The sequence below is a fragment of the Pseudescherichia sp. AS216 genome (assembly GCF_037152055.1).
Classification (GTDB): Bacteria; Pseudomonadota; Gammaproteobacteria; order Enterobacterales; family Enterobacteriaceae; genus Pseudescherichia.
The window spans coordinates 685,383-743,053 of record NZ_JBBCMV010000002.1 but is presented as its reverse complement, the minus strand read 5'-3'; the positions used below and the strand labels follow the sequence as shown (position 1 = coordinate 743,053).

46 protein-coding genes and 1 tRNA gene (2 of these 47 cut by a window edge) are annotated in these 57,671 nt (G+C 54.4%); 15 read left to right on the top strand and 32 right to left on the bottom strand.

What is annotated here, in order from left to right; genetic code table 11:
• Positions 1-671: the start of an excinuclease ABC subunit UvrA gene (gene uvrA / locus WFN61_RS09045; RefSeq protein WP_337038557.1), read on the bottom strand. The gene continues 2,155 nt to the left of window position 1, outside the view; 671 of the gene's 2,826 nt are visible here — the first part of the coding sequence; its start codon is at positions 669-671; the stop codon falls past the left edge of the window.
• Positions 672-932: 261 nt separating this feature from the next.
• On the opposite strand from uvrA, the gene ssb1 reads away from it, so the two are divergent.
• Positions 933-1,472, top strand: coding sequence for a single-stranded DNA-binding protein SSB1 (ssb1, locus tag WFN61_RS09040; RefSeq protein ID WP_144816727.1), 540 nt, complete (start codon positions 933-935; stop codon positions 1,470-1,472).
• A gap of 64 nt (positions 1,473-1,536) precedes the next feature.
• Here the strand turns inward: ssb1 and WFN61_RS09035 are convergent, their stop codons facing one another.
• Positions 1,537-1,818, bottom strand: coding sequence for a YjcB family protein (locus WFN61_RS09035; RefSeq protein ID WP_144816725.1), 282 nt, complete (start codon positions 1,816-1,818; stop codon positions 1,537-1,539).
• Between the two features lie 466 nt (positions 1,819-2,284).
• Here WFN61_RS09035 and WFN61_RS09030 point away from each other — a divergent pair, with 466 nt between their 5' ends.
• Positions 2,285-3,850 (top strand): EAL domain-containing protein, encoded by a 1,566-nt coding sequence (locus WFN61_RS09030; RefSeq protein WP_257758622.1) that lies wholly within the window; start codon positions 2,285-2,287, stop codon positions 3,848-3,850.
• Positions 3,851-3,860: 10 nt separating this feature from the next.
• Here WFN61_RS09030 and soxS read toward each other — a convergent pair whose 3' ends face one another.
• Positions 3,861-4,184, bottom strand: coding sequence for a superoxide response transcriptional regulator SoxS (soxS, locus tag WFN61_RS09025; RefSeq protein ID WP_042388822.1), 324 nt, complete (start codon positions 4,182-4,184; stop codon positions 3,861-3,863).
• Between the two features lie 86 nt (positions 4,185-4,270).
• Between soxS and soxR the strand changes: the two genes are divergently transcribed.
• The 4 genes from soxR (at position 4,271) to WFN61_RS09005 (ending at position 9,200) form a co-directional block, all read left to right on the top strand.
• Entirely contained in the window at positions 4,271-4,741 is a 471-nt protein-coding gene (gene soxR, locus WFN61_RS09020; RefSeq protein ID WP_144816721.1) for a redox-sensitive transcriptional activator SoxR, read from the top strand.
• Between the two features lie 290 nt (positions 4,742-5,031).
• Positions 5,032-5,700, top strand: a complete 669-nt coding sequence (locus WFN61_RS09015; protein WP_337038556.1) for a glutathione S-transferase family protein — start codon at positions 5,032-5,034, stop codon at positions 5,698-5,700.
• A 340-nt stretch (positions 5,701-6,040) separates the two neighbouring features.
• Positions 6,041-7,390: an NCS2 family permease gene (locus WFN61_RS09010; RefSeq protein WP_144816715.1), complete on the top strand. Its 1,350-nt coding sequence runs from the start codon at positions 6,041-6,043 to the stop codon at positions 7,388-7,390.
• Between the two features lie 163 nt (positions 7,391-7,553).
• The gene (locus tag WFN61_RS09005; protein ID WP_337038555.1) at positions 7,554-9,200 is read left to right on the top strand and encodes a Na+/H+ antiporter; all 1,647 of its coding nucleotides are present in this window, start codon (positions 7,554-7,556) and stop codon (positions 9,198-9,200) included.
• Positions 9,201-9,240: 40 nt separating this feature from the next.
• On the opposite strand, the gene WFN61_RS09000 is transcribed toward WFN61_RS09005, so the two are convergent.
• Positions 9,241-10,128 (bottom strand): LysR family transcriptional regulator, encoded by an 888-nt coding sequence (locus WFN61_RS09000; protein ID WP_144816710.1) that lies wholly within the window; start codon positions 10,126-10,128, stop codon positions 9,241-9,243.
• A 135-nt stretch (positions 10,129-10,263) separates the two neighbouring features.
• Between WFN61_RS09000 and WFN61_RS08995 the strand changes: the two genes are divergently transcribed.
• Together WFN61_RS08995 and WFN61_RS08990 are read left to right on the top strand one after the other, a co-directional pair.
• Entirely contained in the window at positions 10,264-10,671 is a 408-nt protein-coding gene (locus tag WFN61_RS08995) for a CidA/LrgA family protein (RefSeq protein WP_144816708.1), read from the top strand.
• Positions 10,668-11,357 carry an LrgB family protein gene (locus WFN61_RS08990; protein WP_312633317.1) on the top strand — a complete coding sequence of 230 codons (690 nt, stop codon included), beginning with the start codon at positions 10,668-10,670 and terminating at the stop codon, positions 11,355-11,357. The genes WFN61_RS08995 and WFN61_RS08990 overlap by 4 nt, the downstream gene beginning before the upstream one ends.
• A gap of 15 nt (positions 11,358-11,372) precedes the next feature.
• Here the strand turns inward: WFN61_RS08990 and WFN61_RS08985 are convergent, their stop codons facing one another.
• The 4 genes from WFN61_RS08985 to acs all read right to left on the bottom strand — a co-directional run bounded on the left by WFN61_RS08985 (position 11,373) and on the right by acs (position 16,769).
• Positions 11,373-12,662, bottom strand: coding sequence for a Gfo/Idh/MocA family protein (locus tag WFN61_RS08985; protein WP_337038554.1), 1,290 nt, complete (start codon positions 12,660-12,662; stop codon positions 11,373-11,375).
• Positions 12,663-12,768: 106 nt separating this feature from the next.
• On the bottom strand, positions 12,769-14,418 hold the full coding sequence (gene actP, locus WFN61_RS08980; protein WP_144816700.1) for a cation/acetate symporter ActP: 1,650 nt from the start codon (positions 14,416-14,418) through the stop codon (positions 12,769-12,771).
• Positions 14,415-14,729, bottom strand: a complete 315-nt coding sequence (locus WFN61_RS08975) for a DUF485 domain-containing protein (RefSeq protein ID WP_144816698.1) — start codon at positions 14,727-14,729, stop codon at positions 14,415-14,417. The genes actP and WFN61_RS08975 overlap by 4 nt, the downstream gene beginning before the upstream one ends.
• A gap of 81 nt (positions 14,730-14,810) precedes the next feature.
• Positions 14,811-16,769: an acetate--CoA ligase gene (acs, locus tag WFN61_RS08970; protein ID WP_144816695.1), complete on the bottom strand. Its 1,959-nt coding sequence runs from the start codon at positions 16,767-16,769 to the stop codon at positions 14,811-14,813.
• 414 nt (positions 16,770-17,183) lie between these two features.
• Between acs and gltP the strand changes: the two genes are divergently transcribed.
• Positions 17,184-18,497: a glutamate/aspartate:proton symporter GltP gene (gene gltP, locus WFN61_RS08965; RefSeq protein WP_337038553.1), complete on the top strand. Its 1,314-nt coding sequence runs from the start codon at positions 17,184-17,186 to the stop codon at positions 18,495-18,497.
• A gap of 138 nt (positions 18,498-18,635) precedes the next feature.
• Here the strand turns inward: gltP and WFN61_RS08960 are convergent, their stop codons facing one another.
• Both WFN61_RS08960 and fdhF read right to left on the bottom strand, forming a co-directional pair.
• Complete coding sequence (locus tag WFN61_RS08960; protein WP_042388790.1) at positions 18,636-18,788, bottom strand: Hok/Gef family protein; 153 nt, start codon at positions 18,786-18,788, stop codon at positions 18,636-18,638.
• 352 nt (positions 18,789-19,140) lie between these two features.
• Positions 19,141-21,288: a formate dehydrogenase subunit alpha gene (gene fdhF / locus WFN61_RS08955; protein ID WP_337038552.1), complete on the bottom strand. Its 2,148-nt coding sequence runs from the start codon at positions 21,286-21,288 to the stop codon at positions 19,141-19,143.
• Between the two features lie 271 nt (positions 21,289-21,559).
• Between fdhF and WFN61_RS08950 the strand changes: the two genes are divergently transcribed.
• A complete protein-coding gene (locus WFN61_RS08950) occupies positions 21,560-22,291 on the top strand; it encodes a response regulator transcription factor (RefSeq protein ID WP_337038584.1) in 732 nt (243 codons plus the stop codon).
• Here WFN61_RS08950 and WFN61_RS08945 read toward each other — a convergent pair.
• The 6 genes from WFN61_RS08945 to WFN61_RS08920 are packed head-to-tail and all read right to left on the bottom strand — an operon-like array spanning position 22,270 to position 28,400.
• A complete protein-coding gene (locus WFN61_RS08945) occupies positions 22,270-23,295 on the bottom strand; it encodes a carbohydrate kinase family protein (RefSeq protein WP_313574058.1) in 1,026 nt (341 codons plus the stop codon). The two genes, WFN61_RS08950 and WFN61_RS08945, sit on opposite strands and share 22 nt — an antisense overlap.
• Positions 23,292-24,152: a ketose 1,6-bisphosphate aldolase gene (locus tag WFN61_RS08940; RefSeq protein ID WP_144816687.1), complete on the bottom strand. Its 861-nt coding sequence runs from the start codon at positions 24,150-24,152 to the stop codon at positions 23,292-23,294. The genes WFN61_RS08945 and WFN61_RS08940 overlap by 4 nt, the downstream gene beginning before the upstream one ends.
• A 14-nt stretch (positions 24,153-24,166) precedes the next feature.
• The gene (locus WFN61_RS08935) at positions 24,167-24,862 is read right to left on the bottom strand and encodes a D-lyxose/D-mannose isomerase (RefSeq protein WP_337038551.1); all 696 of its coding nucleotides are present in this window, start codon (positions 24,860-24,862) and stop codon (positions 24,167-24,169) included.
• Between the two features lie 54 nt (positions 24,863-24,916).
• Positions 24,917-25,858, bottom strand: coding sequence for an ABC transporter substrate-binding protein (locus WFN61_RS08930; RefSeq protein ID WP_144816682.1), 942 nt, complete (start codon positions 25,856-25,858; stop codon positions 24,917-24,919).
• Between the two features lie 30 nt (positions 25,859-25,888).
• Positions 25,889-26,896: an ABC transporter permease subunit gene (locus WFN61_RS08925; protein WP_313573793.1), complete on the bottom strand. Its 1,008-nt coding sequence runs from the start codon at positions 26,894-26,896 to the stop codon at positions 25,889-25,891.
• Positions 26,889-28,400: a sugar ABC transporter ATP-binding protein gene (locus tag WFN61_RS08920; protein WP_337038550.1), complete on the bottom strand. Its 1,512-nt coding sequence runs from the start codon at positions 28,398-28,400 to the stop codon at positions 26,889-26,891. Before WFN61_RS08920 ends, WFN61_RS08925 begins: the two co-directional genes overlap by 8 nt.
• 114 nt (positions 28,401-28,514) lie before the next feature.
• Between WFN61_RS08920 and WFN61_RS08915 the strand changes: the two genes are divergently transcribed.
• Complete coding sequence (locus tag WFN61_RS08915) at positions 28,515-30,797, top strand: ATP-binding protein (protein WP_337038549.1); 2,283 nt, start codon at positions 28,515-28,517, stop codon at positions 30,795-30,797.
• Here the strand turns inward: WFN61_RS08915 and WFN61_RS08910 are convergent, their stop codons facing one another.
• Entirely contained in the window at positions 30,798-31,166 is a 369-nt protein-coding gene (locus WFN61_RS08910; protein ID WP_312178228.1) for a phosphonate C-P lyase system protein PhnH, read from the bottom strand.
• 118 nt (positions 31,167-31,284) lie between these two features.
• Positions 31,285-31,620 (bottom strand): zinc ribbon domain-containing protein YjdM, encoded by a 336-nt coding sequence (locus WFN61_RS08905; RefSeq protein WP_144816671.1) that lies wholly within the window; start codon positions 31,618-31,620, stop codon positions 31,285-31,287.
• A 610-nt stretch (positions 31,621-32,230) separates the two neighbouring features.
• Between WFN61_RS08905 and crfC the strand changes: the two genes are divergently transcribed.
• Complete coding sequence (gene crfC / locus WFN61_RS08900) at positions 32,231-34,582, top strand: clamp-binding protein CrfC (RefSeq protein ID WP_312273020.1); 2,352 nt, start codon at positions 32,231-32,233, stop codon at positions 34,580-34,582.
• Positions 34,579-35,463: a diguanylate cyclase regulator RdcB family protein gene (locus WFN61_RS08895; protein WP_144816666.1), complete on the top strand. Its 885-nt coding sequence runs from the start codon at positions 34,579-34,581 to the stop codon at positions 35,461-35,463. The genes crfC and WFN61_RS08895 overlap by 4 nt, the downstream gene beginning before the upstream one ends.
• Positions 35,464-35,506: 43 nt before the next feature.
• Here WFN61_RS08895 and kdgT read toward each other — a convergent pair whose 3' ends face one another.
• The gene (gene kdgT / locus WFN61_RS08890; protein ID WP_144816664.1) at positions 35,507-36,508 is read right to left on the bottom strand and encodes a 2-keto-3-deoxygluconate transporter; all 1,002 of its coding nucleotides are present in this window, start codon (positions 36,506-36,508) and stop codon (positions 35,507-35,509) included.
• Between the two features lie 676 nt (positions 36,509-37,184).
• On the opposite strand from kdgT, the gene proP reads away from it, so the two are divergent.
• Positions 37,185-38,687: a glycine betaine/L-proline transporter ProP gene (gene proP / locus WFN61_RS08885; RefSeq protein ID WP_144816661.1), complete on the top strand. Its 1,503-nt coding sequence runs from the start codon at positions 37,185-37,187 to the stop codon at positions 38,685-38,687.
• A 67-nt stretch (positions 38,688-38,754) separates the two neighbouring features.
• On the opposite strand, the gene WFN61_RS08880 is transcribed toward proP, so the two are convergent.
• Together WFN61_RS08880 and WFN61_RS08875 are read right to left on the bottom strand one after the other, a co-directional pair.
• Complete coding sequence (locus WFN61_RS08880; RefSeq protein WP_337038548.1) at positions 38,755-39,711, bottom strand: nickel/cobalt transporter; 957 nt, start codon at positions 39,709-39,711, stop codon at positions 38,755-38,757.
• 132 nt (positions 39,712-39,843) lie between these two features.
• Positions 39,844-43,101 carry an autotransporter domain-containing protein gene (locus WFN61_RS08875; RefSeq protein ID WP_337038547.1) on the bottom strand — a complete coding sequence of 1,086 codons (3,258 nt, stop codon included), beginning with the start codon at positions 43,099-43,101 and terminating at the stop codon, positions 39,844-39,846.
• Positions 43,102-43,290: 189 nt separating this feature from the next.
• Between WFN61_RS08875 and WFN61_RS08870 the strand changes: the two genes are divergently transcribed.
• Positions 43,291-44,154 carry an alpha/beta fold hydrolase gene (locus WFN61_RS08870; protein WP_257758609.1) on the top strand — a complete coding sequence of 288 codons (864 nt, stop codon included), beginning with the start codon at positions 43,291-43,293 and terminating at the stop codon, positions 44,152-44,154.
• Here WFN61_RS08870 and WFN61_RS08865 read toward each other — a convergent pair.
• The 11 genes from WFN61_RS08865 to WFN61_RS08815 all read right to left on the bottom strand — a co-directional run.
• A complete protein-coding gene (locus tag WFN61_RS08865; protein WP_337038546.1) occupies positions 44,133-45,809 on the bottom strand; it encodes a hypothetical protein in 1,677 nt (558 codons plus the stop codon). The two genes, WFN61_RS08870 and WFN61_RS08865, sit on opposite strands and share 22 nt — an antisense overlap.
• On the bottom strand, positions 45,806-46,444 hold the full coding sequence (locus tag WFN61_RS08860; protein ID WP_337038545.1) for a hypothetical protein: 639 nt from the start codon (positions 46,442-46,444) through the stop codon (positions 45,806-45,808). Before WFN61_RS08860 ends, WFN61_RS08865 begins: the two co-directional genes overlap by 4 nt.
• Before the next feature lie 290 nt (positions 46,445-46,734).
• Positions 46,735-47,217 carry a cold-shock protein gene (locus WFN61_RS08855; protein WP_144816648.1) on the bottom strand — a complete coding sequence of 161 codons (483 nt, stop codon included), beginning with the start codon at positions 47,215-47,217 and terminating at the stop codon, positions 46,735-46,737.
• Between the two features lie 89 nt (positions 47,218-47,306).
• Positions 47,307-47,552: a DUF2543 family protein gene (locus WFN61_RS08850; protein WP_144816646.1), complete on the bottom strand. Its 246-nt coding sequence runs from the start codon at positions 47,550-47,552 to the stop codon at positions 47,307-47,309.
• A gap of 102 nt (positions 47,553-47,654) precedes the next feature.
• On the bottom strand, positions 47,655-48,680 hold the full coding sequence (locus WFN61_RS08845) for an LLM class flavin-dependent oxidoreductase (RefSeq protein WP_144816644.1): 1,026 nt from the start codon (positions 48,678-48,680) through the stop codon (positions 47,655-47,657).
• A 149-nt stretch (positions 48,681-48,829) separates the two neighbouring features.
• Entirely contained in the window at positions 48,830-49,720 is an 891-nt protein-coding gene (locus WFN61_RS08840) for an oxidoreductase (protein WP_337038544.1), read from the bottom strand.
• A gap of 153 nt (positions 49,721-49,873) precedes the next feature.
• Complete coding sequence (locus tag WFN61_RS08835; protein ID WP_337038543.1) at positions 49,874-51,706, bottom strand: hypothetical protein; 1,833 nt, start codon at positions 51,704-51,706, stop codon at positions 49,874-49,876.
• Positions 51,703-54,216 carry an AAA family ATPase gene (locus WFN61_RS08830; protein ID WP_337038542.1) on the bottom strand — a complete coding sequence of 838 codons (2,514 nt, stop codon included), beginning with the start codon at positions 54,214-54,216 and terminating at the stop codon, positions 51,703-51,705. Before WFN61_RS08830 ends, WFN61_RS08835 begins: the two co-directional genes overlap by 4 nt.
• Before the next feature lie 486 nt (positions 54,217-54,702).
• A tRNA-Phe gene (locus WFN61_RS08825) sits at positions 54,703-54,778 on the bottom strand.
• Between the two features lie 129 nt (positions 54,779-54,907).
• Positions 54,908-56,587 (bottom strand): glycoside hydrolase family 43 protein, encoded by a 1,680-nt coding sequence (locus WFN61_RS08820; RefSeq protein ID WP_337038541.1) that lies wholly within the window; start codon positions 56,585-56,587, stop codon positions 54,908-54,910.
• Between the two features lie 55 nt (positions 56,588-56,642).
• Positions 56,643-57,671, bottom strand: partial view of an MFS transporter gene (locus WFN61_RS08815; protein WP_144816630.1) — the 3' portion only. The gene runs 426 nt beyond the window's last position; the window shows 1,029 of its 1,455 coding nt (coding positions 427-1,455); the start codon falls outside the window, past its right edge; its stop codon occupies positions 56,643-56,645.

The window sequence follows — 57,671 nt, the reverse complement described above, 5'->3', positions numbered from 1 at the left end:
GCGGTTTCAAACGACTCGGCCAGGCGCTGGGTCAGATCGTCCCGCACCTTGAAGCGGTCGATGACCACTTCAATAGTATGTTTTTTATGCAGTTCAAGACTCGGCGGATCCGAGAGGTCGCACACTTCACCATCGATACGCGCACGGATATAGCCCTGGCTTGCCAGGTTCTCCAGCGTCTTGGTGTGCTCACCCTTACGCTCTTTGATGATCGGTGCGAGCAGCATCAGGCGTTTGCCTTCCGGCTGCGATAGCACGTTATCCACCATCTGGCTGACGGTCTGCGCATCCAGCGGCACGTTGTGATCCGGGCAGCGCGGCTCGCCTACGCGGGCAAACAGCAGACGCAGGTAGTCGTGGATCTCGGTAATGGTCCCGACGGTAGAGCGTGGGTTATGCGAGGTCGACTTCTGCTCAATAGAGATCGCGGGCGAGAGCCCTTCGATATGATCGACATCCGGCTTTTCCATTAACGACAGGAACTGGCGCGCATAGGCGGAGAGCGATTCAACGTAGCGACGCTGACCTTCGGCATAGAGGGTGTCGAAAGCCAGAGATGATTTACCTGAACCTGAAAGCCCGGTGACGACGATAAGTTTGTCGCGTGGGATAACGAGGTTGATATTCTTGAGATTGTGGGTGCGCGCGCCCCGTACTTCTATCTTATCCATTCACCTTTCCCGGTAAGAGACTCGGCGCTCGGTATGTTTGAAGGACATCCGGCGAACTGAACTGAAACGGTTAATTATGACACAAAAAAACCTGAATGGATATACAGTATAAGAATGCATCCCAGGCGCATTTGTGCGAAAATAGCGCATGGCGGGCGGATTACTGGAATCCTTCTCGCAAGGTATCAAAGCGTCGCTTGGTAAGTTACAATCGCGCGCTTACACTATTGAGATTAAGAAACGTATTCAGGAGACACAACCATGGCCAGCAGAGGCGTAAACAAGGTGATTCTCGTCGGTAATCTGGGCCAGGACCCGGAAGTACGCTACATGCCGAATGGGGGCGCAGTAGCCAACATTACGCTGGCTACTTCCGAATCCTGGCGTGATAAAGCGACCGGTGAGATGAAAGAGCAGACCGAATGGCACCGCGTTGTGCTGTTTGGCAAACTGGCCGAGGTGGCCGGTGAGTATCTGCGTAAAGGTTCTCAGGTTTACATCGAAGGTGCCCTGCGTACCCGCAAATGGACCGATCAGTCCGGCGTGGAAAAATACACCACTGAAGTGGTGGTGAACGTGGGCGGCACCATGCAGATGCTCGGCGGCCGTCAGGGCGGCGGTGCACCGGCAGGCGGTCAGCAGGGCGGTGGCCAGCAGGGCGGTTGGGGTCAGCCTCAGCAGCCGCAGGGCGGCAACCAGAACCAGTTCAGCGGCGGCGCACAGCAGCGTCCGCAGCAGTCCACTCCGGCACCGTCTAACAACGAGCCGCCGATGGACTTTGATGACGACATTCCGTTCTGAGTGCGCGCTAAGCTCGCGTAAACCATAAAAAAACCCCGACGCGTCGGGGTTTTTGTTTTTTTACTCAGGTCATGACCACGGGCCACTCTGGCGGGGCGTGGCTGGCGACTTCAATCATTATGCTTTCGATGTTGTGCCAGATAGTCGCCACGTCGACCAGGGTAATGCCGAGCAGCCCGGTGGCGAACCAGCAGGCCGCTACTACGCCGAGGCCGCTACTGACGACCGCCAGCCCTATGTAGTCAGATTTACGGAATTTGATGTTCAGCGAGCTGGCTAAAAACATCAGGATTGCGCTCATAAGCTGCCAGCGCAGCAGGACAACGCTGGTGGTAAAGGTAGCCATTTTCTGTACTTTGTTTCATCAGATGTATCACAATATATGTGAACTATATCACATTTGTTCTTTTATTAGCCAGTCGCGGCGTGCGCTTTTTGCAGGGTCTTTAACCACTTAAATTGTGCGGGAATAAGTGCGGGCATTATTCGCTCAACATGTGTTTCCACAGACGAAAAAATAGACGCAGCGCGCATCCTTTTTTATTGCCCTGGCAGTTTGGCTTAATCAGCGATCCCCTGTGGCGTAACGAAAAACCGGCAATGATAGCTGGATAATTATTTTCCTTAATATAAACAGGGCGAACACTTTTAGTTTGGCTTACGGACAAATATTATCGTCATAACCAAATATTAGGTTATTAATGATAAAAGTCGGTTGCTAATGTCTGATGATTCATGCAACGTAATCACCTGTTTATCAAAGCTTCCTGCCGACAATGCAGGCACACATCAAGCAGGGATATAGGGCGGAAATGAATCATAGCGCACGCCGCAAGGCGCTAAGGATTGTCGGGATCATCATGGTAGTTTTGCTGCCTGTGATGCTGGCGCTATGGTTTGCTCACATCCGTGCCGTTAAAGAGACCGGCATACAGCTGCGTTCATTTGCGCAACTTGCACTGGATAAAACCGAGCTGGTTATTCAGCAGGTTGATAGCGCTCGCAGCGAAGCAGAGAAATTTAAAGGCCGGATCTGTTCGCCAGCGCATCGCTATAATATGCTCAATATTATCCGCGGGCAGCTCTACGTTGCTGATATAATATACGCCAACGGCAATCGTTTTTTATGTTCCACCTCACTGGCGCCCGCCGAACCCTATATTATTCCCGCAGCGGAATATACGCGTTCTCCGGATATCTCCAACTACTATTATCGTGACACGCCGTTTTATGCTGGCTATAAGATGGTCTATATGCAGCGCGGTCATTATGCGATAGTAGTCAATCCGCTGGCCTATAGCGAAGTCATGTCGGATGACCCCTCGCTGGCCTACGGCCTGTATGACACGATAACCAAGGCGTTCTTCTCGGTGAGCCCAACGGCAGATGCCCGGGTACTGGCAGGTTTGATACAGAATAACGATTTTACCTTTCAGCATGCCGGGCGTTTCTATACCATCGCCAACTCTGAAAAGCGCCCCATAGCGATTATTGTCTCCACCTCCAGCGATCGCTATTTCCAGTTTCTCTATCACCAGGCGACGCTCACCCTGCCGCTGGGGATGATTTGCAGCATCATTATTTTGCTAATGTGGTCCCGAACCCACCAGGAAATTAATTCGCCGCGCCGTCTATTGCATCGCGCCTTGCTAAAACGCCAGCTGCGGCTCAATTATCAACCAATTATTGATATTAAAACCGGCCAGTGCGTGGGGGCCGAAGCGCTGTTACGCTGGCCTGGTTTTGAAGGGCAGGTGATGAGCCCGGCGGAATTCATACCGCTAGCCGAAAAAGAGGGGCTCATTGAACGGGTAACCGATTATGCGGTTGAGGAAGTCTTCGCTGATTTAGGCCGTTTCTTATCAGAAAATCCGCAGCTGTATATCTCAATTAACCTATCCGCTTCGGACTTCCACTCCTCTCGCCTGATTGCTTTAATTTCTGATAAAGCCCAACAGCATGCCGTCAAGGCTCAGCAAATTAAAATTGAAGTTACCGAGCGTGGATTTATCGATGTGCCGAAAACAACGCCGGTTATCCAGGCGTTTCGTCAGGCGGGATATGAGGTGGCGATTGATGATTTTGGTACCGGTTATTCCAACCTGCACAATTTATATTCGCTGAACGTCGATATTCTGAAAATCGATAAATCCTTTATCGATACCCTGACCACCAACAGTACCAGCCATCTGATTGCGGAACACATCATTGAGATGGCACAAAGCTTACGCCTCAAGATCATTGCCGAAGGTGTGGAAACCTCAGAGCAGGTGACCTGGCTATTAAAGCGTGGCGTGCAGTATTGCCAGGGCTGGTACTTCGCAAAGGCCCTGTCGCCGCAGGACTTTATGGCGTGGACCCGGCAGTCGCTGCGCTGATTTGCCTGCGCTACATCTGATGCCGGTAATCGCTCGGCGTGCGGTCAAACTCCCGACGGAACACGCGGGAAAAGGTCTGCTGCGAGACGTACCCCAGCTCCATCGCAATATCAAAGATTGGCCGCTGCGTCGTGCGTAGCGCCTCTGCCGCCATTACCAGCCGCCGCTGACGGATATAATCCCCCAGCGTCTGGTGAGTCACCGCACGAAACATCCGCTGCAAATACCATTTGGAGTATCCGGATTTCTGCGCCACTACATCAATGTTCAGGGGTTGGTCGATATGTTCATCAATCCATTCAATAAGCGTTTGAATAATTTGCTGATGGGACATACTGCTGCCTCTTTTTCAGTGCTGAAGTCGTCGTTTGGTCTGAAGCGGAGTATAATTCCTCAAGTTAACTTGAGGTAAAGAGCTTTATGGAAAAGAAATTGCCGCGCATAAAAGCGATGCTGACCCCTGGCGAGGTGGCGAGGCGTAGCGGGGTCGCCGTCTCGGCTCTGCACTTTTATGAGAGTAAAGGCTTGATTAAAAGCGTCCGTAATGAGGGCAACCAGCGGCGCTATACCCGTGACGTGCTGCGCTATGTGGCCATCATCAAGATTGCCCAGCGCATCGGTATCCCTCTGGCGACCATCGGCGAAGCGCTGAGCGTGCTGCCCGCGGGCCATACGCTGAATGCCAAAACGTGGGAGCAACTCTCTTCTCAGTGGCGGGAGGAGCTGGACAGACGTATTCATACGCTTGAGGCGCTACGGGACGATCTTAATGGCTGTATCGGCTGTGGCTGTCTGTCGCGCAGCGACTGTCCGCTGCGTAACCCAGGCGACCGGCTGGGAGAGCAGGGAACCGGGGCCCGTCTGTTAGAAGATGAGGCGAACGATAAATAAAACTAAAGCGCCACAAGGGCGCTTTAGTTATTTCCGGTCTTTGTCTTTCGCTCTATCCCGCTCTTTTACAGGAGGGTTTCCCCCGACATCAACACCCCTCGCTCGAACGCGTTGTTGAGGTTCCGGTTTGTATTGACACTTTTAGTCTATGTCACCAGACCGAGATTGCCAGAGATAAGCCCGCCTGTTATGCCGAAATTTTCTGCGGATCATGCGCAATTTTCTATAGTTAGGGGAGGCAAGGGCAAGCCTGACAAGGCCTTATCTCATATCGATAGCAGGAGACAACCGTGATCACTGTACATCATCTTAATCAGTCGCGTTCCCAGCGCGTTCTTTGGGCCCTGGAAGAGCTGGGTCTGCCCTACCAAATTGTGCGCTACCAGCGCGAAAAAACCATGATGGCACCCGAGGCGCTAAAGAGAGTGCATCCGCTGGGGAAATCACCGGTGCTGGATGATAACGGCACCATCGTCGCCGAATCCGGCGCGATCCTCGAACATTTGCAGGAAACCTATGATACCCGCGGTCAGCTCAAGCCAACGGATACGCAACAGAAGCTCCAGTACCGCTTCTGGCTGCACTATGCCGAAGGATCGTTGATGCCCCTTCTGCTCATGAAGCTGGTGTTTGGCAGCCTCGGCAAACCGCCGGTGCCCTTTGGGCTGCGTACCCTGGGCAAAGCGCTGGGGGAGGGCGTGCAAAAAGCCTGGCTCAACAAGCAGCTTGAAACCCATGCGCGCTACATTGAGTCGCAGCTCGGCAGCCAGCCGTGGTTTACCGGCGAGCAGCCCAGCATGGCGGATATTCAGATGAGCTTCCCGGTATTTGCCCTGCTGGCACGCAGCGGCGTCGACCATCTGCCCAACCTGCAGGCGTGGAAAACGCGGGTTGAAAATCGTCCGGCGTGGCAGCGCGCCATCGCCCAGGGCGGCCCTTTCGATCTTCCCGGCGCGTGAGCATGTTAAAAAACGATGGATGAAGAGAGAGGAGTGCGGGCCTGGTCAAAAATGTTGCCAGGTTGCGCATAGACGATAACGTTTGCGCATCCGCTGCCTGGTTTTTCGCCGTCATAAGGGAAATTTAGTAAAAACCGATAAAGTTAAGTTGAAATGCCCCCTGGGAACGCTAGATAATCGTTTGCCTTTTTTACAGCCGTTTTGTTTGCGCGGAGTTAAACGTTTGCTTTTTGTGGCTCTGCTTAGTCACAACCTGTTTCGGAACGATGACGTTTAACGGGCAGTGGATTGTCCACCACGCTAAACAACGAAAAATAAAACTCTTCAGGGGATGTTTTCTATGTCTACGCCTTCAGCGCGTACCGGCGGTTCGCTTGACGCCTGGTTTAAAATTTCTGCTCGTGGCAGCACTGTCCGTCAGGAAGTCGTCGCCGGGTTAACCACCTTCCTCGCGATGGTCTACTCCGTGATCGTCGTTCCAGGCATGTTAGGAAAAGCGGGTTTCCCACCCGCCGCGGTGTTCGTTGCTACCTGTCTGGTGGCCGGTGTGGGCTCTATCGTCATGGGGCTGTGGGCAAACCTGCCGCTGGCCATTGGCTGTGCCATCTCACTGACCGCTTTTACCGCCTTCAGCCTGGTGCTGGGCCAGCAAATTAGCGTCCCGGTCGCCCTTGGCGCAGTGTTCCTGATGGGCGTCCTGTTTACCGTGATCTCCGCTACCGGCATTCGTAGCTGGATCCTGCGCAACCTGCCGCAGGGCGTGGCGCATGGCACTGGGATCGGTATCGGCCTGTTCCTGCTGCTGATCGCCGCCAACGGCGTTGGCCTGGTGGTGAAAAACCCGATTGAAGGGCTGCCGGTGGCGCTGGGCAACTTCGACAGCTTCCCGGTGATGATGTCTCTGATTGGTCTGGCCGTGATTATCGGCCTGGAGAAGCTGAAGGTGCCGGGCGGTATCCTGCTGACCATCATTGGCGTGTCGATTGTGGGTCTGCTTTTCGATCCGACCGTACACTTCTCCGGCATTTTTGCGATGCCGTCGCTGAGCGACGATCAAGGCAACTCGCTGATCGGTAGCCTGGACATCGTTGGCGCGCTGAACCCGCTGGTGCTGCCAAGCGTGCTGGCGCTGGTGATGACGGCGGTGTTCGATGCCACCGGGACTATCCGCGCGGTAGCCGGCCAGGCAAACCTGCTGGATAAAGACGGCCAGATTATCGATGGCGGCAAAGCGCTGACCACCGACTCCCTGAGCAGCGTCTTCTCCGGCCTGGTGGGTGCAGCCCCGGCAGCGGTCTATATCGAATCGGCGGCCGGTACGGCAGCGGGCGGTAAAACCGGGCTGACGGCCATTACCGTTGGTGTGCTGTTCCTGCTGATCCTGTTCCTCTCCCCGCTCTCCTACCTGGTTCCAGCCTACGCCACGGCGCCGGCGCTGATGTACGTTGGCCTGCTGATGCTGAGCAACGTGGCTAAAATCGACTTTGCCGATTTTGTTGATGCGATGGCCGGTCTGATCACCGCTGTCTTTATCGTGCTGACCTGTAACATCGTTACCGGCATCATGATCGGCTTCGCCTCGCTGGTGATTGGCCGCATCGTCTCTGGCGAATGGCGTCGTCTGAATATCGGCACGGTGGTGATTGCCATTGCGCTGGTGGCCTTCTACGCGGGCGGCTGGGCAATCTAAGTCCCTCTGTGCCTTAAAATGGGTGGCTCTGGCCGCCCATTTTTGTTTTTTAAGGCACATCTTGTTTCCTTTGCGTTAGCCTGCATGTTCTATTATGAGAGGCATGATGCCTCGTCATCATTCGTCACCTCTCGATATAAAAAACATCGCAAACAGGGAACGCATGGAAATCTTCTTTACCATTCTCATCATGACCCTTGTGGTCTCTCTCTCCGGCGTTATCACGCGCGTTTTACCGTTCCAGATCCCGCTGCCGCTGATGCAGATTGCCATCGGCGCAATGCTGGCGCTGCCGACGTTTGGCCTGCACGTTGAGTTCGATCCCGAGCTGTTTCTGGTGCTGTTCATTCCACCGCTGCTGTTCGCCGACGGCTGGAAAACGCCGACGCGGGAGTTCCTCGAACACGGGCGGGAGATCCTTGGTCTCGCGCTGGCGCTGGTGCTGGTCACCGTGGTCGGCATTGGCTTCCTTATCTACTGGATCGTACCGGGTATTCCGCTGGTGCCGGCCTTAGCGCTGGCAGCCGTGCTCTCTCCGACCGACGCCGTGGCGCTCTCCGGCATCGTCGGGGAAGGACGCATCCCGAAAAAAATCATGGGCATTCTGCAGGGCGAGGCGTTAATGAACGACGCCTCCGGCCTGGTTTCGCTGAAGTTTGCCGTCGCGGTGGCGATGGGCACGATGGTGTTTACCGTCGGCGGGGCCTCGGTAGAGTTCCTTAAGGTGGCGGTGGGCGGTATCCTGGCGGGCTTCATCGTGAGCTGGCTATATGGCCGCTCGCTGCGCTTCCTCAGCCGCTGGGGCGGCGATGAGCCAGCGACGCAGATCGTGCTGCTGTTCCTGCTGCCGTTTGCCTCCTACCTGATTGCGGAACACATTGGCTTCTCGGGCATTCTGGCCGCCGTGGCGGCAGGGATGACCATCACCCGCTCCGGGGTAATGCGCCGCGCGCCGCTGGCGATGCGCCTGCGGGCCAACAGCACCTGGTCGATGCTGGAGTTTGTGTTTAACGGCATGGTGTTCCTGCTGCTGGGCCTGCAACTGCCGGGGATCCTCGAATCCTCGCTGGTGGCCGCCGAGGCCGACCCCAACGTCGCAACCTGGATGCTGTTTACCGACATCGTGCTGATCTATGCCGCGCTGATGCTGGTGCGTTTCGGCTGGCTGTGGACAATGAAAAAATTCAGTCAGCGCTTCTTAACCAGGAAGCCGATGGAGTTCGGCTCCTGGAGTACCCGTGAGCTGCTGATCGCCTCTTTCGCTGGGGTGCGCGGGGCTATTACCCTCGCGGGCGTGCTCTCTATCCCGCTGCTGCTGCCGGACGGTAACGTCTTCCCGGCCCGCTACGAGCTGGTGTTCCTCGCTGCCGGCGTGATCCTCTTCTCGCTGTTTGTCGGTGTGGTGATGCTGCCGATCCTGCTTCAGCATATGGAGATTGGGGATCATGTTCAGCAGGCGAAAGAGGAGCGGCTGGCGCGTTCGGTCACTGCCGATGTGGCGATTGTGGCGATCCAGAAGATGCAGGAGCGTCTGGCGGCTAATAGCGAAGAGAATATCGATAACCAGCTGCTGACCGAGGTTAGTTCGCGGGTGATCGGTAACCTGCGCCGCCGGGCTGACGGGCGTAACAACGCCGAGGGCTCGATGCAGGAGGAGAACCTTGAGCGTCGCTTCCGTCTGGCCGCGCTGCGCTCCGAGCGCGCCGAACTGTATCACCTGCGGGCCACGCGACAGATCAGTAACGAGACGATGCAGAAGCTGCTGCACGATCTCGACCTGCTGGAAGCACTGCTGATAGAGAATAAATAACCGTAGGCCGGGTCAGGCGAAGCCGCCACCCGGCGTTTTTTTACTCTGGCGGTAGCCAAAACCCCTCGCAGCACGCCAGCCACGCCTGGGCACTGTGCGACAGATAGATCCCCTCCCGCCAGATCATTCCCAACTGCCACTGCAAATCACTCTGCAAAGGGATCCAGCGCAATGTCTGCTTGTCCAGCCGCTGGCAAATCGGCTCCGGCAAAATCGCAATCCCCACTCCCGCCTGCACCATTGCGGCAAGAAAATCCCACTGGCCGCTGCGTACGGCGATGCGCGGCTTCACATCATGGCGGTTGAAGAGCTGCATTAGCTGCTGGCTGAGGGCAAAATCCTCGTTGTAGATCAGCAGCGGATGGTCGGCCAGCATCTCGGGGGAGACCGCCTCGCACTTCATCCAGTCGCCGGATCGGGGAACCAGCACGCACAGCGGATGACTGAATAGGGGGAGGGTAGTCAGGGCGCTCTCCTCCTCTACCGGCAGCGCCGTCATCGCCAGATCCAGTTCGCCGTTCATTACCGCCTGCTGGACCGTTAAACCACCAAACTCGGCGATTTTCAGCTCCACGCCGGGATGACGCTGACGAAACAGGCCGATCGGCCCGGCCATCAGCATGCCCACCATCGGCGGTATGCCCAGCCGCAGCACCCCTTTGTTAAGATGCTGAATATCGTCCAGCTCGGCCTCCAACTGGCGGAACTCAGCAAGGATGGCCTGACCACGTTCAAACACCACCCGGCCGGTATCGGTGAGCAGCAGCCTGCGTCCATCGCGGATCAGCAGGGTCGTGTTTAGCTCGTCCTCCAGGTTTTTTAACATCTTGCTGATTGTGGGCTGGGTAACGAACAGCCGCTCCGCTGCGCGGGTGAAACTCTGCTGACGCACGACTTCCACAAAATAGCGCAGCGTTCTGATATCCATGGCTATTCCTTTCAACTGTTATTCCGGAAAACTATTATTCCGGAAGACTATGCATGCGATGAGTTTAATTCATTTCAACCCGCTGTAGTGGCTCTCTATACTGTGTCTTCGATCACATCTCATGGACATACCCTAATGGACGTGGCGTTAAGCCGTGTTACGCCTGCTCTCCTGCGCCGGCTGCAAATTCCGCTGCAGGTGCTGCTCTATGCCGGTCTCTTTGTTATGGCCCAGTATCTGGTGCAATGGCTCAGCCTGCCGCTGCCTGCTAACCTGGTAGGCATGGTCATTCTGCTCGCGCTGGTGACGTGCCGCATCGTTCCCCTGAAATGGGTGCGGGCCGGAGCAAGCTGGCTGCTGGCAGAGATGCTGCTCTTTTTTGTGCCTGCGGTGGTGGCGGTGGTGAATTACGCCCAGCTGCTGCTGATCGACGGCTGGCGTATTTTTGCCGTCATCGCCCTGAGCACGCTGATGGTTCTCGGGGCAACGGCCTGGGTGGTGGATAAGGTCTACCGCTACGAACTTCGCAGGCAGCGGCCATGACTGACTTTCACATGGGTCTGCTCTGCCTGGGCGTCACGCTACTCATCTACTTTGCCAATAAAAGGCTCTATCGCCGCTTTCGCACGCTGCCCCTGATGCCGCTGGTCTGCACGCCGATTGTGCTGGTAGTGATGCTGGTGTTCGGTCATATCTCCTACCAGAACTACATGGGCGAGGCGCACTGGCTGCTATGGCTGCTCGGTCCGGCAACCATCGCCTTTGCGGTGCCGGTCTATGACAACCTGCCGATGATCAAGCGTCACTGGATGTCGCTTACCGCCGGGACAGTCACCGCGACGGTAGTGGCGGTGACCAGCTCGGTATGGCTGGCACGTCTGTTTACCCTGCCGGATGAGATCCAGCGCAGCCTGGCGGTGCGTTCGGTCACCACGCCCTTTGCGCTGGCAGCGGCCGGGCCGCTGGGAGGCCAGCCGGATCTGGTGGCGCTGTTTGTGGTGGTCACGGGCGTCTTCGGGATGGCAGTAGGGGATATGCTGTTTCTGCGCCTTGCCATCCGCGAAGGCATGGCGAAAGGGGCCGGGTTTGGCGCGGCCTCGCACGGGGCGGGGACGGCGCGATCCTACGAGCTGGGCCAGCAGGAGGGCGTTGTTGCCAGCCTGGTAATGATGCTTTCCGGGGTGGTGATGGTGCTGATTGCGCCGCTGGTCGCCAGAGTCATGTTCTGACCAGCGGCGTGGGCTTTACTTCAATCGGGCGACCAGCTCAAATTCGCGGAAGTTAACCGGGCGCTGCTGCTGCATGGAGATATTCCCGGCAATGCCGGTGAGGATCGACATCGCGCCCGCCCGGTGATCGGCGGCGCGCTTGAGGGGATCGTCCCCCGGTTCGCCGAACAGATCCGCCAGCATGGCATTATCGCCACCGCCGTGGCCGCCTTCGCCAACGGTGAACTCCGCCTTCCACGGCGCGGCAAACATCGGAAAGACCGTAATGTCGCACCCTTCCAGGCTACCTTCGTTCTCGCGTGCACCGCCGGCGTTAACGTAGGATTTCTCCACCAGCTTCATCTCCAGCCGTCCCGCGCTGCCGTTAAACACCACGTTCAGTCCCTCCCAGGGTAGGTAGGCATTCAGGGAGTAGGTGAGCTGCACCTGGTTCTGATACTTCACCAGCACCGACAGGGTGTCTTCGATGGTAATTCCGTCGCTAAATACGCTCTGGTCGCGGAAGTAGTTATCCTCATGCTCGGCGTCGAGGTAGAGCGCTTTCAGCTGCGGGTTGTCGGCCATCTGTAATGCAAAGGGATCCGCTTTCGCCTGCTCATAGCCGTGGGCGCGGGGATAGAACTGCGTGACGCCGCGCCGCTCGGCATTCTCTTTACCGTAGAAGCGCAGCCCGCCCTCAGCGTAGACGCGCTCGGGATAGCTCCCCAACCAGAAGTTCATCAGGTCAAAGTGGTGAGTCGACTTATGCACCAGCAGGCCACCGCTGTTGCGCTTCTCCCGGTGCCAGCGGCGGAAGTAGTCCGCGCCGTGTTCGGTGTTGAGCAGCCACTCAAAATGGACGGAGTAGACCTCGCCAATCGTACCGTTCATCAGCAGCTCGCGTATCTTGCTGTGGTGTGGCGCGTAGCGGTAGTTAAAGGCCACGCGCACGCTGCGGCCCGTCTCTTCGATAGCGTCAAGGATACGCAGGGCGCGCTGCTCATCAATGGTCATCGGCTTTTCGGTAATGACGTCGCACCCGGCCCGCAGCGCCCGCACGATATAGTCATCGTGGGTGCGGTCCATGGTAGTGACAATAATCGTGTCAGGACGTGTTTCGCGGATCATCTCGGCAAACTGCTCTGCTTTCCAGGTGGATACCGGCTCGCTATCGCTGCTCTGTAACAGCTGATTCGCGTAGTCCATCCGCGTCTGGTTGGTATCGCAGAAGGCCACCAGCTGCGCCGTTTCGCGCCACTGACCGCCAATAGCAGAGATGTACAGTCCGGCCCGACCACCGGTTCCGACAAGGGCATATCGCTTCATCGTATCCTCTCGCATTAAAACAACGTTTCAAATAGATTGAGATACTGTATCGCGGCTGTAAGACGAGAACTGTGATCCCCGGCCAGAATGGCCGGGGAGGGGGGCATTAATGTGCGCGACCCTGATCGATACCCAGCCCGGTTTGCGAGCGGATAAACTGGGCACGGAATTTCTCACGCTCCAGATTACCCTCTGGTGAGTTATCGGTGGCGGAGAAGACCCAGATACCGATAAACGCCACGGCGATAGAGAAGAGCGCCGGGTACTCGTACGGGAAGATCGCCTTCTCATGGCCAAGGATCTGTACCCAGATCGTCGGGCCAAGCACCATCAGCACTATCGCCGTTAACAGCCCCAGCCAGCCGCCGATCATAGCCCCACGGGTGGTGAGCTTCGACCAGTACATAGAGAGCAGGATGATAGGGAAGTTGCAGCTGGCAGCAATAGAGAAGGCCAGTCCCACCATAAAGGCGATGTTCTGGTTCTCAAACAGAATGCCAAGCAGGATGGCGACGACCCCAAGGGCCAGCACGGTAATTTTCGACACTCTTAGCTCGTCGCGCTCGGAGGCACCTTTGCGGAAGACGTTAGCATAGAGATCGTGCGATACCGCCGATGCCCCTGCCAGCGTCAGCCCGGCAACCACGGCCAGAATAGTGGCAAAGGCCACGGCAGAGATGAAGCCCAGGAAGAGGTTCCCGCCTACTGCATTAGCCAGATGCACCGCCGCCATGTTGTTGCCGCCGATCAGCGCGCCTGCCGCATCTTTAAACGCCGGGTTGGCTCCGACCAGCATGATCGCGCCAAAGCCGATAATAAAGGTCAGGATGTAGAAGTAGCCCATAAACCCGGTGGCGTAGAAGACGCTCTTCCGTGCCTCGCGTGCGTCGCTGACGGTAAAGAAGCGCATCAGGATGTGCGGCAGCCCGGCGGTACCAAACATCAGGCCGAGACCAAGGGAGAGGGCCGAGATCGGATCCTTCACCAGCCCGCCAGGACTCATGATAGCCGCCCCCTTCGGATGTACCGCCATCGCCTCGCTGAACAGATTATTGAAGCTAAAGCCGACGTGCTTCATCACCATAAAGGCCATAAAGCTGGCCCCGAACAGCAGCAGCACCGCCTTGATGATCTGTACCCAGGTCGTGGCCAGCATACCGCCGAACAGCACGTACATCACCATCAGCACGCCCACCAGCACTACCGCAATGTGGTAGTTGAGGCCAAACAGCAGCTGGATCAGCTTGCCTGCGCCGACCATCTGGGCAATCAGATAGAGCGCGACAACCACCAGCGAGCCGCAGGCGGAGAGAATGCGGATCGGCCCCTGCTTCAGACGGTAGGAGGCGACGTCGGCAAAGGTAAAGCGTCCGAGATTACGCAAACGTTCGGCGATCAAAAACAGAATAATTGGCCAGCCGACGAGGAAGCCGAGAGAGTAGATCAGCCCATCGTAGCCAGAGGTATAGACCAGCGCCGAGATGCCGAGGAACGAGGCGGCGGACATAAAATCACCCGCAATCGCCAGCCCGTTCTGGAAGCCAGTGATATTGCCGCCAGCGGTATAGTAATCATTACGCGAGCGGACGCGCTTCGAGGCCCAGTAGGTGATGTAAAGCGTCAGGACCACGAAGATCAGGAACATAATGATCGCCTGCCAGTTTGTTGGCTGGCGCTGTACCGCACCGGAGATAGCATCGGCTGCATTCGCAGCAAAAGGAAGCGTGGCGGCAAGCGCCGTCAGAAGACGTTTCATGATGCTTTTACCTCGCGCAGAACGGCCTTGTTGAGTCGGTCGAACTCCCCGTTAGCGCGCCATACATAGACGCCGGTCAGCAGGAACGAAATGATAATGACACCAATGCCGATGGGAATGCCGCGCGTCACGCTGGTTCCCGGGTGGAGCGGGGTACCGAGCCAGCCGGGAGCAAAGGCGATCAGGAGAATAAAGCCGACATAGATAATCAGCATAATGATGGAAAGGATAAAGGCAAACCGTTGCCGTTTTTTGACGAGCTCCCTGTAGTGCGCACTATTCTCTATCTGCTGACAAATATCGTTATTCATCACAGAGTCTCCAGACGTATTTTGTAGGGGAGGGTTATTATTATTCCCTCTCCCATGCGGGAGAGGGTAGGGATGGAATCGTTACGACGGCATGGTGATACCCTGCTTCTCTTCGAGCAGTTTTTCCACCACGCCCGGATCGGCCAGCGTTGAAGTATCTCCGAGGTTGCTGGTGTCCCCAGCGGCAATCTTGCGCAGAATGCGGCGCATGATTTTGCCGGAGCGCGTTTTCGGCAGCGAGTCGGTCCAGTGCAGCACGTCCGGCGTGGCCAGCGGGCCGATCTCTTTGCGGACCCAGTTGCGCACTTCGGTGTAGAGCGCCGGGGACGGCTCTTCGCCATGATTCAGCGTGACGTAGGCGTAGATCGCCTGGCCCTTAATGTTGTGGGGGATGCCCACGACTGCCGCTTCCGCGATTTTCGGATGCGAGACCAGCGCGGATTCAATCTCTGCCGTGCCGAGGCGATGGCCGGAGACGTTGAGCACGTCGTCCACCCGGCCAGTGATCCAGTAGTAGCCGTCCTCGTCTCGCCGCGCGCCGTCACCGCTGAAGTACATGTTTTTAAAGGTCGAGAAGTAGGTCTGCTCGAAGCGCTCGTGATCGCCAAACAGCGTACGCGCCTGTCCAGGCCAGGAGTCGACTATCGCCAGGTTGCCTTCGGTGGCACCGTCCAGCGGCGTGCCTTCGTTATCTACCAGCGCCGGCTGAACGCCAAAGAAGGGACGGGTCGCAGAGCCCGCTTTCAGCTCGGTGGCACCCGGCAGCGGGGCGATCATGAAGCCTCCGGTTTCGGTTTGCCACCAGGTGTCGATGACCGGGCACTTCTCGTTACCGATCTTCTTCCAGTACCACTCCCAGGCTTCCGGGTTGATCGGTTCACCCACCGAGCCGAGGATACGCAGCGACGATCGGTCGGTACCGGCAATCGCCTTGTCGCCTTCCGCCATCAGGGCGCGGATCGCCGTCGGCGCGGTATAAAGAATATTAACCTGGTGCTTATCGACCACCTGCGCCATACGGGCCGGGGTAGGCCAGTTCGGTACGCCCTCAAACATCAGGGTAGTGGCCCCGCAGGCCAGCGGGCCGTAGAGCAGATAGCTGTGACCGGTGACCCAGCCAACGTCGGCGGTGCACCAGTAGATGTCGCCGGGATGGTAATCAAAGACATACTTAAAGGTGGTGGCTGCATAGACCAGATAGCCGCCGGTGGTGTGCAGCACCCCTTTTGGCTTACCGGTAGAGCCAGAGGTATAGAGGATAAAGAGCGGATCTTCCGCGTTCATCTCTACCGGCTGATGCTCGCTGCTGGCCTGCGCCATGACGTCGCTCCACCAGAGATCGCGCCCCTCCTGCCACTCAATATTACCCCCGGTACGCTTGAGCACTACCACATGTTCGATAGTGGTTACGTTGGGATTTTTCAGCGCATCGTCGACGTTCTTTTTCAGCGGGATGCTGCGCCCGGCACGCACGCCCTCGTCGGCGGTGATCACCAGCCGCGAGCTGGAGTCGATAATGCGTCCGGCCACCGCTTCCGGTGAAAAGCCGCCAAAGATCACGGAGTGAATAGCACCGATACGCGCGCAGGCGAGCATGGCTACCGCCGCCTCCGGCACCATGGGCATATAGATCGCTACCACGTCGCCTTTTTTGATGCCCAGCGCCAGCAGAGCATTGGCGAAGCGGCAGACGTCGGCGTGCAGCTCGCGATATGAGATATGTTTGCTCTGCTGGGCGTCGTCGCCTTCCCAGATAATGGCCGTCTGATCGCCGCGCTCGGCCAGGTGCCTGTCGAGGCAGTTGGCGGCCAGGTTAAGCGTGCCATCTTCATACCATTTAATAGAGACGTTACCCGGCGCGAAGGAGGTATTTTTTACCTTCTGATAGGGCCGGATCCAGTCAAGAATTTTGCCCTCTTCACCCCAGAAGGTCTCAGGATCGCTGACGGATTGCTGATATTTCGCCTCATACTGCTCCGGGTTAATCAGGCAATTTTCCGCGATATTGGCGGGAACAGAGTGTTTATGTATTTGGCTCATGGCTTTTGTTCTCCTTGTAAGATGTTAAGGATATGTCACGTAAACGTTAAGGGAAGAGTGAAGCACGGCTTTGTTTACTTTTTGGGCGGAAGATCACGCATTGTTTGAATGGTTGAAAATTCAGCAAATGAATCTTTGCAGAGAAATAATCACCGTTGGTGATCTTTGCAGGAGAGGTAATGAAAAGCTTATCCATAACATATAGTTATGCATTAAGTGTGGGATAAAAGTCGCTTCTTATGCACTTTCGTGGTGAAAGACCCTCATCTTAAAGGGTTGCACTTGATACCATGCAAATGGTACTGATAATGCGCATTAAAAAACCCCGCTTTACTAAGCAACGCTAATCACACCCCTTTCAGTATGTATCGTTCCGGTACACGGAATGGTGCTTCATTGAGGACGTCTGTAGTTATGAAAAATGTGAAAGTCAGCCTGGCCTGGCAGATTTTGCTGGCCCTTGTGCTGGGTATTCTTCTGGGTAGTTTCCTGCATTACCAAAGCGATAGCCGCGAGTGGCTGATTGCAAACCTGCTTTCACCGGCGGGCGATATCTTTATCCACCTGATCAAGATGATTGTGGTTCCGATTGTAATCTCCACGCTGGTTGTGGGCATTGCAGGCGTGGGCGATGCGAAGCAGCTTGGCCGTATCGGTGTCAAAACGATTCTCTATTTTGAAATCATCACTACCGTTGCCATCGTGCTGGGTATCACGCTGGCGAACGTGTTCCAGCCGGGGGCGGGCATTGATATGACGCAGCTGGCGACGGTGGATATTTCAAAATATCAGAGCACTACGGCGGAAGTGCAGAGCCATGCCCACGGGCTGATGGGCACTATTCTCTCGCTGGTTCCGACGAATATTGTCGCCTCTATGGCGAAGGGCGACATGCTGCCGATCATCTTCTTCTCGGTGCTGTTTGGCCTCGGGCTGTCGTCCCTGCCTGCCGCGCACCGCGATCCGCTGGTGACCGTGTTCCGCTCTATTTCAGAGACCATGTTTAAAGTCACCCACATGGTGATGCGCTATGCGCCAATTGGTGTATTTGCTCTGATCTCGGTAACGGTAGCCAACTTTGGCTTCGCCTCCCTGTGGCCGCTCGCCAAGCTGGTGATCCTGGTCTACGTGGCGATCCTGTTCTTTGCGCTGGTGGTGCTGGGCGCGGTGGCGCGGATGTGCAAGCTAAGCATCTGGACGCTGGTCCGTATCCTGAAGGACGAGCTGATCCTGGCCTACTCCACTGCCAGCTCGGAGAGCGTTCTGCCGCGTATCATTGAGAAGATGGAGGCCTACGGTGCACCGGCGTCCATCACCAGCTTCGTGGTGCCGACCGGTTACTCCTTTAACCTCGACGGCTCTACGCTCTATCAGAGCATCGCCGCCATCTTTATCGCCCAGCTCTACGGCATTGACCTCTCTCTGGGCCAGGAGATCATCCTGGTGCTGACGCTGATGGTGACGTCGAAAGGCATCGCTGGCGTACCGGGCGTCTCCTTTGTGGTGCTGCTGGCGACCCTGGGCAGCGTGGGGATCCCGCTGGAAGGGCTGGCGTTTATCGCAGGCGTTGACCGTATCCTTGATATGGCCCGTACCGCGCTGAACGTAGTAGGTAACGCGCTGGCGGTGCTGGTGATTGCCAAGTGGGAGCGCAAGTTCGACAGCCAAAAAGCACTGGCCTACGAGCGCGAGACGCTGGGCAAATTTAAAACCACCGCCAATCAGTAGTCATTTATGAGTAATAAAAAAACCCGCCGAGGCGGGTTTTTTATTATTCACATGGTGTGAATGTATTTATGAGAATTATAAAAGGGTGCATTAAGGACACAACGCTGGCAATTCGGGCGGGTTACCCCGCCCGTTGAGTTAGCCTGCTGTGCAGGCTAATTTAGCCGCCACCTCCTGACGATCGTTTTTTATATTAAACTCGCAAAGCCTTCCGCGGTTAATAAAGGCAAAGGTCAGAATTGTTAGACAAACCACTAACAGAATGGCTAACAGATATTTTAATGGCGTCATGCCTTTTACTCCTTGCAAAAAAAAGGGTAAGAGGCTACTCTCAACTTGTCGGAGTTGTGTGAGAGTAGCCCCCGGGTTTATGAAAACATTGCCCGGGGCTTTCAACTCTCTGACTACCACACTCTCAACATTGTTCGGAATAACACTGAGCGTGCTTAAGACAGAAAGCCTTAAGCACCCGCCAATAATGATATCGCCTTCAGGTTAAAAGAAAAGAGAAATAGAGATGTAATTTTACTAACTTAATTACATTTTTCTTCGAGTGCACTCACAGGACTTTATAAATAATAATCCATATGAATATATAACACCGGCCTCTAATTCGAGGCCGGTGTTAATTAGCATGCCTGTTTTATCCTAATGCGCTCTCCCGCAGTCGGGATTTAAGCTTGTTATACTCGTCAATGACGTACCGCTCGGCGGCCTGCTGATCGTCGATTGCCTCCACGCGTACCGCGCAGTACTTATACTCCGGTGTTTTGGTTATCGGACTCAGGTTCTCCGTCACCAGTTCGTTACAGGCTCCAATCCACCACTGGTAGGTCATGTAGACCGCGCCCGGGTTCGGGCGGTCGCTGACCTGCGCCCGGGTGATGACTCTCCCCTTGCGCGAGTTGACCCACACCAGCGCCTCATCCTCAATGCCCAACCGGGCGGCGTCGGCGGTGTTGATCTGCGCATAGCCCGGCTCATCGGCCAGCGCGGCCAGCGCCGCACAGTTGCCGGTCATTGAGCGGCAGGAGTAGTGACCCACCTCACGCACCGTAGAGAGCACCATCGGGTAGTCGTCGGTGAGCTTATCAATAGGGGCAACCCAGTCGCAGGTAAAGAACTTCGCCAGCCCGGTGTCGGTATCAAACTTCTCTTTAAAGAGGTATGACGTTCCCTGGTCAGCCTCTGACTCATCGCGGCATGGCCACTGAATATAGCCCAGCTCGCCCATCTTCTCGTAGGTCGCACCGTAGAAGTCCGGGCAGAGGTGGCGCAGCTCGTCCCAGATCTGCTGGGTAGTGTCGTAGTGCATCGGGTAGCCCATCCGCGTGGCGATCTCGCTGATGATCTGCCAGTCGGTTTTCAGATCCCACTGGGGTTCTACCGCCTTAAAGAAGCGCTGGAAACCACGATCCGCCGCCGTATAGACGCCCTCATGCTCGCCCCACGACGTTGACGGTAAAATCACATCCGCCGCCGCCGCAGTTTTGGTCATAAAGATATCCTGCACGATGACCAGCTCAAGGTCCGCAAACCCTTTGCGCACCGCCGAAAGCTCGGCGTCGGTCTGCAGCGGATCCTCGCCCATGATATAGGCCGCCCGCACTTCGCCATGCGCCGCCCGATGCGGCAGCTCGCTGATGCGGTAGCCGGTATGGGCCGGCAGGCTCTCTACGCCCCAGGCGCGGGCGAATTTTTCCCGATTCGCCGGATCGCTGATGTACTGGTAGCCTGGATAGGTGTCCGGCAGCGCGCCCATATCACACGCGCCCTGCACGTTGTTCTGTCCGCGTACCGGGTTGACGCCGACGTGCGCCTTGCCTAAGTTGCCGGTGAGCATCGCCAGGCTGGTGAGGGAACGCACCGTCTCAACCCCCTGATAGAACTGGGTCACGCCCATGCCCCACAGGATTGATGCCGTTTTCGCCCCGGCATAGAGCCGCGCCGCCTGACGGATCGCCTGAGCACTAACGCCGGTAATCTCCTCGACGGACTCTGGCGTGTAGCCTTCAACAAGTTTGCAGTACTCTTCAAAGCCCTGGGTGCGGTTCGCCACGAACGCCGCGTCGTAGAGCTTCTCTTCAACAATGACATGTCCAAGGGCGTTGAGCAGCGCGATGTTCGAGCCGTTCTTCAACGCAAGGTGCATATCGGCAATGCGCGCGGTCTCGATTTTGCGCGGATCGCAGACAATAATTTTCGCCCCGTTACGCTTCGCACGGATCACATGATTGGCGACGATAGGGTGGGAATCTGCCGGGTTATAGCCAAAGATAAAGACTAAATCCGTGTTATCAATTTCCGTGATGGCATTACTCATTGCGCCATTACCGACCGACTGGTGCAGACCTGCAACCGAGGGGCCGTGTCAGACGCGTGCGCAGCAGTCGACGTTATTGGTGCCAATAACGGCGCGCGCAAATTTCTGCATCACATAGTTGGTTTCGTTGCCGGTACCGCGCGACGAGCCGGTGGTCTGAATGGCGTCCGGACCATATTTCTCTTTGATGGCGCTCAGGCGGTCGGCGACATAGTTCAGCGCTTCGTCCCAGGAGACCGCTTCCAGCTTACCGCCGCGCTGGCGACGGATCATGGGTGTTTTCAGACGCGGAGTGAGGATCTGGGTATCGTTGATAAAATCCCAGCCGTAGTAGCCTTTCAGACACAGGGTTCCCTGATTGGTTTTCCCCTGCGCCGCCTCCGCGCGAACGATTTTTCCGTTATCCACCACGAGGTTGATCTTGCAACCTGAGGCGCAGTACGGGCAAACCGTGACGACTTTTTTCATCGCTTCTGCTCCAGTTAAACACAGCGCGCATTTGCGCTCCTGGCCCCACTATGCATCTTACATGCCACATTGTTACTGTGGGCATTGGCAGGGATTACGGGCGAGTACGGGGTAAAACCCTGTCGATGAACAGGGCATCGACACATTTGACGTGTCGAAAAACTAAGGGGTGTGACAGCGGTTAAAGATCCAGCACGTCGCAGTGTGATTTGCTGCCGATCCTCACCAGAATGGCTAACACTTAGGCATGTCTCTCTGGCGGGCGTAGATGATGAAACCGGCAATTCTGATAGTGGATGATGATGCGGCAGTCTGCGAACTCTTGCAGGATGTGCTTAATGAGCATGTCTTTGCCGTGCACGTCTGTCATAGCGGTCGGGATGCGTTAACGCTTGCCGCTGAGCAACCCGAAATCGCGCTGGTACTGCTCGATATGGTGCTGCCGGATACCAACGGGCTGATGGTGCTGCAACAGCTGCAGCGAGCGCGGCCTGCGCTACCGGTGATAATGCTCACCGGGCTGGGCAGCGAATCGGACGTGGTGGTGGGCCTTGAGATGGGCGCGGACGACTATATCGCCAAACCCTTTAACCCCCGCGTGGTGGTGGCCCGTCTGAAGGCGGTGCTGCGGCGCACCGGTGCGCTAGCGGCGGAGAGTCCGCTCGCGAAAGGGGCGGATATGGCGTTTAACGGCTGGAGCCTGAATACGACCCGCTGTGAGCTGCACGATCCGCACGGCCAGCTGACGCCGCTCACCCAGGGCGAGTATGGCCTGCTGCTGGCGCTAATGCAGAATGCGCGACGGGTGCTGAGCCGCGAACAGCTGCTGGCCCTCACCCATAGCGAGAGCATGGATGTATTTGACCGCACCATCGACGTGTTGATTATGCGGCTACGGCGCAAAATCGAGCTGAACCCGCATCAGCCTGCGCTGATCAAAACCATTCGTGGCCTGGGCTACGTGTTCGCTGCCGACGTGGTTCATAATGAGATCGCGGCCTGAGCGTTATCGCGGATAAATGCCCGATGCTCATCCAGGGATTTTGCTCCGTCAATGGCGTTGGCGGCAAGCAGGCTGGCTCGGGCACAGACGTGGGCAAGCTGAATACTCTCCGGTAACGACCAGGCTTCATGGCAGCCGTAAAGGAACCCCGCGCAGAAGGCATCTCCCGCCCCCACGCTACCGATAATCTCCTCTTGCGCCAGGTGCCAGGAGGGGAGCCAGATGCCCGGCTCCTGCGGCGTTTGTCCCCACGCCCCCTCGGGACAGTGGATCACCACCCGCTGCTTCACACCGGCGGCCAGCAGCTGCGCCGCTGCCTGGGCGATATGCTCGATATGCGGCTCGCCGTTTTCGTGGCGGATCGTCAGCTCGCTGAACTCGCCCGCCTCCAGCTCGTTGATCACCAGATAGTCCAGATGCTTCAGGGCCGGGTTTACCAGCGGGCGGTAGCGGGGATCGCCTTTGCGCGACACCAGATCCAGTGAGGTTTCAAAGCCCAGACCGTGCATCTGGGCCAGCAGCCGGGCGCTGCGGGTGCCAAATTCGTCGTCCGGCATATCCAGGCTGTCCAGCAGCAGCAGGTAGCCGAGATGGAAAATCTTCATGGTGCTATCAAGGCGATCGAAGGCGGGCAGATCCAGCAGGCGGTTGGCACCGGGAGAGTGAAAGAAGGTGCGCTGGCCGCTGGGATCGGTCATGACCTGCGACATGGAGGTGGGGGCAAAGGTGGTGCGCTGCACATGCTGGCGGTTGATGTGGTACTGCTCCAGCATCGCCATAATGTAGTCGCCGTCGTTATCTTCACCCACCAACCCCACCGCCTGTAGCGGCAGGCCGGTACGCATCTTCGCCAGCGTCAGCAGAACGTTCAACGGCGCGCCGCCGGTGGAGCGTTCGCTGTGGACAATCTCGGCCAGCCAGCCGCGCTCCGGCCACTGCACGATCTGGTGGACGTGATCCACCAGCATATTGCCCGCCGCGATAATGCCTCTGCGTGTCATCAGATTTTCCCCTCGCTGCCGAAGATGCGCATCTGCTCGGCAACAATATCGGCGATCGCCTGCTCAATGCTGAGCATCAGCTCGGCGAACTCGTCATAGATCTGATCCCGCGCGGTCATGCTTTTGTCTACCGCAGCCAGGGCGGCCTGTGACATACCGGTATAGAAGTTGATTTTATGGATCCCCAGGCTGATAGCGCGGCGGAAGTCCGCATCGCTGATGCCGGAGCCGCCGTGCAGCACCAGCGGCAGGGCGGTCTGCTGGCGAATCGCCTCCAGGCGGGTAAAGTCGAGCTTCGGCTCACCTTTATATTTGCCATGGGCGTTGCCGATCGCCACGGCCAGCGCATCGATGCCGGTTCGGTCGACAAAGTCCCGGGCCTTTTGCGGATCGGTAAAGAAGGCCTCGTCGGCGTGGCCGTACAGCGCCCCACCTTCGTCACCGCCTACCGCCCCCAGCTCGCCCTCAACCGAGACGCCGACCGCGTGGCACATCTTCACCACCTCCCGCGTCTGGCGCACGTTCTCTTCATAGTCCAGCGTTGAGCCGTCAAACATCACGGAGGTAAAACCGAGGCGCAGCGCCTGAACAACCGCCTCAAAGTGCAGGCCGTGATCGAGGTTGAGCACCACCGGAATATCGTGCCGGGCGGCCTCATACTTCACCGCCTCTACCAGCGTATCCAGCGACAAATACTTAAAGTGCACTTCGGCAATGTTAATGATAAACGGCGAGCGCTGCTGTTTTGCGGCGGCAAACAGCGCCCGCAGAAAGTGGGTATCCAGTACGTTAAACGCACCCAGCGCATACTGGTGCACACGGGCATGTTTCAGACCTTCGGCAAGAGAGATCAGCGGCATTGCAGCCTCCTTGATTAGGGAACCGGGTAGAGAAACAGGGAATATTCGTTACAGAGCACCAGCTGGGCGGGCTCATCTTCTTCAATGCTGTTATAGCGATCGCGCGGCTCCAGGAAGTGGTTGTCATGGTCATCGTCATTGACGGAGGAGACCTCGCCCACCAGCACATCGCCAAAGCCGTGTTCGCCCCAGAAGCTGTGATACAGCCCCGGTGGCAGGCAGATGCTCTCTCCTGGCGCCAGGCGCAGCTGGCTGCCCGCCGTATGCGTCTGTAAACAGCCGTCGATGGCCACCGTCACGTCGGTCTGTTCAGTCTGCTGGTCGACCCCGGCGTTCCACAGTTCGATAATCAAATTACCGCCGCCGCGGTTAATAATGTCTTCGCGCTTGCGCCAGTGAAAATGCATGGGGGTCAGTTGGCCGTCGCGGACGTGCATGATCTTTTCCGCATAGCATTTGGGCCACGGTGTCCCGGCGGGGGAGCCATTGCGTAGGGTAAATAGCGTCAGCCCCTGTGTCGCAAAGTTCGCTCCGCCAAAGGCGGTCACGTCCCAGCCCAGCCGGAGATCGAACACCTCCTGCCAGGCATCGGCAGGCAGCTGTCGCCAGCGGGCCGGGGCGAAGCTGGCAAATGCCGGCAGGTGCACGTCATGCATGGAGAAAAACTGCCGCGTATGGCCAAGGATTTCGTTAATCGCGGAGCGTTTCATATATGGCCTCCAGAGGCGTAGGCCGGGTAAGCGCAGCGCTACCCGGCATTTACGTTATTTAACCGTCCAGCCTTTGTAGTTCGCCACGCTCTGCTTATCGATCATTGTGACCGGGATCAGCACCGGCTCTTTCGGCGCAGGTTTGCCCTGCAGGATGTCATAGCCAATCTCCACCGCCTTCGCCGCCATCACCTGCGGATCCTGTGCCGGGGTCGCCACGAACAGGGAGTTCTCACGTTTCAGCGCCTCTTCCCCGTCCGGCGAGCCGTCTACGCCAACGATAAAGAATTCGCTGCGCTGGGCCTGCTTCGCGGCCAGATCGGCCCCGATCGCCGTCGGATCGTTAATGGCGAATACGCCGTCGATCTTCGGATTGGCCGCCAGCAGGGAGGTCATGATCTCCAGGCCACCTTCGCGACTGCCCTTGGCGTTCTGGTTCCAGGAGAGCACCTTGATGCCTGGGTGACGCTTGAACTCGGTCTGGCAGCCCTCAACGCGGTTCTGCACCGCTGAGACCGGCGGCCCGTTGATGATCACCACGTCGCCTTTGCCTTTCAGGCGATCGGTGATGTACTTACAGGCGATCTCGCCTGCCTGGGTGTTATCGGAGGTAATGGTCGCGTCAGCGCCCTCGGCCGCCACATCAACGGCCACCACCACGATCCCGGCCTCTTTGGCGCGCTTCACCGCCGGGCCAATGCCTTTGGAGTCCGCCGCGTTGAGAATGATCATGTCTACTTTTGAGGCAATAAAGTTATCGATCTGCGATACCTGCTGGCCGAGATCGTAGCCGCTGGAGACCAGCGTCACCTTGACGTTCTCTCCGGCCAGCTTGCGCGCCTCCAGCTCTGCGCCCTTGGTGATCTGGACAAAGAACGGGTTCGCCAGGTCGCCCACCGTCACGCCGATGGACTTCAGATCTTTGGCCTGCGCAAACGGCGTTGCGGCAAGCAGTGCGCCAGCACAGAGCGCGGTGACTAAGGGTTTCAAACGCATATTCTGTTCCTTATGTGTAGGGTATTGTTGTTATGCACTTTGATGGTGACGGGTACGGTATTTATCGATTAGCACCGCAATGATGATCACCGCCCCTTTGATCACCAGCTGCCAGAAGTAGGAGACACCCATCAGCGTCATGCCGTTGTTGAGGGTGGCGATAATCAGCGCCCCCACCAGCGTACCGGTGATGGTGCCGATGCCGCCGACAAAGCTGGTGCCGCCGAGGATCACCGCCGCGATGGCGTCCAGCTCGTAGCCGGCGCCAAGGTTGCCGTTGGCGCTGTAGAGGCGCGAGGCGCTCATCACGCCGCCGAGGCCGGAGAGCAGGCCGCTCATGCCGTAGACAAAGAGCAGCACCAGCCACACCTTGATCCCGGTCAGGCGCGCCGCCTGCATGTTGCCGCCGACGGCGTAGATGTGAACCCCGAGGGTGGTACGGCGCAGGATAAACCAGCAGATGGCGATCACCGCCAGGGCGATAACCACCAGCCACGGGATCGGCCCGAGATAGTTATTGCCGATCCACTCGAAGCTAATATTGGAGTTGATCACCGTGGTGCCATCCGCCAGCAGGTAAGCCGCGCCGCGCAGGGCGGTATAGGTGCCAAGGGTGACAATAAACGGCGGCAGCCCGGCAAAGGCCACCAGCGCACCGTTAAACAGACCCAGCACCAGGCCGAGCATCAGCGCCGCCGGGATCGACAGCATCGACAGCTCCGGGATTAATGAGACGACCATCGCCGCCACGGCGGTAGTGCCCAGTATCGAGCCCACCGACAGGTCAATACCGCCGGTTAAGATGATGAAAGTCATGCCCGCCGCCAGCACGATATTAATCGACGCCTGACGGGTGATATTGAGCAGGTTGCTCTCGGTAAAGAAGTTAGGCGCAATAAACCCAAAGACGGCGACGATCAGGATCAGGATCGGCAGGATCCCCACCGTTTGCATCAGATCCCCCATCAGCATTTTCTTTGCCGACGCGGATTTCGCCACCTGCTGTGGGGTAGGCGCTAAGGTCTCTTTTTTAGTCATGGTGTACTGCCTCATCTACGCCGGTTGCCAGCGTCATTATATTTTCCTGGGTGATCTCCTCTCCGTGCAGCTCGCCGGCAATGGTGCCTTCATGCATCACGTAGACGCGATCGCTCATGCCAACCACCTCCGGCAGCTCGCTGGAGATCATCAGGATCGCCACGCCTTTGTGCGCCATCTGGTTCATGATGCGATAGATCTCGCTTTTCGCCCCGACGTCGACGCCGCGCGTTGGCTCGTCGAGGATCAGAATGCGCGGATTAATGGCAACCCAGCGGGAGATCAGCAGCTTCTGCTGGTTACCGCCGGAGAGCCCCCCCGCCCGCACCTGCGCGTGGGGAACGCGGATCTGTAAGAGCTGAATAGCATCGTCGGAGATGGCCTGGGCCTTTTTGCGATCCAGCATGCCGTAGTTCGCGTCGCGCTCCAGCGTTGCCATGGTGATATTTTCGGCAGCGGCCAGTTCGAGAAACAGCCCCTGCTCTTTACGGTTTTCGGTGAGAAAGCCAATGCCTAAATCGATAGCGGTACGCGGGGAGTGGATCACCACCGGCTCGCCGTCAATCTCAATGACCCCGCCGGTGGCGCGACGCACGCCAAAAATCAGCTGCGCCAGCTCGGAGCGACCCGCGCCCACCAGCCCGGCGAGGCCGACGATCTCCCCGGCGCGCACGTGCAGGCTGATAGGGTGGATTTTGCCGCCGTCGGTGAGGTTCTGCACGTTGAGGCGGGTTTCGCCAGGGGTAATGCCGCGCTCTTTATTAAACAGGTCGCTGAGCGGACGGCCCACCATCATGCGCACCAGTTCGCCAGCGTTTAGCTTGTCGCGCATCAGGCTGCCGACGTACTGCCCGTCACGCAGGACGCTGACGCGGTCGGAGAGCTCGTACACCTCGGCCATGCGGTGGCTGATATAGATAATTGCCATTCCCTCGTCGCGCAGGCGCAGGATCAGCTCAAACAGACGATGGGTTTCCCGGGAGGAGAGGGCGGCGGTAGGTTCATCCATCACCAGCACCCGGCTGTTGCGGTGCAGCGCCCGGGCGATCTCGACCTGCTGCTGCTCGGCAATGGTCAGCTTCATCACCAGATCGCTGGCCTTAAACTGCGCCCCGAGACGGTTAATGACGCTCTGTGCCTGGGTAACCATCTCTTTACGCTTTACCAGCCCACCGCTGGAGAGCTCGCTGCCGAGAAAAATGTTTTCGGCGACGGTGAGGTTCGGGGCGAGCTGCATCTCCTGGTAGATCAGGGTAATACCGGCAGAGAGTGCATCCTTCGGGCCTTTGATGCTGTAGGGCTGGCCGTCGATCAGGATCTCACCGCTGGTGGCGGTGTAGGCCCCGGCGAGGATCTTCATCAGCGTGCTTTTCCCCGCGCCGTTCTCTCCCATCAGGGCATGGATTTCACCGGGCCAGACCGTGAGATCCACACCCTTAAGCGCATAGAATTTGCCAAAGGCTTTGGCAATATTGCGCATTTCCAGTACCGGTGTCCTGCTCATGGCGGATCTCCTGCGAGGTGGGCGATATCAGCACTCCATCACAGGAACGTAAACGCAAAATGTCAGAAGCCGTTCATATTTGTCATATTGGAATTTTTCTTCCCGGAGCGTGATATGCCGCAGCAAGGAAGTCACTTTTTCGCTAGCGCACGCGGGCGATTGCTCATCTTTAACCTGCTGGTGATGGTAGTGACGCTGATGGTCAGCGGCGCGGCGGTGCTGGGGTTTCGCCACGCCAGCCAGATCCAGGAGCTGGTGCAGCAGCAGACGCTGGACGATATGTCTGGCAGCATGAACCTTGCGCGGGATACGGCGAACGTGGCGACGGCGGCGGTCAGGCTGTCGCAGGTGGTGGGGGCGCTGGAGTATCAGGGGGAAGCCGAGCGGCTGAAGGCGACGCAGGCGGCCCTGCAACGCTCGCTGGAACAGCTGGCCCATGCGCCGCTGGCGCGCAACGAGCAGCAGCTGGTGGCGCGCATCATACAGCGCAGCACCGAACTACAGCACAGCGCAACGCAGATGCTGGAGCGGGGCCATCGACGTCACCTGCAGCGTAACGCGCTGCTCAGCTCGCTCTACCAAAACCAGAGTTACCTGCATCAGATCAAGGGGATCTTGCTACGCGATGGCGGCAGCGTGCCGGATGCGCGACTGCTGGATGAGATAGACCGCCTGATCGGCGCGGCGATCCAAACCCCTTCCCCGCGTCCGACGGTAGCGGCGCTGGATACCATTATGGCCCAGCTGCCCGAGGGGGCGAGCCCACCCCTCATCAACACCGTGCTGGGCGACTTCACCGCTGAGCTGCGCAAGCTGGGGCCGCTCTCTTTGCAGCTTGAGGAGAGCGATCTGGCGATCAACTGGTACATGTACCATATCAAGGCGCTGGTGGCTTTTTTAAATACGGATATCAACCAGTACGTTGAACGCGTCGTGGACGTGTCCCAGCAGCGTATCGATCGAAGCCACCGGGAGCTGAGGTCCATCATCCTGTTTATCATCGCCTTTACCTTGCTTGCGCTGGTGATCACCGGCTTTGCAGGCTGGTACATCTACCGGAACCTGGGGTCAAACCTGACGGCTATCTCCCGGGCGATGAGTCGGCTGGCTCGGGGGGAGCAGGATGTATCCGTTCCGGCGCTGCAGCGGCGGGACGAGCTGGGGGAGCTGGCGCGCGCGTTTAACGTCTTTGCCCGCAATACCGCCTCGCTGGAGCACACCTCCCGGCTGCTGCGAGAGAAAACCACCCAGATGGAGATTGACCGCACCGAACGGCAGGGGCTGGAGGAGGCGCTGCTGCACAGCCAGAAAATGAAAGCGGTGGGGCAGCTGACGGGCGGACTGGCGCACGATTTTAATAACCTGCTGGCGGTGATCATTGGCAGCCTGGAGCTGGTCAGCCCCGGTTCGCCGGATACGCCGCGCATCAGCCGGGCGCTGAAGGCCGCCGAGCGGGGCGCGCTGCTCACCCAGCGCCTGCTGGCGTTTTCGCGCAAGCAGTCCCTGCACCCGCAGGCGGTGGCGATGCAGCCTCTGCTGGAAAACCTGACCGAGCTGCTGCGCCACTCTCTGCCTGCCTCCCTGACGCTGGAGATTGAGGCGCAACAGCCGGCGTGGGCGGCATGGATCGACGTCGGACAGCTGGAGAACGCCCTGATCAACCTGGTGATGAACGCCCGCGATGCGATGGAGGGCAGGAGCGGCGTTATCCGCATCCGCACCTGGAACCAACGGGTTACGCGCAGCGATGGACGCCGTCAGGATATGGTGGCGCTGGAGGTGGCCGATCGCGGCTGCGGTATGTCGCAGGAGATTAAAGCCCGGGTATTCGAACCCTTTTTTACCACCAAGCAGACCGGCAGCGGCAGCGGCCTTGGCCTGTCGATGGTCTACGGGTTTATTCGCCAGTCCGGCGGGCGGGTAGAGATTGAGAGCGCGCCGGAGCAGGGCACAACGGTGCGGCTGCACCTGCCCCGCGCCTCAGAGCTGGCTCATGACATCAACGCACCGGAATTGATACCCGATGGCGATAACACCGACCGGCTGATTCTGGTCCTGGAGGATGAAGCCGACGTGCGCCAGACGCTGTGCGAGCAGTTGCACCAGCTCGGCTACCTGACGCTGGAGGCGGAAAACAGCGAGCAGGCGCTGGCGCTGCTGGCCGCCGCGCCGGATATCGATTTTCTGCTGAGCGATTTGATGCTGCCGGGCAGGCTGAGCGGTGCGGAGGTTATACAGTTTGCTCGCCAGCACTATCCCGGACTGGCGCTGCTGCTGATCAGCGGCCAGGATCTGCGCCCGGCGGACAACCCGGCTCTGCCGGACGTTGAGCTGCTGCGTAAACCCTTTACCCGCGCCCAGCTGGCGCAGGCGCTACGAAAAGCGCAGACGCGCTAGTTAACGGACTTCGATATGGGTCGTGCGCGGAATGGCCATCAGGCGTTCGCCGCAGGTCAGAAGCAGATCGACATCCGGCGAGAAGGGGGGCAGACGTTCGCTAAGCTCATGCACGATGCGCTCCGGCAGCTGGGGAGCAACCATGCGCTCATCGGCGATGCCGTTGCCGGTCAGGCGCAGCATCCGCCCGCCGCTCAGGCTGGCAACCTGTAAAATCAGCGGGGCGCGGCTGCTATCGGTTAACGTTAGCAGCACGCTGGCGAGATCGAGCGGCTGGCACTCATCGTTGAGCGGGCTGAAGGTGACAATGACCCCCGGCTCGCTCATGGCTTTAGATAGACGGCGAAAATGGTGTTGAGCACCCTGCATGGACGACCTCCGGTTAGAATCGTCCTATCCTGGCCGCCGAGTGTGACATTTGGGTTAAGTTACCATGACCGGATAATGAAGATAGCGCCAGCGCTGTCTGAAAATGGGTCGCCAGAGGTTAATTCTTTTTAACGAATTCTGATTTAAGCTTCATCGGGCCAAAGCCGTCGATTTTGCAATCGATATTATGATCGCCCTCAACGAGGCGAATATTTTTAACCCTGGTACCGATCTTCAGCATTGAGGAGCTGCCTTTGACCTTGAGATCCTTAATTACCGTCACGCTGTCGCCATCCGCCAGCAGATTGCCGTTAGCATCTTTGACGATTAATTGATCGGTATCGGCTGCGGCTTCGCTTTCGGTCCATTCATAAGCGCACTCCGGGCAGATAAGCAGGCCGTTATCTTCATAGGTATACTCGGATTGGCATTTTGGGCAGTGGGGAAGTGACATGGTACGCTCCTCGCAAGGCTGGCAACGCGGACGCGCGGCCCGCAAAACGCTCGGCAACAGGCCGAGAAAGAGGGCGATTATACACTAATACCTTACAGTTGTCGGTGCTATTATTTTTATGTAAAAGCAGAGAAAAATGTCTGGTCTTGACACAACCTGGCACAACCGTGAGCGATGCTAGCGGTATGACGCAGGAAGAATAGGTTTATGTATGATATTTAGAATATTTTTCGGGGGAAATTGCCACTTTTCATCAATTCATATATGGTGAGATGAAGCATCAAGCGCTATTCGCGATGGCATCTGGCACCCGCTCACTCTTCTGCCGAAGGGGGTTTCTTACCCTCAAATTAGGTGGGTAAATATATGAAGATATATCCTTTTTGCCCATAAAAATGCGCTACGCTCTCTAATCGCTCTGGTTTCTTGGTCCGGAACGAAAGATCTGTCGATGAGTTGAGACAAAAACTATTTATTTTCCTGAGCGTCTTCAGGCGATTATCTTTTTTAGATATTTTCCACACGTAATTATAAAAGCCGAAACTTTACTAAATAAATAGCACGGCTAAATAAAAGTAAGAAAAATTTGCGTTAAGGAAAGACTTTCATCATGCACACACAGACAATTTTCGAATTAAGCCAGGAAGCCGAGAGGCTGTTACAGCTTTCACTGCATAATCTCCAGTCGGTACAGGCCATACCTATGGCGACGCTGGATAACGCATTGTCTGCCGGGGACAGAGACACCGCCAACGTGCTGCCGTTGCATTTTAGTACCCGGGGCGTAGAAGCACAGTACGCCACTCTTGATAACGAGCTGCGAAAAATTACCCGGCTGGAGATGGTGCTGGCCATTGTCGGCACGATGAAGGCAGGAAAATCGACGACAATTAATGCCATTGTCGGTACCGAGGTGTTGCCCAACCGTAACCGGCCGATGACGGCCCTGCCAACCCTTATTCGCCATACGCCGGGACAGAAAGAGCCGGTGCTGCACTTTTCCCACGTTGGGCCAATCGACGCCCTGACGCAGCAGCTCCAGACCCGGCTGTTTACCGTTGACCGCGAGCGGCTGGCGCAGAAGCTGGAGATCGACAAGGATATGACGACCCTGTTGGATCGTATCCAGCAGGGCGACGCCTTCGATAAACACTATCTTGGCGCGCAGCCTATTTTCCACTGCCTGAAGAGCCTGAACGATCTGGTGCGTCTGTCAAAAGCGCTGGAGGTCGATTTCCCCTTCTCCGCCTATACCGCCATTGAGCATATTCCCGTGATTGAGGTTGAGTTTGTGCACCTCGCCGGGCTGGAGAACAGCATGGGCCAGCTGACGCTGCTGGATACCCCTGGACCAAACGAGGCCGGGCAGCCGCACCTGCAGCAGATGCTGGCCGAGCAGCTGGCGCGCGCCTCGGCGGTGCTGGCCGTGCTCGACTACACCCAGCTCAAATCCATCTCGGATGAAGAGGTACGCCAGGCGATCGCGGCGGTAGGCAAGTCCGTACCGCTCTACGCGCTGGTGAACAAATTCGATCAAAAGGATCGCAACAGCGACGATGAGGAGCAGGTCCGGGCGCTGATCGCCGGGACGCTGATGAAGGGCAATATCAACCCTGAGCAGATCTTCCCGGTCTCCTCTATGTGGGGCTATCTGGCGAACCGCGCCCGCCACGAGCTGAACCTGCGCGGTAAGCTACCCGATCCCGACGAGCAGCCGTGGGTGCAGGACTTTGCCGAAGAGGCGCTGGGCCGTCGCTGGCGGCTGGCGGATCTCGATGATATCGCCCACATTCATCATGCGGCAGAGCTGCTGTGGGAGGATTCGCTGTTTGAGCAGCCGATCCGTAAGCTGCTTCACGCCGCCCATGCTAACGCCTCGCTCTACGCCCTGCGTTCGGCGTCGCATAAGCTTTTAAACTACGCCCACGGCGCTAACGAGTACCTGGATTTTCGCTATCAGAGCCTGACCGTGGCGTTTGAGAAACTTGAGCACAATATCGCTCGCCTCGAAGAGGATATGACCCTGCTGAAGCGCTGCCAGGCGCGGGTTACCGACGAGGTAAACCATGAGGTTGACGAGGCGCTGACCGCAGCGGATCTCTTCATTAATGGTCAGCAGGCGGATATCGTCAGCGCAATCGATAGCTATTTTAAGGATGGCTCGCTGACGGAGATGGCCAACCTCAGCTTTGCCAACCTGCAGCAGAGTGAGGAATTTGGCCCAGGCAAGCTGGTGCTGGAGGATGAAGGGCAGGCGCAGATCGTGCTGAGCAAGATCCGCTCCGCCTGCGAAGTGATACTGCTGGCGGCGCAGGAGAAGATTGGCCGCGAGCTGGCTCTGCGTTTTGACCAGCTGGAGAATACCCTCACGCGCTCCCTGCATGACGCCATGCGCCCTATCGAAACGCGCATCAAAGAGGAGCTAAGCCATACCGGGTTCCGGGCGCGTATCAGCCTGCCTGCTTTCCAGGCCAGCACCCTGAACTTTAATACGCGCCAGCTCTTTGTCGACGCCATTGCCTCAGAGGATCTGCCGGTGGGGCAGTCGCGCGTCAGCGGCGTGCGGGAGTCGATGTCCCGCTGGCTCAATAACCCCGGCTGGGGGTGGAATGACTACGTCGTCACCCGCACGCGCTATGTTATCGATGTTTCACTGTTGCATACGAATTTGACCGCCCATGTTGCGCATTTTTGTGCACAAATTCGTAAAGCTTTAGCGGCACAGGTCGATGTTTCAGTTACGGCAGGAATGGCCACCTTCTTTGCCGAATTTTCGTTAAGCCTTTCCGGACTTCAGGAGAGCCTGCGTGACAGTCTGGCCATCCGCCAGCAGAACGAGTCATCGGTAATGGCGCTTCGTCAGCACCTGAAGCAGTGTATGACGACGGCAAAATGGATCCACGAGGATGCCCGCCTGTTACGCGATGATATTCAAACCCTATTCGCGGCAGACCAACCATGAAAAATCGACTACTGAACGGACCCGGGAGCACGCTGGAGTGTATCCATCCAAAGTTTATCGTCGATCTGGTGCTGGGCATTGATGCTCCCCGCCAGGCGCAGATCGTACCGCAGCAGCAGCTGTTACGCGATCGCCTGACGCAGGAGATCATGAACCAAACGCAGCTGCGCCCGTGGGCAATGGCGGGCGTCTTTAATGAGAGCGATGCCCTGCGCCTTGGCCTGGCCGAGAAGCTGGCAAGCATGTTCGATCCGGGCCAGCTTGCGCTCGCGCGCATTACCCAGCGTCTGGCTGCGCTTCTGAACAGCATCGAACGCCGTCCTGCCGCCTCCACCGCCTTGCCTGAGCAGATTAGCGAGCTGTATAAGCACTTCAGTCAGCGCGCGGCCTGGAAAGAGAAAGCCTTAACCCAGCGTGGCCTGATGGTGCAGGCGGGCGCGCATAGCGAACAGATCTTTACCCGCTGGCGTGCCGGCAAGTACAACGGCTGGTCTATGGCCGGACGCTGCTATATCGCGCTTGAGGAGCTTCGCTGGGGGGCTTTCGGCGACGCCTGCCGCCTGACCAGCCCGGAGGCCTCCTCGCTGCTTAAGGACAATCTCCGGGCCATGGCCGCCGATTTTCTGGCCCAGGGCATCAACGCTTCGCCCGCCACGCGCCACTTCTATCATCAGTGGTTAACCACTCCTACGACGCCGGGCCTGATGGATTACAAAGATATGCTGGGCTGGCTGGGAGACTGGTGCGATGCGGATCGCCACCCGATATGCTGGACCATTACCCAGAGTTGGCAAAACGTGGCGCTGGGCATGCCGAGGCTCTGTTCGGCAACGCGGCTGGCAACGGCAATGGTGGATGAGATCTTTGGGGAGGGTGTGTAACCCCTCCCGGTTGGCAGGAGGGGCTGAAGGACAAATCAGTGTCTTAGTGGTGTAACGAGTCGGCTTCGACCGGCTTCTCTCTACTTACCGCATTCTGCGGCTCGCCAAAGCGCCTTGCATAGAGTGCCGTAATAATCGGTACCAGAATCGCCGTCACAATCACGCTGGCTGCTACCAGCGCTGTCGCTGATGCCGCTACCGGTTCGAACGCCGGGTTAATCTGAGCAATGATGACAGGGTTAGCCACCGCCGCGCCTGCCGCTGATGAGGCCGCAACCCCCGCCGTACCGTTACCGCCGCCAATAAACTTGTCAGCCAAAATCAGCGGGATACCGGTGATGATAATAACCGCTACGCCGAGGAAGATACCCAGCAGGCCGGTGTCCATAATGACTTTCAGGTTGATGGTGTTACCCAGCGCGAAACCAAAGAACGGGATCAGCACCGGCGTTGCCTTGCTAAAGAACGCCCGCAGGTCGTGGTCAAGGTTACCCAGCGCGAAGCCGATCAGGAACGGCAGTACCGCACCGACAAAGTGGTGTGGCTCGAATGAGGCCAGGCCAGCAGAGCCGAGGATCACCATGGTCATCAGCGGACCGGACTCCAGCGACATCAGAACGAACGCGCCGGACTCCTCTTTGGTGCCGTACTGATTCATCAGGCTGGCGTAGAGGCCACCGTTAGTCATATCCATCGCAGAGACAATCGCCAGCACGGAAATCCCGGCAAAGAAGCCTGTCTGAATGCCCTGTTCCGGAATAAAGCTGGCGGCAATCATTGCCACCAGCCATGCGACGGCAATTTTAGTCAGCACCAGGGTGCCGGATTTACGTAAGACCGTACCGGTGGCGCGCAAATCAATGGATGCGCCAATACAGAAGAACCAGACGGCCAGAATCGGTACCGTACCGGAAATCATACCCTTGGTGAATGAACCGAAATAGGCACCGGTATCGGGGGCTAAGGTATTTAAAATCGCGCCCAGCAGCAGCGGGACTAGCATCATCCCACCGGGAATGCGTTCAATTGTGGCCTTGATTTTCATTATGAACCCTCACTTCTCATCACGCTGCATGAGCGAGAAAATAATAGTTTTAATTTCAATTCGTTAAGGCATCCTGGCGTTGAGGCCTTCACTATCATCATGCAAATCGAACCAGGAGAATACGCGGCTGGCGTAACCGCCTGCGTTAGCCCTGGTGCGTTAGAACTGCGGCTATGATGCGATCTTTGGAATATCGATTCAATGAAAATAAAACAGTGTTTTAGTTATCTTCGTCACATATTTCGCGTAAAGCTATGTAATGTATTGGCGAGGGAAAATTAGTGTAAATACCTTGTAAAAATTGCCGTTTTAAAATCGCTAGCGATAAAATAATTACCCACGTTATTGATGGAAATCGTATACGCACCCTTATTTTATATTTATTGCCACCGCCTTCTTGTTAACTCTGCGCGCATTTCCAAAGGCCATAGAAATAGAGTAACCGCACACTTTATGTGAAGTTGATCACAAATTTAAACCCTGTTAATGTTAATAGCTCGTTAAGTGCCCAATCAGGCGTTAACAGGTTTAGTTGTACAAGCTTTAACCAAACTGAATATCTAAACCTGCTACTCTTGAAGAGGGATGCTGCGGCATCCTGAACGTTTAGCATCACTATAGGGGCGTATGCCTTCCTGGCCAGGCGATTAAGGGCGCAAGTCAAAAGAGGATAAAGATGCTTAAAAGGAAAAAAGTTAAGCCTATTACACTGAATGACGTCACCATTATTGATGACGGCAAACTGCGTAAGGCTATTACCGCTGCATCGCTCGGTAATGCGATGGAGTGGTTTGATTTTGGTGTGTATGGCTTTGTGGCTTACGCGCTCGGTAAGGTCTTCTTCCCGGATGCTAACCCCAGCGTACAGATGATTGCTGCTCTGGGTACGTTCTCCGTTCCCTTCCTGATTCGGCCGTTAGGCGGACTGTTCTTCGGTATGCTGGGTGATAAATACGGCCGCCAGAAGATACTTGCCATCACCATTGTGATTATGTCGATCAGTACCTTCTGTATCGGGTTGATACCTTCTTATGAAAGCATTGGTATCTGGGCACCGATCCTGCTGCTGGTCTGTAAGATGGCTCAGGGCTTCTCAGTGGGTGGCGAGTACACCGGCGCATCGATATTCGTTGCCGAATACTCCCCGGACCGTAAGCGCGGATTTATGGGCAGCTGGCTGGACTTTGGCTCTATTGCCGGGTTCGTGCTGGGTGCAGGCGTGGTGGTGGTGCTCTCTACCGTCGTCGGCGAGGAGAACTTCCTCGACTGGGGCTGGCGTATTCCGTTCTTCTTTGCGCTGCCGCTGGGGCTGATTGGCCTCTACTTGCGTCATGCCCTGGAAGAGACGCCTGCGTTCCAGCAGCATGTTGATAAGCTGGAGCAGGGCGATCGTGAAGGGTTACAGCATGGACCCAAGGTGTCGTTTAAAGAGATTGCTACCAAGCACTGGCGCAGCCTGCTGGCCTGTATTGGCCTGGTGATCTCCACCAACGTGACCTACTACATGCTGCTGACCTATATGCCGAGCTACCTGTCGCATAACCTGCACTACTCGGAAGATCACGGCGTGCTGATTATTATCGCCATCATGATCGGGATGCTGTTTGTCCAGCCCGTTATGGGCCTGCTGAGCGACCGTTTCGGCCGTCGTCCGTTTGTTATTATCGGCAGCGTTGCGCTGTTCGTACTGGCTATCCCGGCCTTCACGATGATTAACAGCGATGTGATCGGTCTGATTTTTGCCGGTCTGCTGATGCTGGCGGTGATCCTGAACTGCTTTACCGGCGTTATGGCTTCCACGCTGCCGGCCATGTTCCCGACGCACCTGCGCTTTAGCGCCCTGGCGAGCGCCTTCAACATCTCGATTCTGATTGCGGGTCTGACGCCAACGCTGGCGGCCTGGCTGGTAGAGAGCACCGAGAATCTGATGATGCCAGCCTACTACCTGATGGTTGTGGCAGTGATCGGTCTGATCACCGGTATCACGATGAAGGAGACGGCCAACCGACCGTTGCGCGGTGCGACGCCTGCGGCATCGGATATGCAGGAAGCACGTGAGATCCTGCAGGAGCATCACGACAACATTGAGCAGAAGATCGAGGATATCGATGAGGAGATCGCGGAGCTGCAGAAGAAGCGTTCGCGCCTGGTCGATCAGCATCCGAAGATTAACGAGTAAGTTTCAGCACTCAGTAAAAAGCGGGCTTCGGCCCGCTTTTTTATTGTCTGGTATCAGCAAGTTGTCATTAACAACCCGCCGCGATGTAATCCCCGTTGGCGCTTACCGGGATCACGGTTAAAAACAGCACGGTAGCAAACAGAATTAGCGCCACGCCGCCGGCAACCTTCAGCGCAGGCACGATCCACGTTAGCCGCTGCGCCTCGCCGCCAAACAGCGCCGATGTACGCCCGCGGGCATAGCGTACCGCCAGCGAGAGACCCATAATCGACAGCGCCGTACCCAGCGACATCGTCATAACCGCAGCGATCCCCCAGCTGACAATCCCCAGCGCGTTAGAGAAGAGCAGGATCATAATCGCTCCGCTGCACGGGCGCGCACCGATCGCCAGAATCACCCCCAGCCGCGTCTTCCAGTCGCCCTGCGTCGCTACGCCTACGCCATGATGACCGCAGCCGCAGTCCGGGGCGTGCTGCTGCCCGAGCGGCGTCAGAGAGGCGATGCGGAGCCTCTGCGGTCTGAAACTCTTCAGCGCCCGGTAAATAATGTAGGCACCAAACCCGCCAATCATCAGGGCGCTGATCTTCTCAACGTACCAGCGGCTTTCGCTCAGGTCGCCCGCTGCGAGGTTAAAGCCCACCGCCAAAATAAACACGAACAGGATCGCACTCACCCCCTGCATCAGGCTGCCGAGAAACGGCACTACCTGGGTGGCCAGCTGGCTCTCCTGGTTAGTGCTGAGATAGGTGGCCACGATAAATTTGCCATGGCCTGGGCCAATCGCGTGCAGCACGCCGTAGAGAAACGCGCCGGTCAGCAACCACAGGCCGCCGCTGTACTGGTGGTTATTGAGCTGCAGCAGGTACATCACCAGGTAGCGGTGGAGCGTGATTTGCGTGCTCAGACACCACTGCAGGAATACGCCCCAGTGGCTATGCAGGGTGAAGAGGGCGAAGAGCGCTGTGAGCAGAAGCATCACCGCGCCGGGGATGCGCCAGTGTCGGGTAAGCAGTTGCGTTGTCATAGGCTGCCAGTCACGTGAAGCGTTGCCGAATTATAGTGCATGGTGCGGGATTTTAGCGCGTCTGGCTACAGGCGCAGCCAGCCACAAAACAAAAACCCGCCACGAGGGCGGGTTCTTAAGCATCAACCCGACTTAGAAGGTCTTGCGTAAACGCAGGCTGAAGGTGTGCGCCTGATAGCGGTCACCTGCCTGCAGATCGTAGCGTGCGTCGAAGCTCAGCTCGTTCGCGTCATACAGCGTGCTGCCAATGGCCAGTCCTGCCATATCTTCTACCGGCGCTGCGCCTTTGGTGATAAAGCTGGTTTCACCGATGGTATCTGCGGCGTAGGAAGCGCGGCTGCTAACCTGACGATCGTCATACTGATGGATCCAGGAGACCTGAGCAAACGGCGTCAGGTTGCCCATACCCGTTGCGAAGGTCTTCTCAATCCGCGCACCGATATCGCTCACCACGGACTGGGAGTGGAGGCTGCCGACGTCCAGCGCCATGCCGTTGCCGCCGGTCTCTTTATAGCCATCAACGTGCTGATAACCATACGTCAGGCTGGCAAGCGGAGTCAGCACCACATCAGCGGGCAGCGTCAGCGGGTAGCCGAACTCGGTTTGCAGGGTGATGGACTGTCCGTTGAACTTGCCATTTGCTGCGCCGGAGAAGCCGGTGAAGTCAGCCCGGCGAACGGAGCTGTAGTTCTGCCGGTTAACACCCGCGGACAGGTTCAGATACCACGGATCGCCGGTGTAGCCTGCATAACCAATCACGCCGTAGTTGTCAGCGGTAGAGGTGTTGCCGGACAGGTTATCTTTACCGTGTACGGAGGTGTTGCTGTAGTTCACCGCCGCACCCAGACGCCAGTCGTCGCCCAGCGCACGATCGGCACCGAGGATCAGACCGCCAAATTTCGCCGAGTAACCGCTGACGTCATCCGTACTCTCCTGGCGTGCGTAGCCGCCAAACGGCTGGCCCCAGACGATCCAGTTGCTGGCGTAGTCGTCACCGGTGGCAACGCCGCTGTTGCCGGAGGCGGACGGGTTACGTACGGCATCAATATGTGCCCCGACCACCGCCTGCGCAGTAGAGGTGGCGACGGTCGCCGCAGAACTGGTGTTAATGTTCTGGCCTGGTGACAGACGCTCGCCTACGCGATTCGCTTCCTGAGTCCCTTCAATCGCCCGCGAGGCGTTATACAGCTCCAGCAGCTGCGGAGAGATACCCGAGTAGTTCCCCAGGCCGCCAAGGGCGGCGGTGGCACTCGGAATAGTGGCCAGGCCCTGTTTGATTGGCTCGGCGGGTGCTGGCTCTGTAACGGTCGGCGGAATAACCACCGGCTCGGTAACTACCGGCTCAGTAACTACCGGCTCAGTAACTACTGGCTCGGTGACAACTGGCGGGGTAACCACGGGCTCGGTGACAACCGGCGGGGTAACCACGGGCTCGGTGACAACCGGCGGGGTGACCACGGGCTCGGTAACAACCGGCGGGGTAACCACGGGCTCGGTAACAACCGGCGGGGTGACCACGGGCTCGGTCACGACCGGCGGGGTGACCACGGGCTCGGTAACAACCGGCGGGGTGACCACGGGCTCGGTAACAACCGGCGGGGTAACCACAGGCTCGGTAACGACCGGCGGCGTGACCACAGGCTCTTCCGGCTCCGTCACCACTGGCGGGACGTCAACCGGAGGGGTCACGACAGGCTCTTCCGGCTCTGTCACCACAGGCGGGATGACGACCGGTTTTGCACCTACGGTTAATACCAGCGCTTTGCTGGCCCCATCCTCATAGACCGAGCCTGTTACCGTACCGTTATAGCCGATGGCCTGGTAGTTCAGCTTATCGGCGTTGTAGTTGGTATCTGCACCATTAGCATTGATCACCACATAGCGCTGACCTTCCGCAAAATTGTAGGTGCTACCGGTACGCAGCAGCTTAACGCTTGAGTTCTCATCGATGGTGGCGTTGCCCGTGACGTTCAGGCGACCATAGCCGGTATCAGCCGTAACATCATTGCCCAACGTTTCGAGATCGGCAATGCCGGAGATCAGCGTAGCGGCGGCATTCTGATGGTAGTTACCGGAGATGGTAATCGAATTATTCACCTGCAACGCGGCTTCGCGGTTGAGCACGGTATCGGCTGTATAAATATGATCGTTTAGCAGCAGCGAGCCTGTGCCGAATACGACACCGGAACCGTAGTTGTTGATATTGCCGATGCCATTGAGGCCGGTCAAGGTGCCCTGCGTTGTCGTTCCGCCGTTAATCGTCAATGGCTTAGTGCTGCCGGAGTAAATATCGCCTTTTATTAAACCGGTGTTATTCAGCGTAACGTCGGTGGTATTGCTGTTATAGTTGTCGATGAAGAAGGCATATTCACCACCGGTCAACATACCGTTGTTAACAAGCTCTATCGCCGGGTTCTGGTTATTGGAGCTAAAGATGTAAATCCCTATATAGCGCCCGTCGATTTCGCCATTGTTAACAATTTTTCCGGTGGTATTATTCTCAATATTGTTATAATTATTGATGTAGATCGCTAATTCATTTGCAGTTATTTGGCCATTGTTTTCAATGGTGCCGATAGCGCCGCTGTTAAGAATGCCATAGGAACTGCCGTTGATTTTATTATCATTAATGAGGGTGTTAATGGTTCCGTAGTTGAAGATACCCGCACCGTTGTAATTGTTTTCCGTGTCATCCGTCTGGATCGTGCCGGTATTATGTAGCATACCAATGGTGCCCTGGTTATAGATAGCACCGTTTTGACCATAAAACATACCATTGTTGTTAGTGGCCGTGGAGATAACGCCCGCGTTGGTCAGGGTATCAATGATGCCTTGGTTATTGATGCCGCGATAGCCCGTGATGGTACCGTCCACGGTATTGGTTAACGTGGTGATATGGCCGGTGTTATTCACAGCACCCGTATTATCATAACCGTAGTTGTAATTATCCGGCGCGTTTTTAATGGTCCCGCTGTTGGTGAATGAACCCACCGTGCCTGAGGCCCCTACCGCAACAATACTGCCATTGTGATATGGATTAACGCTGGCAATAGTCCCGTTATTATTAAATGCGTCTACTGTCCCATCAATCTGAACAATATTGCTGTTTGGGCTGTAGGAATCATCTACGACATCATTAATAACGCCATCGTTGGTCAGGGTGGTGACCATTACGTCCTGATTCACGGTTAACGCCGTGGTGGGTGCGCCGGTAAGCATGCCCGTGTCAGTGATATGAACAAGATTAGCGGAGTGATCGATCTGAAGATTATTCGAGGGTGTGTCGATAATCACATCAGAGGTTGCGAAAGCGTGCGTCGTCAGCACGCCCTGTGCCGCCGTTGAAGCTACCAGCAGGGAAATCAGCTGGCTAAGACGTTTTTTTTTCATTTTTTGCCACTGCAATGTTGCGATAGTTGTTAAGAACAGATGAGAGGCACTTCGGATTAATCCGATACCATTTGTGTGGAGAATATACATTTCGTTGCAAAAAACAATAAGGTTTGTTTAATTATTTCTTTGTGAAATAAATTCACGGTGTCCATGAGTATTGCGGTTTGGGTTAGGGAGCGTCAGGGGATGAGTAAAAAACGCCACGGCTTAGTGATAGCTTCATTGATTAATTTATCTTTTTTATTGGCGGGGTGCGCGTCTACCGATCCGCGGACAGGGGCAAATGAGATAGCAGCACGATCTGGACTGCTCAGGGAAAATTTACAAACCGAACCGTTTTTGCTCGCCACATGGAGCCGGATCGTGCCGCCGGTTAACAGCTTGCGTGTATATATTGAGGGTGATGGCTTTGCCTGGAAAAGCCGCACGCAGGCTTCAGACGATCCAACGCCGCGTAACCCAACCGGGCTGATGCTGGCCGCCGCCGATGTAAATGAAAACGTGCTGTATCTCGCCCGACCCTGCCAGTTCATCGGGCCGCCCTTACCGCCCAGCTGCAGCGTAAGTCGCTGGACGAACGAGCGTTTTTCTCCTGCCGTCATTGATGCCATGGACAATGCGCTCAGCCAGGTTGTGACGCGCTATCCGGGCGTAAAGCTTGAACTGGTAGGCTATTCCGGCGGAGGCAACATTGCCGCGCTGCTGGCGGCGCGTCGTACCGATGTGCGTTCGCTGCGTACCGTCGCAGGTAATCTCGACGTTGCCTATGTGAATGCGCTACATCATGTTACGGCAATGCCTGATGCGGTCAGCGCTATCGACAGCGCTTCCGCGCTGCGTACGCTGCCGCAGATCCATTTTAGCGGTGATGCCGATAAAACCGTTCCGCCCACTGTAGCCCGGCGTTTTCAGCGGGCCGTTGGTGGGCATTGTACTCAGGTTGACGTTGTCAGCGGCATGGCGCACGGATCGGACTGGGCGGCCATCTGGCCTCAGCTGTTAGCGAAGGCGTTGACTCCCGCAGGGGATCACTCCTCATGTGTGCTATAACCGAAATCGAACCCGCCCAGCGCGGTCTGACGCAGATACTGATTCATCGGATAGCTGTAGCTCTGCCCAATACTGACAGCGTGCACGATACGTAGTAACGACTCGCCGCGCAGAAACAGGGGCTGATCAGTAATCGTAATTTCAGCGCCCTGTAAGGCGTTTTTCAGATCCTGATAGGCTGGTGAAACGGTGATGCTGTTGTTCATGCAGCTGAACGTCACCAGTAGCCCTGAGATCAGCGCCACAGGGAAAACCAGCGGATGATGATTAAGCACACGCACGGCACGCGAGGATTTTCTGCTTAACAGGGCGGCAGTCAGGGGAACAAGGATTAAATAGAGCAGTTTAGCCAGATGGGTCAGCGCACCAATAAGAGAGAAGATCAGCGCAACAGGCGGCACAATTACCGCGCGTGCGGCATCTTCTCCCTGCTTTTCATTCTCCCCACCCATGCTGTAACTGCGTAACGACGCACGCAGTTTCGGTAACTGCTCTTTCACCGCCTCGTTAAGATGAGCTGTGTGCAGCTCAAGGGCAAAAAGCTTCAGTCCATCGTTAAGTGGATACGCTTCGCGCACCGGCGTGCCTGCCGGAAGCAATAATTTTTCGCGGAGTGATTTTTGCACCACCTCCTGACGGAAAAAGACGCCCCAGTCGAGGCGTTTGGGGATCGTCACCCCGTTGAATACCACGGTACGCTGGGCGAGATAGTGTTGCCTGACGGTTTTCGCCACTGCGGCATCAAAACCAGCCCGGTCGGATGGCGACCAGTTATTGGCTATCGGAACACCCTGAGCGCGGACATTGCTGCGGACGCTGGCATAATAGCGCCTGGGGACATTCCAGGTTCTCAGCCCTTTAGCACGCAACGAGCGTTCATACCGCTGCCAGGCTTTCTCCTGCTCCCGGCGGACCGTTTCGCTGATATCCATCTCGTCGTTGTAGTAGGCAACGTACTGTTTGTGCACGGCTTCCCGCGCCTGGATCCAGGCTTTATAAAAGCCAAGGACGCCACCCTCTCTGGCGCTGATGCTGTCACGTAAATTTTGTTCCGCGCCGCTTTTCAGCAGCTCATGATAGCGGTCAACGGAGCTGAGCAGGATCGGCAGCATCGCCAGAAATGCTTTGCCTGACGGGCTGCTCCATGTTTGCGCCTGACCACCGTGACTATCGAGCGGAATGCCCTCCAGCGTCTGGTGCCCATCAATCAGCGATTGCTGGTAGAGCTGCGCCAGCAGAGACATCTGCCGAAACTCACCCGTGCTGTTTGAAACCTGACGTTCAATAAACCACTCCACGGCATGCCACGTTACTGCGCCGGTCAGCAGGCACAGGCAGAGCACCTCACCTACGCTGGCCCGTGTCGACAGAGAGACATTTTTTCTTTTCAGTCTGGCGATGCCCACCAGGGCGAACTGTAATACCAGAAGCGCGGCGGCAATGGCGGTTAAGGTTCTGCCGTACCGCTCCATGTTGTGAACGTCTTCTGCCGTTGAAATAGTGCCTACCAGATCCAGCAGGCGGGAGTTGAACGCCAGTTCACAGATGAGATAGGTGAGGGTGATGCCCATCACCAGCCAGTTCTGCCAGGCGGGAAGAGGGGATCGCTTGATCCCGTCCCGCACCTGGCTATCTCCTGTAGCCTGCTCCGTCATGACTTAATACCCAGGCTTGTCTGGCGGGTTTTTGTTGGCTGATAGATTTCAGTGGGCAAGGAGTTATCCAGCTCTGGCTGGGCGACCTTCGGCGGCAGCGGCTCTGCGGCTTTAACCTGCGTGCGTTTCGTCGGTTTAGCCGGGGCCTGAGGTTTGGCCTTGCGGGACGATGTGGTTTTATTACCGGCGTTATGCTGAACGGTTTTTTGTTGCTGAACCGCGAGCCGACGATGGTAAACCTCACCATGCTGCCAGTTGAACTGCTCAATCCGATTATCGACCTTGAAATTCAGCTGCAGTTTATCCGCGCTGGCCGTCACGTCTGGCCCAATGTCGCATATGCCCGTAAATGCCCACTCCTGGGAGCGCGTATTCTGGAGGTCTACCAGACGGTACTGCGCCGGGCAGGCGGGCGTAGCGACCTTTAACAGCAGCAGCGTATGTCCTTCAACCTGGTACTGGTTGATGATCCTCACCCAACTCACACCCTCCAGCGGGCGCTCAATCATCAGATTGCTCCATTTCAGGCTATAGCGGCCATTCAGTTCCCGAAGCGCACCTTTTGAGCCATCGGCCAGCGTAAATTGGCCAACTTCATTACCCAGCACGCTCGCCAGATCGGGGTTAAAAAGCATCTTACCGTTTTTATCGTAACGGACAGAGCAACCGTTTAACGCAAGGGCAAGTAAGAGAAGCAGCAGCGTTCTCAGAAGGAGGTTGGGGGGTGACACGATCATGTCTCAGTTCCATTTGTATGCGTGGTTTTTATCAATGCGAAAAAGTTATCAATGTCGCCATGGATAACGTTCAGAGGGGTTGGCCTTGATAGGATTATGTTTTTGGTAGTTTGCCTGCGTCAGGATGAAAGGCAAACTACCATATATGGAGATGGGAAGGTGGGGGCGCAGCGTTACTTTGAGTAACGTCAGACCTTAAGCATTTTTACCGTGGCATCGATGTCTATCTCATCTGCCGAGAAGATAAGCGTGGTGCCCTGGAAGGTGGTGATCGCCAGCTTTTTCAGCGAGCGCATTTCGCCCGGCTTGACGTCTGACTTTGGTCGGATGCTGTTCATCAGGATACCAACCGACAGCACCGGATTCTCTTTATCAATACCGGCATCAGCAGGGACCTCTTCGCTGTAAACCACGTAAGACTTGATCGAGGTGAGCTTGATGCGCTCGCCCGCGATATAGATATATTTACTTTCCGGGGCAACCTTCACCGCGTACGCCGACAGACCCTTGTTATTGGTGGTGGGCTCGAAGGTGACTGCCGCATCTTTTTTGATCAGCTCAGGGTTGGCGACCTTAATCACATGAAAATAACGGTTATCGCCGTTCTCATCTTTGATAAATCCAAAACCTTTATCTTTAAACCACGTTGTGATTGTTCCGTTCATCGCCATTACCGCCTGATTAATCGTTTATCTACTCAATTTTTGCAGCGCGCAGTGTAAAGCACAATGCCTGCGCAGACTACGTCTTTGAACAGACGCTATTCATTACCCCATCGATTGAGGAACTCTGCGATCTCATCGATACGTTCTGCATCAATGCTCGATTCAAGGGCCATCTCGCGCTGCGCCTCTTCGCTGATCTCTTCATTATTCATTAAGCGGGTGATCAACAGTTCGAAATAGCGCGCCAGCGCGTCACGCTCGGACTCGTCTACGGGTTTGGCGGCCTCCGTCGCATACTCATCCGCAATGTCATAATATTTCAGGGGTGTTTCACTACTCATAGGCTCTCTCCAGAGTGTATGCCTGCATCAATTGCTCTATAAACTATAACGCCTCGCATGCCGTAAAGCACGCGAGGCGTTTTGTCCTGCCGGGTTGAGGTTTTAGTCGCGCCAGCCCATCGCCGGAGCCACATGTTTCAGGATGGACTCGATAACGTGCGCGTTATAATCCACGCCCAGCTGGTTCGGCACGGTCAGCAGCAGGGTATCCGCTTCGGCAATCGCTTCATCCTGCTTCAGCTGCTCGATCAGCTTGTCAGGCTCTGCGGCATAGCTACGCCCGAAAATTGCCCGGGTTTTCTCATCGAGGAAGCCAATGCTATCGCTTTCGTTACGGCTTGAACCGAAGTACATCCGGTCGCGCTCGTCCATCAAAGCAAAAATGCTGCGGCTGACCGAGACGCGTGGCGTACGGGTATGGCCCGCTTCCGCCCAGGCGTCGCGATAGGCCCGGATCTGTTTTGCCTGTTGAATATGGAACGGCTCGCCCGTCTCATCATCCTTCAGCGTTGAGCTTTGCAGGTTCATCCCCAGTTTGGCAGCCCATACCGCGGTGGCATTCGAGCCAGCGCCCCACCAGATACGATCCCGCAGACCTTCAGAATGCGGCTCAAGGCGCAGCAGGCCCGGCGGGTTTGGGAACATCGGCTGTGGATTGGGTTTGGCAAAGCCTTCCCCGCGCAGCACGTCCAGCAGCACCTCGGTGTGACGGCGCGCCATATCCGACTCGTTTTCCCCTTCGGAAGGCGCGTAACCAAAGTAGCGCCAGCCATCGATCACCTGCTCCGGAGAGCCACGGCTAATGCCCAGTTGCAAACGACCACCGGAGATCAAATCTGCCGCACCGGCATCCTCCGCCATATAGAGCGGATTCTCATAGCGCATGTCGATCACGCCGGTACCGATCTCAATCCGCTTGGTTCGCGCGCCCACGGCTGCCAGCAGCGGAAAGGGTGAGGCGAGCTGGCGGGCAAAGTGGTGCACCCTGAAATAGGCGCCATCCGCGCCGAGCTCTTCGGCAGCAACGGCCAGATCGATGGATTGCAGCAGCGCGTCAGCGGCCGAACGGGTTCCAGACTGCGGCGACGGCGTCCAGTGACCAAATGACAAAAATCCGATCTTTTTCATGGCGTTTATCCTGACTTCAGAGAAATAGGCGGCAGACCGGAGCCTGCTTTCGATATGCCTACTCTACGCGTTACATAGTGAGAATAAATGCCATTTGTTTAACGTAATTGGTCAAATAAATTGATGGAGTAGAGGGAAGGGTAACGGCATCAACCCGGCCCCTCGCTTCCAGCGGCCAGCAGAGGAACCAGCACATCGCTGATGGGCGTAGGAATACCCTGTGCCTGGCCATAACGCTGTATCACGCCGTTGCGGATATCCCACTCCAGCGGGCGGTTAGCCTGGCGGTCAGCAAGAATCGAGGTGCCGAGATCCGCCGGGGCACGGTGAAAACCGTCCACAATCTCCTGGGGCACGCTGTCATTGAGTGTCGCACCTTCCGCGCGGGCGACGGCTAGCCCCTCTTGCAGATAGGCCAGGGCCAGGGCGGTGATATCCGGGCGTGAGAACATCCCCGCGCGGCGATTGGCGAGAACCATAAGGCCTGCGACTGCGTTTTGCAGCAGCTTGCGCCAGGCGAGAGAGATAAAGTCGGACGAGAGCTCTACCGTACAGCGTGTGCCGCTAAGCGCCTCCGCTACCCGTTTTGCCTGAGGAACATCCGGCAGGGTAAGTCGCGGCGTGGCGCGTAACCAGACAGAGGCGTCTGGCTCTCGCTGCGCGGGGAACCACACTATCGACGGCAGCACTTCGGCACCGTTAACCAGGGGGGCAAGCTGAGTTTTCTGCTCAACGCCGTTTTGCAGGGCACACACAGTGGTGTTTTTATCGCACAGCGTTGCCAACCAGCCCGCGCAGTCAGCGACCTGCGTTACTTTCACCGCCACGAAGACGATGTCGAACGGATGAGAAACCGCCGCCGGATCGCTCAGTACCGGGCCGGGCACGATAATTTCGCCCTCCTCGTGGCGCAGCGTTAACTGCGGGTGAGCGGTGCGCCCGCAAAGCAGAGGCGTGCGGCCAGCTTCATGCAGCGCGGCAGCGATAGTCGTACCGATTGCACCTGGGCCGATAAGCGCAATCCTTGGATGCTCAGACATCTCGTGTTCTCCTGATGTGACTGGATAATCATTACAGTGCCAACTAAGGGATAGTACGCCTTACATGATTACAGTATTATATAAACAGCTTGCTTACATAAACATCATACCCATTCGGATATAGTTTTTATGTAATAAACACTAAAAACTCCCTTAAGAAAACCTTATGCCAAGGCCTTTTGAGATCAAATTTCTCATACTATTTAAGTGTTCGCTTAATAAAGATGGTTCGTTCGGATGTAGGGCTATAGCTGTTGATTGCGGGAATACCGGGAATTGGCCAGTTACGCAGTGCCGAGGAGCAACGCTTCTTAATGTGTTACCATGTTTACTATGAGCGAATAATATGATTAGCATATCAATAGGTGATATTTTTATATCTCCATCGTTACTAATGGAGTGTATGTTTAAAAGATATTTGTTAGTAAGGCTTTCAAAATCATAATATTTTATTGTATTAATATCTTTAAATTTAGCATCTAAAATCACTGTAAAAGTATTTCCCCATTTCTTCGATGTGATTTTTAATACAAAATCAGGGCAAAAATGATGTTTCCCATATTTAATTGAACCATGGGTATTACTTGTGTCAATCAAATCTCCCGGCCTTCTATTGTCACTGTAAGGATAAATTCTTGCTTCATAAAGTAGATCTATTAAATAGTCAGGGCTCGTAAAAACGAAATGATTGTTTATTATTCCCTCAGGCCTTTCCTCATCAATCCCCCCAAAAGGATATGATTCATCATGAGCTCTAAAATTTTGAATACATACATTAGTGTGAAAAGTGTTTTCTATTTCTTTATGCAGCATTAACAGCGCAGTTAGTTCATAAATGATTGAAAGGTTTTTCAATCCTAATAGTAATTTGTTTTTGGAAAAATCAGGCGCAGGTGCTCTATAACACTTTTCAATTAATGAAAATGCTTCTCGATAATGGCTTTTTTTAGCAACGAACGACGTTATTTTTGGAAGGGTCAATACATTAAATCTAGAAGGAAGAATTCGCAAATAAAGACTTCTTAATTCTCTGACTTTAATGACTAAGGATTCAATTTCTTTGACTTTAACATCTAAAGCCATTTTTGAGAATCTGGCCATAGTATGATCGAACCTTACGTAATCAGGGTTCAGGCTATCTTGATAATACTCATGCTCAACATTATATTCGTTTTTCAATGTAGTTAGGAATATTTCAGCGCCTGCCAAAAAAGAATTAATTACTCTGTTCTCGTATACGTCGTAATTATATTCGGAAATTTCCTTTGGTAACTTATCATAATGATATCCTCTATTATTAAAGTAAATGTTAACGCTATCTTCATTCGCAGGCGATAGTTTATCAAGATTAGTTAATGCCCAGTATACAGAATCAGGGCCAGTTGGCTGGCCATTTTCTGAAAGTATCATTTTTAAATCGATTGAAGATTTTTTTTCTCGAACAAATTTTTGTATAGAGTCTCTTAAATAATGTACAGTTTTATCAATAGCGTCAACCTTATTAAAATTATGGCCATTGTCGCCAGTCAGATCAGCACCTCTTTTACTTCTTGAAAAACATATAGCTATAGCATCTTCAATGTTTTCGGTTAAAAAATTTAACATCTCATTAGCTATCACTGCATTTTCTTTCCTTGCTAAAATATCAAAAGTGACAGTTACAGCTTCTTGATATTTGTTATCAAAGTAGAGTGTAACTTCACTTTCACCAAAGAAATTATAAAAAAACTTTGACTTATGTGATGCTATCGGCTCATTTGAGATAAAGGTATAAAAATCATTATCCACATTTTCGTGCAAACTCATAATTAATGGGATATCACCCAATACTATAGTTGGTGATCCCCAGGTAGAAAAATCGTCAGTGCTCATTTGAACTACAAATAATAAACTATCAGTTTCTTTTATTTGTAACCTTTCTTTATGTGAGAGCTCAACACAGGAGTGTTCTTCAGTTGAGTTAATGAAAACTTGCCATTGGATCATAAATTATATCCATAACCAAACATATTTTGGCTACCTTGGTTCAGTATTCTTTTAAGCATTTTAAGTGATTTTTCCATTTCATCCGGTAAAATCATTAACAATGCTTCTAATCTTTTACCAAATCCTTGACCATACCCATTGAGCAACGGAATGATATGTTGGCATATTGCATAATCTAAGCCTAAATATTTACTTTCTGTAGACATTAGAGGGCCTGCAACATTGTAATAGGATCTAATGGCTTTTATTTTTCTATAAGAAATAATAATAGGAATGCCATATTCTGCACGATCATCTCTTAATGTCATTATTATTGACTGGAGAATTTTCTCAATATCGGCTGGCATCTCTAGGCTATTAGCTTTAAATATTTCGATGAATTTCCTTCCACTAATAGCTTCAGGCGAGAATTCAAAGTTGGTATCTGATGTGATAATGCTTAGATCATAATTAGGCTCGAAGTCATCAAAACTTATAATCGCAGCTCGATCTAGTAATCGAGGTGTTAGTGATTGGACTGATTCATCTTGATTTATTGTGCCTAAAAAGCGTAGGTAATCCGGAATATTTAGATAGGCTTTATCTGGATTTCCTGTAGCAAGTATTCTTTTAGATTCAGGATCAGCCATTTCTAAAAATGGGCTAAAGTAGTGTTCAGGTTGAGATAAATTAAACTCATCCAATAATATTATAGAAGCTGCGGCTTCTTTATTTTCTTCTAACTCAGAACTTAAATGTTGAATTAATTCATAAAGACCTGTTGCAGCTGGGGAGAAAGACTGTGATAAAGCATTATAAAACCCAATAATATCTCTTGATGATGTCCAACCTCTAGCTACCGGTATATTAAGAAAGCGGTTTTTTAAACCTAAACAATTCCCTAACATTTTAGCTAATGAGGTTTTACCTGTGCCTGGTAACCCGCTAAATAGGGTAAACTGACATTGAGCTATTGTAGTTAATATGTTGGCGGCTGTAAAATAATCAGTTTTTCTTCCAAGGTTATTCAAAGAGTCTAAAACTGTGTCAATCAAATCTTCTCGGATGTCTTCAATATCATTAGAGGAGTGATTTGTTCTAACACTTACATTAAAATCGACATAGCGAACTTCTGCACGTGGCCGTAATCCACACAAAGCATCTACATCAGGCTTTAATTTAACTAAGCGGCTAGTCAAGCTTTCATTATTTTCTTTAAGCTTTGCCTGCACTTCATTAACTTGTTCTTCCATCTGTTTTTTTCGATCTCGAGCCCTATCTCGATCATTTTCTAGGGTTTGGATTTGTTCATGCAGATTATCATATTCTTTAAGTTTTTTATGTTTGTCTTCTATACTTCTAACTTCATTCATTAAACTATCTAATTTATTTCTTTCGAAAGTAATTTGGGACTCAATTAATTTTCTTTTCTCGTCTGTTAGACTTGATAAATTACTTGCATTATTAAGTTCAAAATCATTCCGCTCTCTTGTTTTCTTTCTTATTTCAGATTCTAAACTTTCCTTTTTTTCTTGTAACTCATCAATTAAATCTTGTTGTTTTTTATTTTCCTCGGCTATTTTTTTAAGATAATTTGCTTTTTCTTCTCTAAAGTAATCATCTTTATTTTTAGAAATGTAGTTAACTAATATATCTTTACCTTCTTTAGTAGCTAAAAATCCTTTGATTAATTCTGTTTTGGTATCGTCCCATTCTAATGAGTCTTCCAAACATTGAAATAATCGCGAAAAGCGCTGAGGAAACGTCCGGTACTCGTTAGTTGATGAAAAATGTTTTCTTATTTGTGCAATAGTTCCTTTTGTAAAGGATCTAAAATCTGAGTTTAGAGCAATTTTATTACCATATGTTGATATGATTTGATCATCGGTAATGAAGTCTATCTCATCATCTATGACATCTAATGCTTTTTTTATGTTAGCTAAAAAAGTAGGCCCGTGCTTTCCGTCTGAAATATATGCGACACATTTTTGTATCCCTATTTTCCCTATATGGTATTGGGGGATTTTGCTCAGTGGAGTACTAATTGATTTAAGTGAAAGTATGAATCTATCAGTTTTTTCATCATAAGAGCTGGTATAGTCAAATGGGCCATATATAAAATCACCATCTTTGACAAGTAAAGTTTTCGTTATCGGATTGTCATTAACGACAATTAATGGGTTATTTGGTGAGGGTAATTTTTCCTCAAATATTTGACAAACCTGCAACCCCTTTATCTCTTCACAAGAGCTGGCGCGAGTTACATATTTACAGTTGCCATCTTTTTGTTCAAAGTTCGTAGGGACGCATATAACTTCAAATAAATTGCTTTTAAATCTGTCTTTAATTTCTGAGTAACCACTGGTGACAAATACTTGTTCTGTGTCGCAGAAAAATTCATTTTCATTAATTGGTGATATATCTCCATTTGATTGTATTTCGAAATATACTTTTAATTTACCGATTTGTTCTTCTCGTTCTAGGCCGTAACCTTTATCTATAGTACAAAAAACTCTTCTTTCTTGCTGCATCTTTTTTTCCAGTATAATCAATAAGTCAAAGGGGAAATTTTTTGGGTGTGCCATTAATTATTATCAAAATTCTCTTAGCATAATCAAGTTGTGAGATCAATAAATATACATTAATTTCAATAACGGAGTAATGTGCTTCTTTTAAAAATAATTTAGCTTTTTATTCTGACATGGTAATTAGAAAGGTTTTTTATAGCGTTTGAGTTGGCACGCAAGGCAAGTCGCAGGGTTGCGATAAGTAATCGAACGGAGTTTGATGAAGGGTCTGCCCACATAAAGATAAAATTTCTCAACCGAAGCGAGGATGCTGCATAAGTAGGAGTGGTGCCCGGACTCGGACTAAAACGCCGGGAGCGTTTTTGAACAGCGCCTGCGCTGGCCCGCAGGGCGAGTCGCAGGGATGCGACGAGTCATCGAACGAAGTTCGATGAAGAGTCCGGCTCTCTAAAAGCAAAAAACCCGCCATAGGCGGGTTCTTCTAAATAGTGGTGCCCGGACTCGGAATCGAACCAAGGACACGGGGATTTTCAATCCCCTGCTCTACCGACTGAGCTATCCGGGCAACGCAGCGCATTAAACCGTAGACGCCTCTTTCCGTCAACCAAAATCATCGAAAAGCCGTTCAACTGCTTACTATTGCGACAATCTACGCGTCTGTGCTGCACATTCGCTCAGATTTTCCAAACCTTAGCTAATCAAAGCGTGATTCACTGGCTTGCCAGCTGTAGGTGCCATTAGCCACGAGAGCATCACCAAGCTCGTGGTAATCGAAATGATAAAACTCGGCTTTGGCTGCGTAACCCGAGTAGTCCACGACCGCAAGGCCAACAAATGCTCCGGTAAAGAACCCGCCGTAGCTTTGCAGGACATAATCATCTGAAAGAATTGCAGCATCCAGCGTGACAGGAATTTCAGTAAAGTGTGTTCCATCCAGACTGTATTCATAAGTATACGTTTCCTTGCGAACCTTGGTGCGGAACCAGACGTACTCGGTCTCTTCTGGGATCTTGATGGCTCTATCTTTCAGGTGCGAGGTGTATTTGCCCCGGTTGTTTTCGGCTACTTCGATTACTGAGCCATTAATTTCATTCCAGGTAATGAAAACAAAGCTCCAGTGACGATCGTTATAGTAGTTTGTTAATCCCGCCATTTGTTGATAAGTAAACGGGGTAAATTTTACCTTAACCTGAGCATCAAAATAGAAAGCTTGCCAACGTCGCGCAATCAGCGACAGATCATGCGTATTCGCTAAAGAACCTTGACCTATTAACGTTAATTTTCCGTCGCCTGTGGTGCCCATTTTCTCGGTAAATGGAACACGAAGCGTATTCCAGTTGAGATCGAGTGTCGGCATGTCAAACTCATCATGCTGGCTGTGATCGTTGGCGCTTTCGGTATGAATGGCATCGACCGGTCCCTCAACAAAGGTTTTTCCTCCGTGGCCCCCTTCAATACGTGGCCAGCCTTCGTCATCCCAATACACTTTTTGGATAGACGTCTCCCTGCCCAGGGTTGACCAACCTCGCGGATCGTAGGCCGGTTCACCTGCACGATTCCATGGGCGAGCGCAGAGTGAGGCGTAATACCACTCTCCTTTAGGCGTGGAAACCAGGGCACCGTGCCCCTGTTTTTGAATGTAGCTGTCTGGGGTGTCCACGTTAGTTAAGAAAACCTCGCCTGGCTGTGTCTCAAAACTGTCGGCGTCCAGGCTTTTTGAACGTGCAACCACCTCCTGGTGAGTGAAAACGGTCCCGCCCTGAGCAGCAAAAAGATAGTAATAGCCATTCAGTTTGTAGATATGTGGCCCCTCAACAAGTGCAACGGCCGTGCCGCGATAAAGAGTTCGCGCTGTTTCTGGCATTAGCTTCAGTGTAGTGATATCAAGCTCGGTTAAGGTAATGCCATTAAAGGGGTGGTGATACTCCCGATGATCCCAGGTCTGTTGAACAATATATTTACGACCATCTTCGTCATGGAAAAGTGAAGCGTCAAAACCAACGCCATTAAGCTTGATCGGATCGGTCCATGGGCCACGAATATCTGTGGCGGTGGACAGATAGTTGGTCATGTCTTTAAAGGCACCCTCTGTAACTTTTACATCTGTATAAACTAGCCAAAACTTGCCGTCGGCATAAGAGAGGTCGGGTGCCCAAATTCCCCCTGATGAAGGGTTTCCTCTCATATCTAACAGCGTGGTTGTAGATAACGGACTGGGAAGCAGATTCCAGTGCTGCAGATCTTTGGACTCATGTAAACGAACGCCAGGAAACCACTCGAATGTGGAGCTTGCGATATAGTAAGTGTCTTCTACACGGATAATACTCGGATCGGCATTAAATCCAGGTAAGATAGGGTTTTGAATAAGTGACATATGTTTCTACCTTTTTAAGCTGTTTATTTATATTTTGCTTTTTTAGTTCTTTTAATTACACGCGTATTTCATCGAGTTGACGGTTAATGTCTGTGACATTTTTGTCTGAGATGGGATAGACCTGAATGACGATCATTGAAATGAAGGCTAAAACGATGGGGATCCAGACCGCCGTCATAATGATCCCGTCGATTGCATTGGCATTTTGTTGCGCGCCTGTTTCGTTAAAACCATAAACGGCCAGCAACCACAACGGAATGGCACCACCAAGGGTAAAGCCAATCTTAAAGAAGAGCCCCATAATCGCATTAATGATGGCGGCGTTGCGCTTGCCTGATTTTAGTTCGCCATAAGCAATCACTTCAGGGACCAGCGCCCACATGAATCCGGTCGCGGAAGTTAAACCCCACTGTTTAATAAAGGTGGCGATATAAGCAAGCCACAGCGCATCGTGCATCCCTTCACGTGACCAGACGTAAGTTAACAACTCACCTACGATAAACATGGCCAGGAAAAGATGGAAGAACCCTTTTTTGCCAAAAATTTTCTTGAGTCTTGGCCAGAAAACAGGGAATAGAATCCCCGGAACGGAGGCAACCAGGCCTATCGCCCCCATCCATTCTGAATGGCCGACAACAAACTGATTGAAAAAGCCATTTACGGTATTCATGAAAAACATGAACGTAAAGCCCAGCATGAAAAACAGTCCGAGGATAACCAGCGGTCGGTTGTATTTTAATTCAAGGAAGAGATCGGTTGTTTTTACGTTGGCAGTCTGTTCCGCAGTCGCGACTACACGTTCTTTCGTGTACTTATAGCAGATAAAAAGTGCTACAGCGCCGATTACCATATAGATAGAGTAAACGCCAAACCAGGCGTAGTTCGCTGACGGGTCGGTATAGTTGCCCATGTTCAGCTCAAGCCCAAAGAAACCCGTATCCTTAAGGCTGCGATCCTTTGGTGAGGCCATTTGAACAAACATGGGGAACAGGGTGTAGACAAGAAGATTGGCCGTATTGGCTAGCATCATTCTTGTACTGGTCAGTTTATCAATAGATTCAGGATCTCTTGTCAGTGAGGCATT

Excerpts from the sequence above, each read along its gene's own strand:
- actP (WP_144816700.1), bottom strand. The coding sequence starts at position 14,418 with ATGAAACGTCTTCTGACGGCGCTTGCCGCCACGCTTCCTTTTGCTGCG.
- proP (WP_144816661.1), top strand. The coding sequence starts at position 37,185 with ATGCTTAAAAGGAAAAAAGTTAAGCCTATTACACTGAATGACGTCACC.
- soxR (WP_144816721.1), top strand. The coding sequence starts at position 4,271 with ATGGAAAAGAAATTGCCGCGCATAAAAGCGATGCTGACCCCTGGCGAG.
- WFN61_RS08850 (WP_144816646.1), bottom strand. The coding sequence starts at position 47,552 with ATGAGTAGTGAAACACCCCTGAAATATTATGACATTGCGGATGAGTAT.
- WFN61_RS08975 (WP_144816698.1), bottom strand. The coding sequence starts at position 14,729 with ATGAATAACGATATTTGTCAGCAGATAGAGAATAGTGCGCACTACAGG.
- WFN61_RS08915 (WP_337038549.1), top strand. The coding sequence starts at position 28,515 with ATGCCGCAGCAAGGAAGTCACTTTTTCGCTAGCGCACGCGGGCGATTG.
- crfC (WP_312273020.1), top strand. The coding sequence starts at position 32,231 with ATGCACACACAGACAATTTTCGAATTAAGCCAGGAAGCCGAGAGGCTG.
- WFN61_RS08960 (WP_042388790.1), bottom strand. The coding sequence starts at position 18,788 with ATGACGCCATTAAAATATCTGTTAGCCATTCTGTTAGTGGTTTGTCTA.
- WFN61_RS08840 (WP_337038544.1), bottom strand. The coding sequence starts at position 49,720 with ATGTCTGAGCATCCAAGGATTGCGCTTATCGGCCCAGGTGCAATCGGT.
- WFN61_RS09000 (WP_144816710.1), bottom strand. The coding sequence starts at position 10,128 with ATGGATATCAGAACGCTGCGCTATTTTGTGGAAGTCGTGCGTCAGCAG.
- WFN61_RS08835 (WP_337038543.1), bottom strand. The coding sequence starts at position 51,706 with ATGATCCAATGGCAAGTTTTCATTAACTCAACTGAAGAACACTCCTGT.
- WFN61_RS08920 (WP_337038550.1), bottom strand. The coding sequence starts at position 28,400 with ATGAGCAGGACACCGGTACTGGAAATGCGCAATATTGCCAAAGCCTTT.
- WFN61_RS08995 (WP_144816708.1), top strand. The coding sequence starts at position 10,264 with ATGGACGTGGCGTTAAGCCGTGTTACGCCTGCTCTCCTGCGCCGGCTG.
- WFN61_RS08830 (WP_337038542.1), bottom strand. The coding sequence starts at position 54,216 with ATGCAGCAAGAAAGAAGAGTTTTTTGTACTATAGATAAAGGTTACGGC.
- WFN61_RS09005 (WP_337038555.1), top strand. The coding sequence starts at position 7,554 with ATGGAAATCTTCTTTACCATTCTCATCATGACCCTTGTGGTCTCTCTC.
- WFN61_RS08865 (WP_337038546.1), bottom strand. The coding sequence starts at position 45,809 with ATGACGGAGCAGGCTACAGGAGATAGCCAGGTGCGGGACGGGATCAAG.
- gltP (WP_337038553.1), top strand. The coding sequence starts at position 17,184 with ATGAAAAATGTGAAAGTCAGCCTGGCCTGGCAGATTTTGCTGGCCCTT.
- WFN61_RS08990 (WP_312633317.1), top strand. The coding sequence starts at position 10,668 with ATGACTGACTTTCACATGGGTCTGCTCTGCCTGGGCGTCACGCTACTC.
- WFN61_RS08940 (WP_144816687.1), bottom strand. The coding sequence starts at position 24,152 with ATGCCGCTGATCTCTCTTGCCGAAGGTCTGAAACATGCCCGTGTGCAC.
- WFN61_RS08925 (WP_313573793.1), bottom strand. The coding sequence starts at position 26,896 with ATGACTAAAAAAGAGACCTTAGCGCCTACCCCACAGCAGGTGGCGAAA.
- WFN61_RS08935 (WP_337038551.1), bottom strand. The coding sequence starts at position 24,862 with ATGAAACGCTCCGCGATTAACGAAATCCTTGGCCATACGCGGCAGTTT.
- WFN61_RS08855 (WP_144816648.1), bottom strand. The coding sequence starts at position 47,217 with ATGGCGATGAACGGAACAATCACAACGTGGTTTAAAGATAAAGGTTTT.
- WFN61_RS09010 (WP_144816715.1), top strand. The coding sequence starts at position 6,041 with ATGTCTACGCCTTCAGCGCGTACCGGCGGTTCGCTTGACGCCTGGTTT.
- ssb1 (WP_144816727.1), top strand. The coding sequence starts at position 933 with ATGGCCAGCAGAGGCGTAAACAAGGTGATTCTCGTCGGTAATCTGGGC.
- WFN61_RS08910 (WP_312178228.1), bottom strand. The coding sequence starts at position 31,166 with ATGCAGGGTGCTCAACACCATTTTCGCCGTCTATCTAAAGCCATGAGC.
- WFN61_RS09030 (WP_257758622.1), top strand. The coding sequence starts at position 2,285 with ATGAATCATAGCGCACGCCGCAAGGCGCTAAGGATTGTCGGGATCATC.
- WFN61_RS08930 (WP_144816682.1), bottom strand. The coding sequence starts at position 25,858 with ATGCGTTTGAAACCCTTAGTCACCGCGCTCTGTGCTGGCGCACTGCTT.
- WFN61_RS08870 (WP_257758609.1), top strand. The coding sequence starts at position 43,291 with ATGAGTAAAAAACGCCACGGCTTAGTGATAGCTTCATTGATTAATTTA.
- WFN61_RS08905 (WP_144816671.1), bottom strand. The coding sequence starts at position 31,620 with ATGTCACTTCCCCACTGCCCAAAATGCCAATCCGAGTATACCTATGAA.
- WFN61_RS08950 (WP_337038584.1), top strand. The coding sequence starts at position 21,560 with ATGAAACCGGCAATTCTGATAGTGGATGATGATGCGGCAGTCTGCGAA.
- WFN61_RS08875 (WP_337038547.1), bottom strand. The coding sequence starts at position 43,101 with ATGAAAAAAAAACGTCTTAGCCAGCTGATTTCCCTGCTGGTAGCTTCA.
- WFN61_RS08820 (WP_337038541.1), bottom strand. The coding sequence starts at position 56,587 with ATGTCACTTATTCAAAACCCTATCTTACCTGGATTTAATGCCGATCCG.
- WFN61_RS08880 (WP_337038548.1), bottom strand. The coding sequence starts at position 39,711 with ATGACAACGCAACTGCTTACCCGACACTGGCGCATCCCCGGCGCGGTG.
- WFN61_RS08985 (WP_337038554.1), bottom strand. The coding sequence starts at position 12,662 with ATGAAGCGATATGCCCTTGTCGGAACCGGTGGTCGGGCCGGACTGTAC.
- acs (WP_144816695.1), bottom strand. The coding sequence starts at position 16,769 with ATGAGCCAAATACATAAACACTCTGTTCCCGCCAATATCGCGGAAAAT.
- kdgT (WP_144816664.1), bottom strand. The coding sequence starts at position 36,508 with ATGAAAATCAAGGCCACAATTGAACGCATTCCCGGTGGGATGATGCTA.
- soxS (WP_042388822.1), bottom strand. The coding sequence starts at position 4,184 with ATGTCCCATCAGCAAATTATTCAAACGCTTATTGAATGGATTGATGAA.
- WFN61_RS09035 (WP_144816725.1), bottom strand. The coding sequence starts at position 1,818 with ATGGCTACCTTTACCACCAGCGTTGTCCTGCTGCGCTGGCAGCTTATG.
- WFN61_RS08895 (WP_144816666.1), top strand. The coding sequence starts at position 34,579 with ATGAAAAATCGACTACTGAACGGACCCGGGAGCACGCTGGAGTGTATC.
- WFN61_RS08860 (WP_337038545.1), bottom strand. The coding sequence starts at position 46,444 with ATGCTTTTTAACCCCGATCTGGCGAGCGTGCTGGGTAATGAAGTTGGC.
- WFN61_RS08845 (WP_144816644.1), bottom strand. The coding sequence starts at position 48,680 with ATGAAAAAGATCGGATTTTTGTCATTTGGTCACTGGACGCCGTCGCCG.